Origin of the sequence: Seonamhaeicola sediminis (genome assembly GCF_004358095.2) — a bacterium.
Lineage (GTDB): Bacteria > Bacteroidota > Bacteroidia > Flavobacteriales > Flavobacteriaceae > Seonamhaeicola > Seonamhaeicola sediminis.
This window is the reverse complement of sequence record NZ_SMZJ02000004.1, coordinates 173,014-230,684: the sequence shown is the minus strand read 5'-3', so window position 1 is coordinate 230,684 and position 57,671 is coordinate 173,014. Positions and strand designations below refer to the sequence as shown.

Sequence of the window (57,671 nt, the reverse complement as noted above, 5' to 3'; positions counted from 1 at the left end):
TTTGTCTCCTAATTCAGCAATATCCTTTTTAGAATATACCTCCTGAAATGTTTTCCTCATTTTTCTTTTTACAAAAACCTTGGTTTTTCTAACCATAACAACCTAGCAAATAGCTATATCACAATCATAAAATGATTTTCGCTTAAATTTTCAGCAATATTACGAAGATTTAGACTTTCTATAAAACTAATGTTAAATTTGCTCCTACAATAAATCATGCAGAAAGAAATTCAAAAAGCTTTAGAAGTTTTAAAAAAAGGAGGGCTTATACTCTACCCAACAGATACTGTTTGGAGTATTGGTTGTGATGCAACCAATAAGGAAGCTATAAGAAAAGTTTATAAGCTCAAGCAAAGTGAAGCAAGAAAAGAACTAACATGTTTAGTTACCGATGATAGAATGTTAAAAAAATATGTGAAACAAATACCTTTTGCAGCACAAAACATAATAGATGTAACGGACAGACCTACTACCATTATATATGACGAAGCACAAAATTTAGCATCAAACTTAATCGCAGAAGACAAAACTATTGCCATACGAATCCCTGATAACGATTTTTGTTATTGGCTTTTAAGAAAATTTAACGGTGCCATTGTGGCTACATCGGCAAATATTAGTGGTCAGCCCACCCCAAAATCTTACAAAGAAATAGCTACAGACGTTTTAAAAGGAGTTGACTATGTTGTAAATTTGCACCGCGATAAACGTTGCGCAAAATCGTCTTCCATTATTAAATTGAGTAATAATGGAATCGTAAAAATTATTAGAGCCTAAAAAGAATTGTTGGTTAAGCAATCCCTAATTAGTGGCAACAAAAATGAATTACAAAGAAGCTTTACATCACCCTATTTTTAAGATAATAACGAAATCTGCTGAGAAACTTCAACTAGAGGCTTATGTTATTGGTGGTTTTGTTCGTGATTTTATCCTAAAAAGAGAAAATGCTAAAGACATTGATATTGTGGCCATTGGTAGTGGTATAGCACTAGCTAAACAAGTTGCAAAAAGCTTACCCAATAAACCTAAGGTACAGGTTTTTAAAACTTATGGCACCGCAATGTTGCGCTATGAGGATATAGAAATAGAATTTGTTGGAGCCCGAAAGGAATCTTATTCAGAAGATAGTCGGAACCCTATCATTGAAAACGGAAGTTTACAAGACGACCAAAATAGGCGTGATTTTACAATAAATGCTTTAGCGTTAAGCATTAACAATAATAATTTTGGGAAATTATTAGATCCTTTTAATGGTATTAATGATTTAGAAACCAAAATAATTAAAACACCTTTAAATCCAGACGTAACTTATAGTGATGATCCTTTGAGAATGTTACGTGCTATAAGGTTTGCTACACAATTAAATTTCTCTATTGAAGAAGAAAGTTTAAACGCCATTACCAAAAATGCTGATAGAATTAAAATAATTACCAAAGAGCGTATTATTACAGAGCTAAACAAAATTTTGGAAAGCACGAAACCTTCTGTTGGCTTTTTATTACTTGAAAAAACAAGATTACTAGAATTAATACTACCGGAATTAACAGCCCTAAAAGGCGTTGAGGAAGTGGAAGGCCAGCGCCATAAAGACAATTTTTACCACACACTTGAGGTGGTAGATAATATTTCTAACCACACCAATAATCTTTGGTTACGTTGGGCTGCCTTATTGCACGATATTGGAAAAGCCCCAACAAAAAAGTTCCATAAAAAAATTGGCTGGACTTTCCACGGACATGAATTTGAAGGCTCTAAAATGGTCTATCGGCTTTTCAAAAGATTGAAAATGCCCTTGAATGACAAAATGAAATTTGTGCAAAAAATGGTATTAATGAGTTCACGTCCAATTGTTTTAGCTCAAGATATCGTTACAGACTCTGCAGTTAGACGTTTGGTTTTTGATGCTGGAGATTATGTAGATGATTTAATGACGCTTTGTGAAGCAGATATTACCACCAAAAACCCAAAAAAGTTTAAAAAGTATCACAATAACTTTAAAATAGTACGTGAAAAGATTATTGAGGTGGAAGAACGTGACCATGTACGTAATTTCCAACCACCAATCTCTGGTGAAGAAATTATGGAAACATTCCTTTTAAAACCCTCTCCTGAAATAGGAGTTATTAAAGAGTTTATTAAAGAAGCTATTCTTGAAGGGGATATTCCAAACGAATACGAAGCAGCTTATAAACTTATGCTTGATAAGGGAAAAAAATTAGGTTTAGAAATTAGAAAGTAGAATTTTTAAAATTTTTAATCAGTGACAGCAAAAGATAACAAAAACGTAATTTATTGGCTATTAACCGGATGCCTCCTAATCTTTATTATGGTAGTAGTAGGCGGAATTACAAGACTAACTCATTCTGGTCTTTCAATCTCTAATTATAAACTAATTTCGGGTACTATCCCTCCTATGAATGACGTGGAGTGGCAAGAAGCCTTTGATTTGTACAAACAATATCCAGAATATCAAAAACTCAATAGCCATTTCACATTACAAGATTTCAAAGATATTTATTTTTGGGAATGGCTACATCGTGTTATTGGTAGGCTTATCGGATTAGTTTTCTTTATTCCATTCATGTATTTTTTAATAAGAAAACAACTTTCAAAACCTACAATCAAAAAAGCTATTGTATTATTACTTATGGGTGGTTTTCAAGGGTTTTTAGGCTGGTACATGGTTAAAAGTGGCCTAGTTGACAACCCTGATGTTAGTCACTATAGGTTGGCTGCTCATTTAACTACCGCTTTTATTACGTTTGCTTACACTTTTTGGGTAGCTTTAGATTTAATATTCACTAAATCCAAACCTATCAATAAAAAATTCAGGAATTTGGTTAGATGGGGATTACTGGTTCTACTAATTCAAATTATCTATGGCGCTTTTGTTGCCGGTTTAGATGCTGGGTTTATTCATAACCATTGGCCTATGATGAGTGAAGGTAAGTTTATGCACTCAACAGTATATATTGAAAAAGAACCGCTACTAAAAAATTTCATTGAAGGTAAAAGTGGCGTACAATTTTTACATAGAATTTTAGCCTACATTGTGGTACTTTTTGTGTTTTTAATTTGGAAAAAATCCAAATCGTTAACACTCACAACGTATCAGTCAAAAGGAATTAAAACTTTAAATATTTTTGTTTTACTTCAATTTTTACTCGGTGTTTTTACCATTCTATTACAAGTTCCTGTTTGGTTAGGTGTAGCACATCAGGTAGGAGCTTTTTTCTTGTTAAGTGCCATGACATTTACATTACATCGTTTCAGTAAATAATCCAAAAAAGCGTAACTTTGCACCATAGTTTTTCATCATGATATACAGGTTTAGAGTAATATTGGATAATGATACGGAAGAGGATATTTTTCGTGATTTAGAAATTAGAGAAAGTGATTCTTTAGAAGATTTACATAATATCATTACACAATCTTTTGGCTTTGATGGTTCAGAGATGGCTTCGTTTTACTTAAGTGATGACCAGTGGAATCAAGGTGAAGAAATTTCGCTTTTCGATTTAAGTGAAGATAACTCTGCGCGCCTTATGAATGAAACCACCATAAACAATGTGGTTCATGAAGCACAGCCAAAACTAATTTATATCTACGATTTTTTAAGCATGTGGACATTTTATGTAGAGTTAGCCGAAATTGTTGAAGAAGCTGAAAGCACAGACTACCCTAATTTAATGTTTGTTCACGGACAAATTCCTGACACAGCGCCAGAACTTTCTTTCCAAGCAGAGGAAGATGATGACTTTAATGAATTTGAAGATGGTTTTGATGTTGATGATTATGAAAGTTTAGACTTTGACGAAAACTGGAACTAACCCCTACTTTAATTTTAAAGGATTTACATTTTCGTAGTTTGTGGTTAAAAATTGTAATCCACACTCCAAAATTTCACCCATAGTTTTACATTTCAAAAACTTTTCATCTTTAGAATATTTAAAAATGTCTTTTCTAAGCATATCAATATGTTTCTGTGTGGAAATGGAATCTACCTTCATACAAGACAACAACATAGCTATACGATTATGACTACTCTTTAAGCGTTTTACTAAAATAGAACGCTCTTCAGTTTTATATTGGGCAATAGATAGTTTTTCAAAGGTTTCAGAAACCATTCTTACCATATTTATATTTTCCTTGAAAAATTGCGGACGGTAAATATTGAACTTACCCTCATATGACTGTTGATCAAAATCAATTGCTCTTACTTTATAAACCACATGATCAAAATCATGTGTTGGAACAATCACATAATTATAGGAACGCATGTCTCCTAAAAGTCTAATCATGCAACGTTCATTAAACTTAACAAACTCTTTGGCTATTTGAGCTTTTTCAGATCTACTACATTCTGGTAACATGTTTTTTATAAAAACATCTCCAGGAATACCAGAGATATGCTCTTCAATTAAGGTATCTTTATAAACCAAGAAATTAAGGTTGTAGGGAGAAAGCATATGCTCAAACTCCAAGCCATAAATCCTAGAGGCATCGGCAGTTTTAATGTAAAAATACGTGAAATTATCATTTAGGATATTTCTGATTTTTATTCTGAAAGGCTTAGAGTTTCCAAACGTACAAAAATCAATAGCGTCAACACTTAAAAAGGGCACCATATCATCATTACCATCAGAATGCAAAATAGTATACACTTTTTTTAGTGAATGTTCTATTTCCTCCCGTTCATAATCATTATAATAAACCCTAACCCACAAGGTATCATTTTCCTTTTCGTCATAAACCACTATAGAACCTTGAAAACGCAACAAATCCTCATAAAAAATAGGAATTTCAGTATTTCTATTATACTCTGTTAGATAATTGCTTAAATTTTCGCTTATTGGATAAGATGGCTTACGCTTCGATATTTTTAAATCCTTCATGTTGTAAAATTAATTATTTTTAAAGGTTTTACTACCATCATGTAACAAAATATAATTAGACTCGTCTTACCTTTATAACTAACCCTTGCCAAATCATTTTGGCATACAAATGTTACAAATTGGAATCCATTCTTACAATTAACAACCTCACCAAAAAATTTGGCTATTTAACGGCAGTAAAAGATCTCTCTTTTACAATAAAAAAAGGAAACGTTTATGGTATATTAGGACCTAACGGAAGTGGAAAATCAACTACACTAGGTGTTGTGCTAAATGTAGTTAACAAAACATCGGGAGATTTTCATTGGTTTGATGGTAAAATATCAACCCATGATGCGCTTAAAAAAGTGGGGGCTATTATTGAACGCCCTAATTTTTACCCATACATGTCTGGTTACCAAAACCTGAAACTAGTCTGTAAAATTAAAGGTGTTAATTACAGTAAAATTGAAGAAAAACTTAAAATTGTAGGCCTTTTAGAAAGAAAAGACAGCAAATTCAAAACCTTTTCTTTAGGCATGAAACAAAGGTTAGCTATTGCCTCTGCTCTTTTAAACGATCCAGAGATTTTAATTCTAGATGAGCCTACCAACGGATTAGACCCACAGGGAATTCACCAAATAAGAGAAATAATAAAACAGATTGCTGCCAAAGGAACTACTATTTTATTGGCGTCTCATTTATTAGATGAAGTTGAAAAAGTCTGTACACATGTGGTGGTTTTAAGAAAAGGTAAAAAACTGTATTCTGGTAGGGTTGATGAAATGATATCTAGTAATGGATTTTTTGAGCTTAAATGCAACAATCAAGAAGCTTTGGTTACGCTATTAGAACGCCATAATTCTTTTAGTAAAATAAAAGTTGAAAATGATTTAGTTACAGCGTTCTTAACTGAACCAATGCGGTCTGATGATTTTAATAAATACCTTTTTGAAAAAGGCATTATACTTACCCATTTAATACAGCGTAAAGAAAGTTTAGAAGAACAGTTCTTGCAATTAACAGACAACCAAACTAACCAAATTTAGTATTATGTTAAGACTATTAAATATAGAATATTATAAGTTAAAATATAACAAAGCCAGCAGAGTTTTAATAATAATTTATTTTGCCCTACTAAGTTTAATGTCTCTTTTTGCAACAATTAAATTTAATATTGGTCCAATAAAATTTCACCTAGCAGAACTTGGAATTTTTAATTTTCCCTACATCTGGCACTTCAATACTTTTGTAGCTTCTTTATTAAAATTCTTTTTATTACTCGTTATTGTTTCAATGGTAGCAAATGAGTATAGTAACAAAACTATAAAACAAAACCTGATTGATGGCCTAAGTAAAAAAGAGTTTATCTTATCTAAGTTCTATTGTGTCATTGCATTATCGTTAATTTCAACTTTTTTTGTATTTGTGGTTTCGTTAATATTGGGGTTTATTTATTCAAGTTATACAGAATTAACAATAGTATTTTCAGACTTGGAGTTCTTAATAGCTTTCTTTGTAAAACTTCTTGGGTTTTTCTCTTTTGGTCTATTTTTGGGCATGCTAATCAAACGGTCAGCCTTTGCAGTAGCAGCCATGGTGGTGCTCTTTTTAATAGAAATTATATCATACGGAATTGTCTGCGGAATTAATAAAGGCACAGAATTAGCAGATAGAATATACCAATTTTTACCCTTCAAATCTTTATGGAATTTAATTGATGAACCTGGATCCAGATTATCAGCAGTAAAAGAAGTGGCAGCCCAAATTGGAGAAGATTTATCCTATGACTACTCTGTTCGCTGGTATGAAATTGCAATAGTTTTAGCTTGGACAGCCCTATTCATCTTTTTATCGTATAGATTATTAAAAAAGCGCGATTTATAATATCTTTGATAGCCTTAGCTATTGAAAGAGAATGAAAAAAATTGCAATTACCCTCACATTGTTTATTTTCAGTATGTGCGTCTTTGCTCAAAGACAAGCCTCTAATTGGTATTTTGGTTACGGTGCAGGCATTCAATTTAATTTAGCAAACAACTCTATTACCTCTGTAAATAATGGTCAGCTCTTCACAAATGAAGGATGTTCTTCCATTTCAGATGATATTGGTAATTTAATGTTTTATACTGATGGTACTACAGTCTGGAACAGAAACCATAACGTAATGCTAAATGGAATTGGTTTATTTGGAGACAACTCCAGCACACAATCTGCTATTATAGTTCCAAAACCAGACGATACTGATATTTACTATATTTTTACAGTAGACACCTCTGTTGGACAAGGGGACCCCAACAATGGATTTAATTACTCTATTGTTGATATGACCTTAGACGGTGGTTTGGGTGCTGTAACTCAAAAAAATATAAACTTACTGGGGTTTTGCTCTGAAAAATTAACAGCTGTTTTAAAAGACTGTATTACTAAATCTATATGGGTAATTACTCTTGCCGAAAAAGATGGTGGTTTTGATTACTTTGACACATTTCATGCTTTTGAAGTAAGTAATGCTGGAGTTAATCCTATTTCAGTTAAATCAACACTTTCAGATTTATTTATTTCAGAAAGAAGAGGTTATTTAAAAGTTTCGCCAGATGGAACAAAAATTGCGACTGCAAATATTGAAGAGGGTTTACAAATTTTTGATTTTGATTCCTTTACGGGGATGGTTACTAATATGCAAGACCTAGCTATAAATAGTAATAATAGTCCCTTTCCTTATGGTATTGAGTTTTCCCCTAACAGCAATCTATTATATGTGCATTCATCAAACAATTTCTTTGATGTTGAAAACATAAGAAATAACGAAGATCCTAGCAATCATACCTCTGTTTTAACTCAATTTAATTTGATGGCGCCAGATATTCAGGCATCTCAAACAATTTTAGATGACAGAAACTTGTATCGAGGTGCTTTACAGTTGGGACCAAATGGTAAAATTTATAGGGCGTTAAGCTCTACTTATACTCAGGGATTACCTTACCTAGGCGTTATTAATAATCCTAACAATGTAGGCACAACTTCTAATTATGAACACAATGCTGTAAGTCTTGCGCCAAATGATTCATCGCAAGGACTACCACCTTTTATTGCTTCATTTTTTAATCAGCAAATTGATATCATTAAGAATGGAGAAAGCACTACTAACTTAGACCTTTGTGGGGGTGATGCATATACCTTAACTTCTATAGACTTACCTGGAGCCACATACAGCTGGTTTTTAGATGAAGTCCCTTTACCAGAAACAGACTATGATTTAGAAGTTACCCAAAGTGGTCATTATGAAGTATACATTGACCCCAATAACGGTGAATGTGCCATTGAAGGTGATGCCTTTGTAAAGTTCAATCCAAATCCAGTAGCATACAACCATACTATTCTCCAATGCGATGAAGACAGCTTAAAAGATGGTTTCACTCTTTTTAATTTAAATGAAGCTAACACAAACTTAACTGGAGGAAATGAAATATTGTCTACAAAATTCTATACAGATGCTTCCAGAACTAATGAAGTTGATGGCAACTTTTTCGCCAATACTATGAACCCACAAACCATTTATGTTGAAGTTTTTAATGAGGAAACGAGTTGCTCTAGCTTCTCTGAACTCATACTAGAAGTAAGCGTTACAGATTCAAACGATGCTACTTTAGCTGCTTGTGATGACGATGGAAACGAAGATGGCTTTTACACTTTTAATTTAACAGATGTTGAAAATAATATTGTTACTGGCCTTCCAACAGGACTAAATATTTCTTACTATCAAACATACGAAGATGCTCTTTTAGAGCGAAACATCTTAGAGGAAACTTTCACCAATACTACACCGTATACTCAAATTATTTATGCCAGAGTAGAAAATACCAATAATTGTTACGGTATTAGCGAAGTATTGTTGACCGTAAATCAATTACCAGATATTGACACCGAAGATTTCACCTATTACTGTTTAAATAAATTCCCCGAACCAATCCTCTTAAATGCTGGTATTTTAAATGACTCACCTAATAATTACAGCTATAATTGGAGTTCTGGACAAGATACTTACGAGGCCAATATTAATGAAGTTGGTACTTACCAAGTAACTGTTACAAATAGCAATGGTTGTTCTAAAACTAGAACCATTACTGTTGAAGCTTCAAATATTGCTACAATTAATGATATACAAGTTAAAGATGCCTCACAAAATAATATAGTTACCATTCTAGCTTCAGGAGAAGGTGAATATCAATATTCGTTACTGGATGAAAATAATCTGGTTTATGCTCCATATCAAGATAGTAACGTGTTTGAAAATGTAGCCCCAGGAATTTATGCTGTTATAGTAAAAGACCTCAAAAATGATTGTGGCGAAACAGTTCCTGTAAAATTAAGTGTTATTGGATTTCCTAAATATTTAACCCCTAACAATGACGGAATTAATGATACATGGCAAGTATATGGTGTATCTAATATGTTTCAACCTAATACTAAAATACAAATATTTGATAGATACGGAAAACTTTTAAAAGAGCTAAGCCCCCTAGATGAAGGTTGGGACGGATTATTTAATGGCCAAAGATTACCTTCTGACGATTATTGGTTTTTTGTAAAACTTCAAGATGGTAGAATATTTAGAAGTCATTTTACTTTAAAACATTAAAATCATTGTCTAAAAAGCTAATAAAAACGCATTTTATCCGATTTTCTTTGCGTTTTATCTATAAAAAAACTATTTTCCCACCTTAAAAACCAAATCATTTTATTGTTTTTGCCCAAATAAAACAAAGTGAAAAAGAACCTACACATTAACTTCGCAGTAATATTACTTTTTTTTGGCGTCAACATGATGTTTTCGCAGCAAGTTTCTATCAACAATACTATTCCGCTTCAAAATCTTATCGAAAACAATTTAGCTGATGGATGTGTACAAATATCTAATATATCCTCATCTGTAAATGGAGGTTCAGATGGTTTTACTAGTTATGGCGCATTTCAAAGAGCAGGATCCAATTTTCCTCTTGAAAATGGTATAGTGATATCTACCGGTAACGCATCATCAGGTGGAAATACATCCAATGGTAATGAACTAAGTGAAGGTTCAAGAAACTGGGGTAGTGATTCTGATATAGAATCTTTTATTGGACTAGGAACCATGGCCAATGCCACCGTTATAGAATTTGACTTTATATCGTTAACCGATATGATTCAATTTAATTATGTTTTAGCATCAGAAGAGTATTTTGCAAATTTCCCATGTAATGCCTTTGATGGTTTTGTATTCCTTATAAGAGAAACCTCTAGTACAGGCCCTTATCAAAATATAGCTGTGGTTCCTGGAAGCTCTGATCCAATCACGGTTGGTAATATTCATGATGCTATTCCAACGCAATGCGCTGCTTCAAACGATCAATATTTTGATGGCTATGGCTTTAGTGATACTAACTATAACGGTAGAACCACAGTTCTTTCTGCTGGAGCTACAGTACTTCCTAATGTGCAATACCACGTTAAATTGGTAGTTGCAGAATCACCTGACCTTACCCAACCTTATCCTCTTTCCGATACTTCTGTATTTATTGAAGCAAACACATTTACTGAATTAGATTTAGGTGACGATATTAATACTTGTTCTGGAAGCGTTACTTTAAATGGTGAAATTCAAAACCCATTGGCTTCTTATGTTTGGTATAGAGACAATATCATAATTTCAGGTGAGACAAACGCTACCCTTACAACATCTACAAGTGGATTATATAGAGTGGAAATATCGATCAATGGAAATTCTTGTATTATTCAAGATCAAGTAAATGTAACTATAGATACACAATTGGCTACCAGCCCAATCTCAAATTATAATTTATGTGATAATGATAATAACGGTACGGAAATATTTGACCTATCTACAAAAAACACTGATGTAGAAAATGCTGTGCAAAATCTACCTGTTAATTACAGTATTAGCTATTATACATCTGCAACCAATAGAGATTCCTCTTCAAATAACATTACCAGTCCAATAACATCTAGCGGCCAAACTATTTATGTTCGTTTAGAAGACACAGATACGGGGTGCTTAGTATATGGTGAATTTGAACTGGTAGTAAATACATTACCAAATGTTGTGCAACCCTCTAGTTTGAATGTATGTGATAATGATAATCTACCCAATTCTAGTACGGCAATAGATTTAAGTCAAAAAGACAATGAAATAACTGGTGGTGATTCTAATTTATATGTTACTTATCATTATACCCAATTAGAAGCTAATTCTGGAGCTAACCCAGTTCCTAACCCGTACTATAACACCAACCCAACTGAGACACTATATATAAGAGTTGTTAATAATACAACCGGGTGCGCTATTGCATCAGGTACTACCTTAACAATCAATGTTACAAATGGCAACACTGGTATTGTTCGTGATACACAATATATTGATGCCTGTGATAGTGATCATGATGGCTTCTTTAATAATTTTGACCTAACTAGTGTTCTTAACAATGTATTAAATGGTGAAACCGGGTTTTTACCACCAACATATCATACAAGTCAAACAGATGCTGAATCTGGAAGTAATCCTATTGCTAATCCAAGTAATTATACGAATGTAGATCAGGATGAACAAGTTATTTATTTAAGGTTGGAAGATAGTACAACAGGGTGTTATGCAGTTATTCCTATTGAAATCCATACCAATTTACTATTAACAGGAACCAACATTCCGGCTACCGGGTTTGCCTTTTGTGATCAGGATGATGACGGTCAAGTAGACGTATATCTTAACACGCTTGAAAATGTTATTGTTAATGGATTGCCAAATGTTAATGTTACCTATTATGAAACTCAAGCAAACAGAGATGCTAACATCTTGCCAATTGATACTTCTAATCCATATGTATTAACCTCATCGGTAACAATATATCTTAGAATTGAAAATGGTTCTTGTACTGAGGTTTCAGAAGTACTACTACGTATTAATCCAGTAGTTACTTTCAGCAACGTAGACCCTATTCCCTATTGTGATGCAGATGATGACGGGACAGCCTTAGTTGATCTTGACTCTTTAGATAGTACTATTACTGGTGGAACGCCTGATTTTAATGTGCGGTATTTTTTAAATCCCACGGATGCAGAAAATGGAACTAATCAACTTCCTCTTCAATATACCACTAGTTCTGGAACGTTTTATGCCAGAATAGAAAATAATATAACTGGCTGCTATACAGTCAACGCTTTTGATTTAGATGTAATACCTGCTCCAACGGTAATGCAACCCGTTGATCAATTCTACTGCAATGACAACAACAATAGTACAAGAAATATTAGATTGCAAGATTTAATAGATAACAATAGTATTGTTGCAGACCCAACAAATTTAATTATAGAATTTTTTGAGAATCAAACTGATGCTGATAATTTTGATATAAATAACCCTTCAAATAACTTGAACAAACAAAGCTTTGATGCGGCCACACAAACCATTTATATTCGTGTAGAATCTACTGACGCTTACGCATGCTTCAACACAACATCTTTTAATATTGTAGTAAACACAAATCCAGATATAATATCAATAACCCCTTACCAGATATGTGTAGATGCTGGAACTTCAGATGCTGACTTCTACATGAGAGATAAAGATCTTGAAATATTAAATGGGCAATCTGATAAAACAGTGCGGTATTTTAGAGACGCTCTTTTAACTGATGAAATAGATAAAAACTTGGCCTATAACAGTAATGGTTCTGAAACTATTTATGTACGAGTAGAAAATATTTCCGATCCAACCTGTTACAAAGAAACTTCATTTTTATTAGAAATAGGCACCAATCCTAACTACAATAGTAATTTTACAGATTTTGCACCAGATTGTCAGAATGAAGCACTTACTCGTAGTTTTGATCTAGAAGCAAAGCGACAAGAAATTGCATCTGGAAGTACTGATGCGTTGGATATCCAATTTTATCTGGATGAAAATGATGCTATACTTAAAGCAACTAATAGTTTGCCCGATTTATATGATTCTCAAGAACTGCAAGGACAATTTTACACTAGAATTGAAAATACGGCTAATGGATGTTTTATAATTGAGGAAGTAAGATTTATTACCTTCCCCAAGCCCGTATTCCAATCAGCAACCATAGATCCTGTTTGTGATACGGATTATGATGGCAATACTTCCTTTGATTTAACAACGGCTTTATTTTTGGTGGACAATGTTAGGTTTGGAGGTGTTACATATACTTACTACTTAGACGATACCTTAAACACATCAATACCTTCAAATCAATACGGTAGTTATGCAGTTTCCGGTACCACAACAATATATGTTCAGGTTGAAACTGATACGGGCTGCACAGATACAATACCTTTATTATTACAAGTCAATCTGCCACCACCAATAAATACAGTTGGAGATATAGAAGATTGTGTAAATTCTGCCAATAACTATGATTTAAGTCAAATTGATAACGTTATCGTAAATGACACTAATGACGTGACTATTAGTTATTTTGGTTCATCTGCAGACGCTATGAATAACACTGGGGCTTATACTAACAAAATATTCAATTATTCAAACCCTGGAAATTACCCCATATATGTAAGAATAGAAGATAATAACACTGGTTGTTCTATTTTTACTTCGTTTAATTTACAGATTAATCCACATCCAATTGCAGCAACCGCTCCTAACTTGATTTATTGCGATAATGACTTTGATTCTTCTAACCTACTCGAATTTAATTTAAGTGATAATGATGCTGTTATTTTAGGAGGACAAAATCCTAACGAATATTCTGTATATTATTACAGTAACAATATAGATAATGCAGAAAACGATACAAACAGACTAAGCATTCTATACCTGGCTTCTGATGGAGAAACCATATATGCTAGAGTTGAAAATAATAGTACCGGGTGTTATAGCATTACCCAATTTCAAACTATAATAAACCCGTTACCTGTTATTCCTTTGAATGATATAGAATCCGTTTGCACTAATGATTTACCAAGAACACTTAGTGCAGATACCGGAAACCTTGGTGATACCTATCTTTGGTGGACAGGAGAAACCACACCAGAAATAGATGTTGATTTAAGTGATTTAGGCCCAAATCGTTGGGTAGAAGTCACTACTGCCGCACCTCAAAGTTGTTCCTACATAAGAGAATTTGAACTCATTCAATCAATACAAGCTACTATAGAAGCCACAGCAACAGCAGACTTTACAGACCCCAATACAATTACTGTAACTGTAAGTGGTATTGGTGATTACCAATATATTTTGGATAGTGGTGAACCGCAAGACTCTAATGTGTTTACCAATGTTAGCTTAGGACCACATATAGTAACCATCATAGACCTTAATGGTTGTGAACCTATTGAAACTGAAGTTTTTGTAATAGATATACCAAAATTTGTAACTCCAAACAATGACAGATATTTTGATACGTGGCATATAGTAGGTATTAATAGGTTACCCGGAACATTGGTTTACATATACAACAGACATGGAAAACTATTAAAGACGCTTCATCACACCTCAGTTGGTTGGGATGGCACTTTTAATGGTCAAAATATGCCAGCTGATGATTATTGGTTTTCTGCTGATGTTATACACAATGGTGAATCTTTCAATATAAAAGGACATTTTGCTTTAAAGAGATAAAGTAAATATAATAGAAGTCTTTCCTTTAATTTTTCTGGTTATTCTATACATTTTATCTAAAAGTTTTAAACCTTTAAAGAGTAAAGCGGTCTAAAACAAATTAAATATTTACTTTAGAGGTTCGTACTGTTTATAACAGTTCAAATACCATCAACTAAATCATAAAAAATTGCAATGCAAATTAGCTCCCATATAAGAAACCTGCTATTTGTTTTAGTACTTCTTGTGTCTACCACTGGATATTCTCAACTTAGTAAAAAGCATTATATACCGCCATTGACTTATGCAGATTCTAACAGTTCCTTACCACAAGATCAATACATCTATTTGTCAACACCTTCTACACAAAATGTTCCTTTTGTAATTACCCAATTAGGGCAACCTATGGCTTCCAATATTACAGGAACAGTATCCAATACAGCACCAACGGTTATTACAATAGGAGGAAATAGTGGTGACAACCAACTATTCATTCCATCGGCGCAAACAAGTGTAATCATGGCTAATAGGGGATACATTATTGAGGCAGAAGCCCCTATTTATGTTTCCATACGTATGAACGGTGCTACCTCTGGCGCTCAAGCAGGAGCGTTGGTAAGTAAAGGACTTTCTGCATTAGAAACGACATTTAGAATTGGAACTTTTACCAGTATTAATCCTCAAAGTAATTATCTGAGCTTTGTTTCTATTATGGCAACAGAAGACAATACTCAAGTTAGTTTTAGTGATTTACCTACAGGCTTAATTATTCAAAATTATACTGGCACAACACCTATTAATGTTATTTTAAACGAAGGCGAAAGTTATGTTGTAGCTATAAATGTTCTAGATAATGGTCCTCTTGTAAACAATTTAATGGACGGTTTAATTGGTTCTTTAATAACCTCAGATAAACCAATCGTTGTAAACTGTGGTTCTACAAATGGAAGTTTTCATAATGGTGGCGCAAGGGACTACGGTATTGATCAAATTGCTGGAATATCAAAAGTTGGAAGGGAATATATTTTTGTTCGTGGTGGTGGTGCGGATGGATGGGAAAACGTCTTAATTGTTGCTCATACGAATAACACCTCAATTAGCATTAATGGTAATGCCCCTGTGGCAACAATCAATGCCGGAGAGTATTACCTTATTGAAGGTAATAACTATAATGCTAGCGGTAATATGTACGTAACTACCTCTGAAGATGTATTTGCTTACCAAGGAATTGGTGGAGACAGTGAAGCCAACCAAGAAATGCTATTTGTCCCACCTCTAAGTTGTGAAACCCGTGGCAACATTGATAATATTGCTAATATCGACTTTATAGGTAGTACTTTTTATAGTGGAGGAGTTTCTATTGTTACCAAAGTGGGGGCAACAGTTACTATTAACAATTTACCATTATCAAGTTTTTCAGCCACTGGTCCAAATACTGTAGATGGGAAAAGTGATTATATCACCTATAGAGTTACAGGATTGAGTGGAAATATTTCAGTTCAAGGAAATGATGAATTATATGTGGCCTATTTTAACCAAAATGGTGCCGCCACATCCGGAAGTTTTTATTCAGGCTTCCCTACCAACCCAGAGATCAACTTCGATGCACAATTTGCTACTTTAGGAAATTGTATTCCAAACATAACGCTGGAAGCCGCCAATGCTCAAAACTTTGATACTTATGAGTGGTTTTTTGATGATGGAAGTGGTTCTGGTTTTCAATCCGTTCCTGGCTCATTGAATGTGGCCTCTATTACGCCCACAATACCCGCACGTTATAAATTGGTAGGTACGATTACGTGTACTGGAGAAACACTTGAATCTGTTGAAGTTCCAGTGAGTATTTGTCCAGATGATATTGATAACGATGGTATTATTGATAACCTAGATATCGATAATGACAATGATGGTATTTTAAACTGTACAGAGTCCAGAGGAGATGTAGCAATTAATTTAGATAATTTAAATAATCCAGTTCTGGAATTTCAAGATACTACTACAAATGCTTTAATCACATCGGGAACTTATACAACCACCAGTAGTTCAGGAGGCACTAATACTTTTGTTGGCGATGCAATTGGAAACTTTACTAGCACTGTTGCTCCAGCAACAAGTGCTGAAGGCAATTATGCTATGATTTTTACTGAATCTGTTAATGTTAAATTATCTGAAGATACCAGTTACACCCATACATCGGTTGATGGTGAATATTTTGTTGTTAGAGTACTCCCTGTTAATAAAAACATCACTTTAGTAGACCCTGATGATAGATTATTAATAGACTCTAATTTTGATGGCCTTTTTGAAACGGGTATTACACAAATTTCAGGTTCAGAAATTCATTTTAAATATAACCCTTCGCCAACAGGAGCAACGCCTTTTGAATTTTTAGCTAATCAAATTGACGGGTTTTCTTTTCTTCATAGACTGGAGAATATCACTGATACCTCAAATTTTCAAGCCAATGTTTCTCTTACCTGCTTCAAAAGTGATAACGATAATGATGGTATAAAAGATGAACTAGATTTAGACAGTGATAATGACGGTATACCTGACTTTATTGAAAATCAAGGAACGCTTGTAGCGCTATCTGGCGTTGATACTGACACCAATGGATTAGATGATATTTATGATGTTAATGCTTTACCCGTTGATACTGATTCAGATGGTATTGCTGATTTTTACGATTTAGATAGTGATAACGATGGTATTTATGATTTAATTGAATCAGGACAATTAGGCATCCTATCTGATACAGATTTAGACGGTATTGAAGATGGTCCAAACTACGGTGTTAATGGGTGGGCAGATGCTGCAGAAACTGCTCCAGACAGTAATTTAATTGGTTATTCTCCAAACGATTTGGATACCGATTCCATCTATTCGTATATAGACTTAGATAGTGATGGTGATAGTTGTAGCGATGTTATTGAAGCTGGCTTCTCCGATGGAAATAATGACGATTTACTTGGTGATATTACCGTAACAGTTGACAATAATGGATTGGTAAATAGCGCTGGAACTGATGGCTATATATTACCAAATAGCGATTATCTCAACGCAGCTCCAATAACCATAACAACCCAACCTGCTAACGTAGAATCATGTGAACTATCCACATCTACATTTACCATAGTTTCTTCAACCTATGACACTATTCAATGGGAGTTGAGTACTGATGGTGGTTTAAACTGGAACGCAATTGTTGATGATGCCATATACAGCGGGTCTCAAACAGGAGATTTAACAATCTCAAACACACCTATATCATTTGATACTTATGAGTTTAGAGCTTTTTTAAATCTCACAGGAAATAGTTGTGGTTTATATTCAGATCCAGCAGAATTAACAGTAATTCTTTTACCAGTTGCCAACACTGCTCCTAACATGTTACAATGTGATGATGATAATAACGGCACCATGCCTTTTGATTTAACGTCTCAAAATAGTACTATAAATACAGTACCCGGTATGACAATAAGCTATCATCCATCCCAAGTTGATGCCGATGATAATTCCAACCCCATAACAAGTCCTTTTGAAAGTGGTAATACAACCATTTATGCGCGTCTAGAAAATGATGCTAATACCACTTGTTATGATGTTTCAAGTTTTGATTTAGAGGTGTATGAAAGTCCATTTCCTTTGCTAGCAGTCACACCGCTTCAAGAATGCGATGATACATCTGTTGGAACAGACACCGATGGTTTAAAAGTTTTTGATTTAACCCAAAAAGAAACCGAAATTTTAAACGGACAAAGTGGAACAGATTTTAGCCTTACCTATTTTATTGATTCTGCTTATTCAATTCCAATTGTATCACCAACGTCATTTATCAACTCTGTTCCTGGAGGTCAAACCATTTATGTTAGAATGACTAATAACCTATATAATACCTGTATAGCTGATACAACCTTTGATGTGGAAGTATTTAGCTTACCGGTTGTAAGTAATCCTAACACATACATGCAATGTGATGACGAAACCAATGATAGAAATGCATTTTTTAATTTAACGCTTGATAACATAAAAGAAGAAATTAATTCTAATTATGTCTTTGAAGGCTTGACATTCAAGTATTACGAAGACCAAACCCAAGCAGAAACAATTGGAGGTGCAGAGATAACGAACGAAACAAACTATTTTGTTGACCTAACAACAAATACTTCAGAAACAGTTTGGATTCGAGTTACTAATCCCAATGGATGCTTTAGAGTTGTACCACTTTTGTTAGAAATAAACCCATCAAGTGTGGCTTTAAATAGTTACAATCCAGATTCTATTTTTGAGTGCGATGATGGTTTAGACCTTAGGGACGGTGTGGCTTCTTTCGACTTTACTCATATAAGAGATTATATTTCAAATACTATTTTCTCTACTTTCAACGTTACAGTTCATTTTTTTGAAAGCCAAATGGATGCTGAATTGGAAACTAATGAAATACCTGATATTTCTAATCATCAAAATTTCAATTCTCCAAATGTGCAAAGTATTTGGGTACGTGTAAAAAGTGATTTAGGTAATAATTGTTTGGGACTTCAAGAACTAACAGACCTTTTAATTGTTGAAACGCTACCCGTTGCTATTCCCGTTACATTTGATAGACAATGTGATTATGACACTACTGATGCTATTTTAAGTTATCCTTTTGATACTTCAAATCTAGAATCCGATATATTAAATGGTCAAAACCCAATGGATGTCACTATAACGTATTTTGATAATACTGGAAATCCATTGCTATATAATGATGGTACTCCTGTTACTAGCCCTATACAGCCTGTTTTCTTAACTGAAAATCAAACCATTACTATTAGGGTTACAAATAATTCTACAAATGATCCCGACGGCGCATGCTATGACGAAACCAATGTTGAGTTTATAATAGACGAGCAACCCATAATTACAAACCAAGTTCCTTTGCAGGTCTTTTGTGATGATGGTTTAGATATAACCGAAGAGAATGACGGCTTACACAATTTTGATTTAGCCTTATTTGAAAGCACAATTAGAGGTTCACAAACCAATATGGAAATTTATTTCACTTATATTGATGAAAATGGAGCAACCGTTACAAATGAAGCTGCTGATTTTCCAAATACGCTCATTTCTTCAAATCAAATTATAAACGTTGAAGTAATCAACCCTATAAACACGAGCTGTTCTGCATTAACAACTATAGAATTAAGAGTTAATCCATTACCAGAATTCACATTAGAAGAAGAAATACTTGTTTGCGGTAACCCATTTGTACCAGAAGATATAATTCCAGTTCAAATGAATCCTTCAGAAACCTTTACCTATGAGTGGCGTTTTGAAGATGATACTGTGGTTGGAAATACACTTATCTTACCAAGTAGTAGTATAACTGTACCAGGTAAATACTTGCTTACATTAACAAACCCAACCTCATTGTGTTCAAAAACGCAAACTGTAGATGTTAAAGCAGCTGACCCTCCAAACATCACACTTGATGATATAGAAATTGTAGACCTCTCAGAAAATAATTCTGTAACTATTATTAATCCTTCTAGTCTAGGCAATAGTATCTATATGTTTTCTTTAGTGTCAGATGATGGTCAAGTTAATTTCCCTTATCAAGAAAGTCCTGTATTTAATAATGTTAGAGCAGGTTTTTATACGCTATTTGCTCAAGATGTAGAAACAATTTGTGACGAAGTCGAATTACGAATTTCGGTCATAGGACACAGGAAATTTTTCACACCTAATGGAGATGGCATAAACGAGTATTGGCAAATACAAGGTTTAGATATTACTCATGCGGGAAGCGTAATTCGTATTTATGATCGTTATGGTAAATTGTTGAAACAGATAGATCCTTTGTCTGTAGGTTGGGATGGCACCTTCAATGGGGCTCAAATGCCTACCGATGACTATTGGTTTACTTTAACATTATCAGATGGAAGATCGTTACTCGGCCATTTTACTTTAAAGCGCTAAAACATAATTTTTATAAACTTAAATTCAATTTCCCAACTACTTTAAGTAATTTAGACACTTTGAATACTTGAAGCGTTTTAGAGTAGTATGCAGTTTAAAATTGAATCAGATTTTAGTCCAACCGGAGATCAACCTGAAGCTATTAATCAATTAGCCGAGGGCATCCTAACCAATGAAAAATACCAAACACTACTGGGAGTAACTGGTTCTGGAAAAACGTTTACGGTTGCTAATGTTATAGAAAAAGTTCAAAGACCAACGCTAGTATTGGCCCATAACAAAACATTGGCAGCTCAACTATATTCAGAGTTCAAACAATTCTTTCCTAACAATGCTGTAGAGTACTTTGTGTCTTATTATGATTATTATCAACCAGAGGCCTATATTCCTGTTACTGGTGTTTATATTGAAAAAGACTTATCAATAAACGAAGAAATTGAGAAGATGCGCTTAAGTACAACCTCTTCCCTGCTTTCAGGTAGAAGAGATGTTTTAGTAGTAGCTTCAGTCTCTTGTTTGTATGGTATTGGAAATCCTATAGAGTTTCAAAAAAATGTAGTAACACTCAAAAAAGACCAAGAAATTTCAAGAACAAAATTACTACACATGCTCGTTCAAAGTTTGTATTCAAGAACTGAAGCAGATTTTAAACATGGAAATTTCAGAATTAAAGGAGATACGGTCGATATCTTTCCTAGTTACGCTGATAATGCCTACCGAATTCACTTTTTTGGTGATGAAATTGAAGAAATTGAATCCTTTGATATTCAAACAAATCAGGTCATTGAAAAATACGAGCAATTGAATATTTATCCTGCAAACATGTTTGTAACCTCACCAGATGTGTTACAAAATGCTATCAAGGATATTCAAGACGATTTATTAAAACAATACGATTATTTTAAGGAAATAGGTAAGCACCTAGAAGCAAAACGCTTAAAGGAACGTACAGAATTTGATTTGGAAATGATTCGTGAGTTAGGTTATTGTTCAGGAATTGAAAACTATTCGCGCTATTTGGATGGACGACAAGCAGGATCACGTCCGTTTTGCTTATTAGATTATTTCCCAGATGATTTTTTAATGGTTATAGATGAAAGCCATGTAACAATCTCTCAAGTTCACGCCATGTATGGTGGTGATAGAAGCCGAAAAGAAAATCTCGTAGAATATGGTTTTCGTTTACCAGCAGCCATGGACAACCGACCTCTTAAGTTTGAAGAGTTTGAAGCCTTACAAAACCAAGTTATTTATGTGAGTGCGACGCCTGCAGATTACGAATTACAAAAAACCGATGGGGTTTATGTAGAGCAAGTCATTAGGCCCACGGGATTAATAGACCCAGAGATTGAAGTTCGTCCTAGTTTAAATCAAATTGATGATTTAATTGAGGAAATTCAACAGCGTGTTGAAAAGGATGAACGTACATTAGTTACCACACTTACCAAACGAATGGCGGAAGAATTGACTAAATATTTAGACAGAATCCAAATTCGTTGTAGATATATCCATAGTGACGTAGATACACTAGAGCGTGTTGAGATTATGCAGGATCTTCGTAAAGGACTATTTGATGTTCTAGTTGGTGTTAATTTACTGAGGGAAGGTTTAGACTTGCCCGAAGTATCATTAGTTGCCATTTTAGACGCCGATAAAGAAGGGTTTTTACGTTCAACGCGTTCGCTAACTCAAACTGTAGGTAGAGCTGCTAGAAACATTAACGGAAAGGCCATTATGTATGCTGATAAAATAACCAATAGCATGCAAAAAACCATTGATGAAACTAACTACCGACGTGAAAAACAAATAAATTACAACAGCAAACACAAAATTACTCCAAAAGCACTTAATAAAAGCTTAGACAATGCCCTTGCTAAAAATTCGGTAAGTACTTATAAATATGAAATGGACGCTTTAAAAGCTGCAGAACCAGAAAGTGATTATTTAAGTAAACCTGAATTAGAGAAAAAAATTAAAGAGCGACGTAAACAGATGGAAGAAGCTGCCAAAGCTTTAGATTTTATTGTAGCTGCTCAACTACGAGACGAAATAAAAATTTACCAACAAAAAATAGAAAAGCTAAAAGTATAAACTTTTAGCTTTTCTATGACCCCTAAAGATCTAGGCAATACAATAGTAAATTACTTAGCAGATTTATATTAATTGTACTGCGTTTTAAAAATATCAATCAACACGTCTGGAGGTACTATTTTATTGGGAAAACTCTCCATTAAATACAAAACTTTGGTTATAGATTCATGACTTAAACCCATTCTTAAACCAAAATTATATAGCTTTATAATGCCTCCTGAATTATCCTGACTATCTTGATCAATGTTCATTAGTAATACCAATCTATGAAACTGAACAATGCGTTCGCTATGCGATTTTAAATGAACATATGTAACTGGATGCTCTATTAAATAATCAAAATCTGACCTGCTAATCCCTAGTTGTTTAGCAACCCCTAATAGAAATCCATATTCTATATCATTTATCTCTTTGTCATACTTTGCAAATGCAATCATTTCAGAAAGCAGACTTAACTTTTCTACTCTGTTAATCATGTGAGGGTAAGGATTAAATAATTATGATATAAAGTTACTTAAAATCATCCTTTTATAATCGTCAATATGGTGTATCTCATCGAAAAATGAGACGTATTTAATCGTTGATTTTATTTAATTCATCTCATATTATAACACAGTTGGTAGACATAACATTTAATTTTGAAATAAAAATAAACCCAAAAGAAACATATTTAAAAATCTGATAATCAACAAAATAAACTAAATTATTTTTATTAATTTATATAATCCAATGACACTGTAAATAAAGTATCTTTACAAATCTTAATAAAACGCTAGAAACTACTTATACATTAAATAAGTTCAACCAAATTTCAAACATGACAAATAATGATATTCTAAAAAAACTGAGAGTAGCCCTAAAGCTAAGAGATGATGATATTGTAAAAATTTTAGAATTGGTTGACTTCAGAATATCCAAAAGTGAATTAGGTGCTTTTTTTAGAAGAGAAGACCACCCTAAATATATGGAATGTGGTGACCAAATATTACGTAATTTTTTAAATGGGTTGGTTATACATCTTAGGGGACCGTTACCTAAAAAAGGAGAGCATAAAACACAAAAAAAGAGCAACTAACTAAAGTAAAAGTTGCTCTTTTTTATATATCTAAGTTTGTACCTGTCTAAGAGAATACTTCCTGTACTTTATCTGCTGCTTCTTGGAACTCTGTGGCGCTTAATACCGCTAAACCAGAATTATCAATTAACTCTTTAGCAATATCAGCGTTAGTCCCTTGTAAACGAACAATAATAGGAACTTCTATATTACCCATATTTTTATAAGCATCTATAACACCTTGTGCTACACGATCACATCTAACAATACCTCCAAAAATATTGATTAAAATAGCCTTAACCGCAGGGTCTTTTAAAATGATTTTAAAGGCTTGCTCAACACGCGCTGCATCTGCTGTACCTCCAACATCTAAAAAGTTAGCTGGTTCACCACCTGCTTGTTTAATTAAATCCATAGTAGCCATTGCTAGACCAGCACCGTTAACCATACAACCTACGTTACCATCTAAATCTACGTAATTTAAACCAACTTCTTTTGCCTCTACCTCAATGGGGTTTTCTTCACGTAAATCTCTTAAATTTATATAGTCCTTATGTCTATAAAGCGCATTATCATCAATAGTTACCTTAGCATCAACAGCTAAAATTTTATTATCACTAGTTTTTAAAACAGGATTTATTTCAAATAAAGACGAATCAGACTCTACATAAGCCGTGTAAAGTGCCATGACAAATTTGGTCATTTCTTTAAATGCCATACCAGATAAGCCTAGATTGAAGGCCACTCGTCTTGCTTGAAAAGGTAATAACCCAACAGATGGATCAATTTCTTCAGTAAAAATTAAATGAGGGGTTTCTTCTGCAACGGTTTCAATATCCATACCTCCTTCGGTAGAATACATGATCATATTACGTCCAGTACCTCTATTTAATAAAACAGACATGTAATACTCCTCTATTTCACTTTCTCCAGGATAGTAAACATCTTCAGCAACTAAGACTTGATGCACCTTTTTACCCTCTGCAGAGGTTTGAGGTGTAACTAAGTTCATACCTATAATTTGTCCTGCTAATTCTTCAACTTCTTGTAAATTTTTAGCAAGCTTTACGCCACCACCTTTTCCTCGTCCACCTGCGTGAACCTGAGCTTTAATTACATGCCAGCTAGTACCAGTTTCATTAGTCAACTGTTTAGCAGCTGTAACCGCTTCGCTTGCATTTTGTGCTACAATACCTCGTTGAATACGCACTCCAAAACTGCTTAAGATTTCTTTACCTTGATATTCGTGTAAGTTCATAATTTGCTCAATATTTTAAGAAAAGCAAATGTATATAATAGCAATTACTTTAGCTAATAATTGGTTGCGAAAACTTGTTATATTTTACAAGAGTTAAATATTTAACAAATTGTTTAATTTGTATAATTTTTTAGTTATTTATTTTTTTTTCGATGGATTAAAATATCTTTGGCAAAAATTTGAAAATTATGACGGAAAATCAATTGCTTAAAATAGCACAAGATTTTGGAAGCCCTATTTATATTTACGATGCCGAAAAAATTGAAAGACAATATAAAAGACTTACCAATGCTTTTAAAGATGTTAAAAGCTTAAAAATAAATTATGCTGTTAAAGCCTTGTCTAACATTTCTATATTAAAGCTTTTACATACATTGGGCTCAGGTATTGATACTGTTTCTATTCAAGAAGTGCAGCTTGGTTTAGCAGCAGGTTATAAACCCGAGCAAATTATATTTACCCCAAACGGTGTGTCTTTAGATGAAATTGAAGTAGCCGCAAAATTGGGAGTAAAAATCAACATTGACAATCTATCTATATTAGAGCAATTTGGCACCAAACACCCAGATATTCCAGTATGCATTCGTATTAATCCGCATGTTATGGCGGGAGGTAATGCAAAAATATCTGTAGGACATATAGATTCTAAATTTGGTATCTCCATTCACCAAATTCCGCACATTTTACGTATTGTTGAAAATACAAAAATGAACATTAACGGTATTCACATGCATACTGGTAGTGATATTTTAGATATTGAAGTGTTCCTTTATGCCAGTGAAATATTGTTTGAAACTGCTAAACAATTCAAAAACTTAAACTTTATTGATTTTGGTTCTGGTTTTAAAGTACCTTATAAAACTGGTGATATTGAAACCAATATTGAAGAATTAGGTAAAAAACTTTCCAAAAGGTTTAACGACTTTTGTAAAGAGTATGGTAAAGAATTAACCTTAGCTTTTGAGCCTGGTAAATTCTTAGTAAGTGAATCTGGTAACTTTTTGGCACAAGTAAATGCGGTGAAACAAACCACCTCAACGGTTTTTGCACAAATAGATTCTGGTTTTAATCATTTAATAAGACCCATGTTTTATGGATCGCACCATGATATTGTAAATATATCTAACCCAAAAGGTAAAGAGCGTTTTTATACTGTTGTGGGTTATATCTGTGAAACTGATACTTTTGGTAGTAACAGGCGCATCAATGAAATTAGCGAAGGTGATGTGTTATGCTTTAAAAATGCTGGAGCTTACTGTTTCTCCATGGCTAGTAACTACAACTCAAGATACAGACCTGCAGAAGTATTATGGTACAATAACAAAGCCCATTTAATAAGAAAACGAGAAACGTTTGATGACATTATAAAAAATCAAGTTGAAGTAGATTTTTCTTCAAAAAAAGAAAAAGCATTGGTTAAATAAATCAAGGTTAAATCTTAGTTATTAAATGCTCAACCTATGTTGGGCATTTTTTTTTTTGCTGATTACAAATAAAAAAACATTATCTTTAAAATAAATATTCTATTCTTATAGAGTGTTTATCCCTTCTCTTAATAGCAATAAAGTACTGCCCTAAATTAATTATGATGTTAGAATAGCTCTAACACTTGTAACTATTAATTAATTTAAACCAACCTAAAATGAAAAAACTATTTTTTTTATTGTTACTGCTGCCAATGCTAGTAGTATCACAAGAGAATGAATCTTATTTACTAAATCTATCAGAGATTACTGTAAAAAATGGCCACAACGCTCAATTTCTTGAGGGTGTAAAAGCCTGGAAAGAATGCTACCTAGAAAATAACGGCGAAGATAAATGGAATATGTGGAAACGTATACAAGGCGAAGGCACGGTTTATACCCTAACAAGTATGATGGCTAATTGGGCCGAAATGGATGAAGATGGCGATGATGCCAGTAAAGAATGTAGAATGACTGTTGTTAATTTAATTATGCCTCATGTTGAAAGCATAAATTATAACATAGGGTGGTCTATGCCAGATTACAGTAGAAGCACACCTCTTGAAGACATGGGACTCGTTTGGGTCTATAATGTTAAAGTCAATAATTCAACAGCATTTAAAGAGGTTGTTTCTGAAATAAGTAAAGCTGTTAAAGCAGCCGAAGGTGATAACAGAGGTACTTGGTACAGTGTTGTTGGGGGTGGACCAGAGGTATCAGACTATTTTATAGCAGTTCCTTTTAAAAACTTCGCGGGGTTAGATGTTGACACCGATAGTGTTTGGACAGTTTATGAAAAAGCTCACGGTAAAAAGAAAGCAGATGCACTTAGAGATAAATTCAGAGCTTGCATTGATAGTGATTGGGCATATATTTATACCCTTAACAAAAAACTGTCAAACTAAATTCAATAATATTATACTATTCAGAAAAGCCCGTCTAAGTATGGGCTTTTCAGTGTATGAACAATTGAAATTATTTTATTTACATAATAGCAACCAATAAAAACCAACCAAAAATGAAAACTCTTAGAAATCTTTCTCTTTTATTAGTTGTAATCTTTTTATCCGCATGCAAAGATGCTCAAGTGGAAAAAAATATTACCATATACTCTAACGTTTGGGACAAAATTATTAACGACGGCAACATCGATTTAATTAACGACGCTAACTTTGACACAAATATCACTCTCGTTTCCAACCCTGAAAATATAGTGGGCATTGAAGATTTCAAAGCCTATTATTCAAACTTTATAACCGGGTTTTCAGATATTGAATTTACCATTAATGAAATCTTTGGTCAAAATGATAAAATTGTAAAACACTGGAATTTTAAGGGTACGCACTCTGGGAATTTCTTCGGGATTCCAGCTACTGGAAAAACGGTTGACTTATCTGGCGCTACCATTGCCGTAATGAAAGATGGTAAAATTGCTCAAGAACAAGATTTTATGGATAATCTTGATTTTATGAGTCAGTTAGGTTTAGACCCTTTTTTAAATCCGGGTAATACCATAGCCATAAGGAAAATTTATGATGATTTTGCCAAGGGAGACATTGAAGCAGTTGGAGCCGCACTAGCAAAAGATGTAGTTTGGAATGAAGCTGAAAACTTTCCTTTAGCAGATGGTAATCCATATGTAGGTTTTGAAGCTATTTTAAATGGTGTATTTGCACGTATTGGTAGTGAATGGGAATATTGGAATCTCACAAATTTAGAACTGCATGAAATGACCAACAACAAAGTTTTGGCAACAGGCAGATATGAAGCTAAATACAAAAAAAATGGTGCAATAATAAATCTTCAAATGGCACACTTATGGACTCTTAATGATGGTAAGATAGTAGCCTTTCAACAATTTGCAGATACCAAAGGTATTGCAGACGCCATGGCGAAATAATGTTTTCAGTTTTAAAACTAACAAATGACAAAAACCAAATCTACCAGAATTCAATCTATCGATATTTTAAGGGGCTTGGTCATGATACTCATGGCACTAGATCATGTTAGAGATTTTTTTTACTATGGTTCTTTTTTAAAAGACCCTACCGATTTAGAAACCACTACCCCAATTTTGTTTTTCACACGGTTTATAACACACTATTGTGCCCCCGTTTTTGTATTTCTAGCTGGTACCGCCGCATTTTTGTATGGGAATAACAAAAGAAGACCGCAATTATTTAAATTCTTAATAACACGTGGTATATGGCTTGTTATTCTTGAAATTACGGTAAATAACCTTCTTTGGAAATTTGACATTACTTATAGCAGACTCATTTTACAGGTAATATGGGTCATTGGTGTATCCATGATTGTATTGTCCATCTTAATATTTCTTACTAAAAAATGGCTCTTGTTTATTGGTTTACTAATTACATTTGGTCATAATTTATTAGATAGTATTATTATGGAGGGTACAGACCCCTCATCAATTTTTTGGTATATTTTACATCAGCCAAACATAATACCTTTGAATGAAAGTAGAGATTTAGGAATATTTTACCCGGTACTCCCCTGGATAGGTATAATGATATTAGGATACTGTTTAGGTCAGTTATATGTTAAGAATTCCAATGCTATTTCTAGAAAAAAATGGCTGTTATCTTTAGGTACTGCAGCAACATTAATGTTCTTTATTTTAAGAAGCATTAATTATTATGGAGACCCAGTGCCTTGGCAACATCAAGATACACTAACAAAAACCATTCTATCATTTTTTAAGGTAACAAAATACCCACCCTCTTTAGCTTATACACTTATAACTATAGGTCCTTCATTGCTGTTTCTCTATGCTATCGAATCTGTCAAAAATAGTATAACCGATTTCTTTTTGGTTTTTGGCCGTGTACCATTATTTTATTATTTCTTACACATTTTTGTAATTCATGTATTGGCTATTTTTGGTATTTTAATTTTTGGGGGTGATTGGCAAATTATGATACTGTCTAAAGACATGTTTTCTAACGGAAAACTATTAAATTATGGTTACCCCTTACTCACTGTTTATTTAATTTGGTTAGGGGTTATTGCATTGCTTTATTTTCCTTGTAAAAAATATATGATTTATAAAGCTGAAAATAGAAATAAATGGTGGTTAAGCTACTTGTAAAATATGATTATAGAGGATAAGGGGTTAAAAAGACGAATTGGTGTTTTAGGTTTATCTGCCAATATTGTTAATATTATTATTGGATCTGGAATATTTGTTTTACCGGCTATAGTGGCTGGATATATGGGAGCATCTAGTATTTTAGCCTATTTATTCTGCGGCTTTTTAATGGCAATGATTATGCTTTGTTTTGCCGAAGTGGGATCGAAGGTTACGAATACTGGAGGACCATATACTTATATTGAAGCTGCCTTTGGAGATTATGCTGGGTTCATATCCGGTTTCTTTGTTATCGTTACTTTTTTATTTGCCGATGCAGCAGTTTCAAATGCATTATTAGATGTATTGACCACAATTTTACCCATATTATCAAACTCATGGATAAGGCCTTTAGCGCTGTTTATTCTTTTCTTTGGTTTAGCAAGTATTAATATCTTGGGCATTAAACAAGGTATAGGTTTGGTTAAATTCAATACTATTACTAAACTCATTCCTCTTATCGTTTTGGTTTTTGTTGGATTTTCAGATATTTCTATAAATAATTTAGCGTTAGATAATTTACCAAGCGCTAGTACTTTAGGGAAAACTTCACTCATTCTGTTCTTTGCGTTTCAAGGTTGCGAAACAGGCCTGATTGCTGGTGGCGAGGTTATTAATCCCAAACGCACTATTCCCAGAGCCATATTTGTAAGTTTAACTACCGTTATTGTTGTGTATATACTAATTCAAACCGTTGCTCAAGGTATTTTAGGTAGCAATCTTCCAAATTTTAAGGCTGCACCATTGGCAGAAACTGCAAAAGTAGTATTTGGTTCAGCCGGATTTACAATGTTAATTATAGGCGCCGTAATCTCGATGTTTGGTTACATGAGTGGCTCTATTCTTAATAGTCCAAGAGTTGTTTATGCGCTATCCAGAGATCGTGTTCTACCAATAAAGGGCTTGGCTAAAATCCATAAGTCTTTTGCAACACCCTATATCGCCATATTATTTTATACAACTTTAGGATATATGCTCTCAATATCTGGAAGTTTTGAGCAACTGGCTGTTATTGCAACCAGTTCCATGTTGTTTGTTTATTTAGGTGTTGTATTCTCTGTTATTAAATTAAGAATATCAATTAAAAATGATAAATCTTCATTTAAAATCCCAGGCGGTTTATTGGTTCCTATACTGGCCATCATAATTATTCTATTTTTTCTTTCGAACATATCTTACAGGGAAATGATTGGTACTATCGTTTTTATTGGTTTATTAAGTTTGATTTATTTTATAAGAAAAGCTTGGCTAAGGAAAAAGTTTTAATCATTCATAGTTAAAAAATATTGTATTAAAAATAGTATCTTAGAGCAATATTAGTAACCCCTTAGAATGAAACCTATAATATCCTCAATACTTGCTCTACTCGTATTTTTAAGTGTTTCCAATGAGATAATTTCACAAGAAGATTTATTGGGTTATAAAGAAGTTCAGCTTACACAAACTAATGCTGACAATCGTTATGCCAGTTACAACCACAAAGGTGAAGATATTATTTTTGAATCTAACCGAGATGGGAGATGGCAAATCTATATAATGGATATTAATGGTACTCACCAGAAACCATTATTTAAAAGCAGTTCTAACGATCGGCGTCCTAGCTGGCATCCTTATAAAGACATTGTTATCTTTGAATCGGATCGAAGCGGTACTTGGGAAATTTACACCTATGATTTTGAAAACAATTCAGTGAAAAAAATGCGTATCCCTATAAAAGGAGATAAACGATATGCTCGCTTTGCTCCTAACGGTGTACAAGTTGTTTTTTGTCATGAAGCCTATGCGGGTGTGACCGATATCTATATGTGTTCTAACAAAGGAAAGCGTACAAAGCGTATAGTAAACAATAAGCACTTAAACATTGGTCCACATTTCAATCGACGTGGAGATTACATAATTTATCATTCAAACAGAAACACTCAAGGAGAAAGCAACATCATCTATTCTAGAAGTATTATAACCGACGATAGAAATCGACTTACATACTTCAAAGATCATAGTGAATACCCTAACTGGTCCAATATTAGAAGTACACGAATAGTCTATTCTGCGAAAGTTGATGATATGATTCACCCAGAAATCTTTATTATGCGAAGCAATGGTACCCGAAAAATTCAAGTGACATACAATGATGTTCCTGATATTCTACCGTCTTGGTCTCCCAACGATATTAATCTTTTGATTACAGGCTACAGAGACGGATATGAACAAATATGCAAAATCCTTTTGAAAGAACCGTTGAATCCTGAAAACAGGGCATTAGATCAAAAATAAATTTATCAATCCCGTAGGCTTCCTTTAAATAAGCTTATATTAGAATTAATCGGATTATCTGAAGCACGTCTTAACATAACAACCTGTCCACAGTGCCATAACGCATCAGAAATTGGCCCATTAATAATGTTCCAAAAAGGAACTGAGGTGTCTTCAAACTTAAAAGTTTCTTTTGAGTTCTTAAATGCATTAGACACAACCTTTAAATTGATTAAAGTCTGTTTTCGTTTTTCAGTATAACCTAACTCTGTATTGGTATTATCTTTATCATTTTCTAGAATGCTATTTCTAATAAAACGTGATAAACCATAAATATGGTCAATGGTTTCTCCAGTAGTACGACCAGATTCACTAGCTTTATATTCAAAATCAATATCTCTTAGACCTTCTGTTGCCCAATAATACCTGAACCCAAGACCGTCAATCATCCTAGCAACTAATAAATTAGAAGTATAGTTTTCAGGATAATCTTCTATTTCATAGAAAGGTAATTTATCTGAATTGTCTTGTGCAAAACCTAATGTACAAAAAGATAAAACGAAAATTAAAATAAGTTTATTCATTATTTAACTGTTGTTTATATAATTCGATATTTGCTTTAATAGCATCGTCTAGTTCTGGTTCGGCAATATCAGTGTAGGTCTTTAGTGTTTCATATATAATTTTAGCAACAATATACCTTGCAGATGGTTTATCATCGGCTGGAATGGTGTACCAAGGTGCATGCGCTTTAGAAGTTTTGTTAATAGCTTCCTCATAACAAGTTTGGTAAGCCTCCCAAAGCTTACGTTCTTTCAAATCGCCAGGTGAAAATTTCCAGTTTTTTTCTTCTTTTCCTAACCGTCTTAACAATCGGTACTTTTGCTCTTCTTTTGATAGATTTAAAAAGAACTTAAAAATGATGGTTCCGTTATCTGCAATATGCTTTTCAAAATTGTTTATTTGTTCAAAACGAGCATTCCAAAAATCATCATTGATATCTTCAACTGAGTTTACAGAAGGTATATTTTCTCCTAAAATATATTCAGGATGCACTCTTGTAACAAGAACATTTTCGTAGTGTGTTCTATTAAAAACACCAAATTTACCTCTAGCAGGTAAGGCTATATAATGACGCCACATGTAGTCATGCTTTAACTCCAATGGCGTAGGTACTTTAAAACTATGAACCACTACACCCCTAGCATTAAAATCCTTAAAAACCTCTCTTATTAGGCTATCCTTTCCTGCTGTATCCATACCTTGTAAGCAGACTAAAACAGCATATTTACCATGAGCATACATGGTATCCTGAAGTTCACCAAGTTTTTTTCTTATCTTCTTTAATTCGTTTTTGGCATCATTAATTACCACCTTGGTTGGTCTATCTTTTAATGAAATAGCTGAAGTTACTTTAAACTCACTCATTACTTTGATTTATATTTTCAATAAATATACTAAAACCATAATTTCGATGAACGGTAAGCACATTAATTATGTTTTTTATACTTTTGAATTACCTACTTATGAACCAACCCCAATACCATGAAAAGAACTTACACCTTTTTATTTAGCTTATTTACGTTTTCATTTCTATTTTCGCAAGATTATTGTTTGGATGCAGACTCTAACCTTATCTATGCCTATTCTAATGTGAAAGATGCTTATGAATCTAACAATTTAGATCACTTAAAATATTATTCTAAAAAGTCCTTAAAATCTTTTGAAAAGGCGAAAATCAATCTAAAAGAATGCGGATGTGAAACCGCATTTAATTTGGTTTATGACGGTGCCGAATTACTATCAAAAGTTAAAGACCAAGACACTTTTGAAGATGGGCGCTTTTTTGTAAAACGTGCCAAAGAAATTACACAAAAGGCCATTGCTGCATTAAATAAATTTACGGCCAACAATGTTAATGTTAGTACAAATAAAACTGATGATTCAAACACTTTACAACTTGAAAAAGAACGTTTAGAACAACAACGGCTTGAATTAAAACAAAAAGAAGAAGTTCTAGCTAAAAAATTAGCAGAACAAAATGCCAAGGCTTTAGCTTTAAAAAGAGAAAAACTCATAGAGAAATACGACACAGCTATTCTGAAAAATATTGAAACTTATAATGAACTACTAGAACTTTATGGCAGTTCTTCAAAAATAAATTCAGAAAGCGCTAATAAAAATCAACTTTACTCAAAAAGTATTGAAGAAATCAAAGATTTTTATATTGAACATATTAAATCTATCACCAATTCCTATTTAGCTGAATTGAATAATATTTAAAAATTAAAAGGCTCTGAAAAATCAGAGCCTTAAGTCTTTTACTTTGAAGCGAACAATTTTACATCTTGTTCACTTACTTCATTACCTCCCAGAATAATAAGACGTTCTACTACATTACGTAATTCTCGAATATTACCTGTCCAATCATAATCTTGAAGTAATTTTATGGCATTATTAGAAAACGATTTTTTTCCGGTTCCTTGCTCATTTGCTATCTTATCTGCAAAATGATTTACTAATAAAGGAATGTCTTCGCGCCTATCGTTTAAAGCGGGAACTTTAATGAGAATAACTGCCAATCTATGATATAAATCCTCACGGAATTTACCTTCTTCTATTTCTTTCTTTAAATTTTTATTGGTAGCAGCTATAACACGAACGTTTACTTTAATGTCCTTATCACTACCAACACGCTGTATTCTATTTTCTTGGAGCGCTCTAAGTACTTTTGCCTGTGCCGATAAACTCATGTCACCAATCTCATCAAGAAAAATGGTACCTCCATTGGCTGCTTCAAATTTTCCTGCCCTGTCTTTGTTAGCACTAGTAAAAGCCCCTTTAACATGCCCAAACAGTTCACTTTCAATTAACTCACTAGGGATAGCCGCACAATTTACTTCTATCATATTACCTTTAGAGCGTTCACTTTTTTCATGTAACCAATGCGCAACTATCTCTTTTCCGGTTCCATTAGGACCAGTAATCAGTACACGAGCGTCAGTTGGAGCTACCTTTTCAATAATCTCCTTTATTTGAGAAATAGCGTCACTCTCCCCTATCATCTCATATTTTTTGCTAACCTTTTTCTTAAGAATCTTATTTTCAACTACCAACTCTTTTCGGTCTAAAGCATTTCTTACCGTATTTAGTAATCTGTTTAAATCAGGTGGTTTAGAGATATAGTCATAGGCTCCTAAGCGCATAGTATTTACAGCAGTATCTAAATCTCCATGACCAGAAATCATCACTATTGGGGTTTCAGGTTTTATTTTCTTTACAGCTTCTAATACTTCAACCCCATCCATTTTGGGCATTTTAATATCGCAAAGTACTAAATCATAATCATCGTCCTTAATTTTTTCAATTCCTGCCAATCCATCTTCAGATTCTTCTACCTCATAGGTATCACTCTCTTCAGAAAGAATTTTAACAAGTACACGTCTAATTGCTGCTTCGTCTTCAATTACAAGTATTTTGGGCATATAATTTTATTTATTTTTGAATAATATGAACATCTCTTTGAGGGAATGGTATGGTAATATTGTTTTCTCTAAACAGGCGGTCTATTTCAAAGCGGATATCACTTTTTGAAAAGCGAACGTTAAAACTATCTGTAACCGTGAAAGCAATTCTAAAATTTAAGGAACTCTCACCAAAATCGGTAAAAAGCACCACAGGCTCAGGAAATTCCAGTACATCTTTATGCGCTTCTGCTGCTTCAAGCAATAATTTCTTAACCAATTGCACGTCACTTCCATAAGCAACCCCTACCTCTACAGTCTCTCTTGTAGCCTCACCATTTTGCGTCCAGTTGTATAAACTATTTGTTAAGTACAAATGATTTGGAATTATTAAAACTTTATTATCAGCCGTGGTTGCTCTAGTTGTTCTTAGCTTTATCTCTTCTACTCTACCTACTTTTCCTTCCAATTCAATGATATCCCCTACGTGTACCGTTTGGTCTAACAAAATAAAAACACCCGATATAATATCTTGAAAAAGTGTTTGCAATGCCAAACCTACACCTATAAGAAGCCCTGCTGAGGCTGCTAAAACAGCATTTATATTCACCCCAATAGTGCTAAATGCTATTAATAATACAATAACGTAGATAAACCATTTTGAAAAAGAAAATACCGTAACAAACTTTGCCTTGTCATCTTTTGGTAATTTTCTAGTAACTATCCTCCTAATTAAAGAAAGTAAAACATTAGTCAACACAAAAGAAGCTAAGACCATAAGCACAAACCCAATGGTTATAACAATAGTTTCAGACTCATTTTTGTACAACACAATGTTAACAAAATCAATGAAATTTTCAATTATTGAACTTTCATTAATAACTTCTTCAATGTTTTTAGATTTTTGAATCATGTTAATACTTTATCCACTTTAACAATTCTTTGTAAGAAGGCTTTTTACCATACATTAAAATACCAACTCTGTAAATTTTGGCAGCGAACCATACCGTAAACATAAATGTACCTATCAAAACTAATAAAGACAACACTTGTTGCCAAATAGGAACACCAAACGGTATGCGCATTAGCATGACAACTGGTGATGTAAACGGTATATATGAAAAAACAGTTGACACCGTACCATGTGGGTCTTCTATCACTGTAAATATACCAATATAAACTGCTAAAATTAATGGCATTAATATAGGTAGCATAAATTGTTGCGTATCTGTTTCATTATCAACAGCAGCTCCAATAGCAGCATACAGTGAACTGTATAACAAGTACCCACCAATAAAGAAAAATATAAATGCTATAATAAGATTTATTAATGGCATATTACTTAACGCCTGCTTAAAAGATTCAAAATAAAATTCCACACCTTGATTATTTGAAGCCATTTCCATTAGCTCTTGTTGCGGTAGAGAAGAATCCATTAAACTTATACCTAAAACCAGAGAAACAATTGTCATTAAAAGCCCTCCAAAAACTACCCAAATAACAAACTGCGTAATTCCTGCCAGTGAGGTGCCTATAATTTTACCTAGCATAAGCTGTACTGGTTTAACAGAAGAAATTATAACCTCTATTATTCTACTCGTTTTTTCTTCTATAACACTGCGCATAATCATATTACCATAAATTATGATAAACATGAATAATAAGTACCCCGCAGCACAACCAAAAATAAGTTTAATAACACTATCTATTTTAGAGGATTCCTCACCTGAAAAATTTTCCTGTCCAATATTAATATTAACTTTTGAAGCCTCTATTTTAGAAATATCAATACCTGCTTCTTCCATTTTTAAGTTAGTAAAAGCCTTTTCTAGTTTTCTTTCTAGGTCAGAAATTAATGAAAGTGAAGGTGATTCTTCTGAGTAAAATTTTATGTGGTTAGAAACCGAATCTAAATTTTTAATGTTTTCAATGTGAAGCAAGCCGTAATTAGAAGTTTCATTCACCAATTCTTTAGCAATCTCCAATGAAACCCCCTCTAAAAAATCATAATTAATATTGTCTGAATCCTTAAAAACAGTTTTTACCAAACCAGATTCATCTAATATTGAAATAACCCTTACTTTTTCATTATTAAGATTTGATAAATAGGCTACAACAGCAATTAGTGCAATCATTATTATTGGACTTAGAATAGTCATTACAATAAATGATTTGTTTTTAACCTTAGTTAAATATTCACGTTTTATAATGAGCGGAAGATGATTCATGTTTAATTATTCTGAATGGTTTGAATAAAAATATCGTTAGCACTTGGTATTACTTCAACAAAATGATTGATTCGTGCCTTTTGATTTAAAAATGAAATAAGGTCTTGAGCTGTTTCGTTTTCAGAAAGTTTGATATTTAGTTTTAAATCATTATTCAAGGACTTAAAATTAGCCTCTGTAACAATAAATTTTTCAGCTAAATTAGTGTTTAAAGCGGTTTTATTTTCAGCCTCTAAACCAACTTCAAAAGTATTGGTTTTATATTTCCTTTTAATATCGATGAGTTTACCTTCCAAAATTTTATTAGACTTGTTTATTAATGCAATATCATCACACAATTCTTCAACAGATTCCATTCTATGAGTAGAAAAAATCACTGTAGCCCCTTCTTCACGCAGGCGTAAAATCTCATCTTTAATTAAATTTGCATTGATAGGGTCAAATCCAGAAAAAGGCTCATCAAAAATCAATAATTTAGGGTTATGTAAAACCGTTACCACAAACTGGATTTTTTGAGCCATCCCCTTTGAAAGTTCTTGAATTTTTTTATTCCACCAATCTCCAATCTCCAAACGGTCAAACCAATATTTTAAGCGTTTTTTTGCTTCAATTTTTGACAAACCTTTTAATTGTGCCAGATACAAAGCTTGCTCTCCCACTTTCATAGACTTATATAATCCGCGCTCTTCTGGTAAATAACCAATATCTTTTATATGTGTAGGGTTTAACAAATCACCATCTAAACGAACCTCTCCAGAATCTGGCATTGTAATTTGATTGATAACCCTAATTAAGGTAGTTTTTCCAGCTCCATTTGGGCCTAAAAGTCCAAATATACTACCTTTTGGTACTTGGATAGATACGTTATTCAGGGCTTTAAAATCTCCAAAATGTTTTGAAACTTCACTTACTTCTAATAAGTTGCTCATATTTTTTTAACAATCTTGTTGGTTTGTAAATATATTAAATGTTTGTATGAGACCTTTAAGAATAGTTACAATTTAATAATTAGAAAATGTTATGAAAGGTATATAAACAAAACCCATCCTTAAAACAATATTAAGGATGGGAAAAAAATTGCTATGAAAAAGAAAAATTACCACTAATTGAAATTAGTGATAGTTCAAATATAATTCTTTTTTCAATACTTTTAACATTTATGGCGTATAACTTGCATTTTAATTCTATATTTCTTGATTGAGAAATACTTAAATTAGAGCTAAAACACTGAGGTTAAGAGAACATATCTTTTACTTTTTCAAAAAATGATTTATCAGAACTTTCTGGCTTTGGATCAAAATGTTCGTCTTCTCTCATGTTTTCAAAAAATTCTCGCTGCTGTTTGCTTAATGTTTTGGGGGTCCACACATTTACATGTACTAATAAATCACCTTTTCCGTATCCATTAATACTAGGAATTCCCTTTCCACGTAAGCGTAATATTTTCCCAGATTGCACACCAGCTTCAATCTTAATACGTACTTTTCCAGTTACCGTGTCTATTTCTTTTGAAGTTCCTAAAACCGCATCTGGATAACTCACATACAAATCGTAATGTAGGTTATCTCCTTCTCGTTGCAATTTCTCATGTACTTCCTCTTCAATAACCACTAAAATATCTCCAGCAATACCATTTCCAGGAGCTTCATTTCCTTTACCAGACACTTTAAGTTGCATACCATCAACAACACCGGCAGGTATTTTAATTGAAACTGTTTCTTCAACCATTTTTAACCCTTGAGCATCAGCATCGGCAGGTTTTTTATCAATAGTTTCACCCGCACCCCCACATACATTACAAGGAGAAGAGGTTTGCATTCTGCCTAAAATAGTATTGGCAATACGAGTTACTTGCCCAGTACCATTACATGTAGAACATGTTTTATAAGTTGTTCCTGGTGCTTTAACTTTTCGTTTTACTTTTATCTTCTTTTCTACACCATTGGCAACTTCCTCAAGCGTTAATTTTACTCTTATACGCAAGTTACTTCCTTTTACACGACGTTGACCGCCTCCACCGCCAAAACCAGAAAACCCACCACCAAAGGCACCTCCAAAGATATCTCCAAACTGACTGAATATATCATCCATGTTCATTCCACCGCCTCCAAAGCCACCACCATTTTCAAAAGCTTGGTGTCCAAATTGGTCATATCTTGCCTTTTTATCTGCATCGCTCAACACTTCATAAGCTTCGGCTGCCTCTTTAAATTTAGCCTCAGCTTCTTTATCATCAGGGTTTTTATCTGGATGATACTCTATTGCTTTTTTACGATATGCCTTCTTTATTTCTGAAGCACTGGCACTTTTACTAATCCCTAATACTTCGTAATAATCTCTTTTTGCCATATTCTATTTTTATTGCCCAATAACAACTTTTGGAAAACGAATTACCTTTTCTCCTAACTTATAACCTTTTTCAATTACATCAATAATTTTACCTTTAAGGTCAGCAGTTGGTGCAGGAATTTGTGTAACCGCTTCATGGTTGTCTGCATTAAAATCATCTCCTTTTTGAATCTTAATAGAGACTAATCCCTTTTGCTCTAAAGTTGATAACATTTTTTGATAAATAAGCACTACACCTTTGCGTAATTCTTCAGCTTCTTTATCTTCTTCAATATGTGTTAAAGCGCGTTCAAAATCATCAATAATTGGCAACAAGGCTACCATAAGCTCTTCACTTGCCGTTTTAAACAAATCTAAACGCTCTTTAGAAGTTCTTTTTTTATAATTTTCAAACTCTGCAAATAAACGTAAAAACTTCTCTTTTTCCTGCTTTACTTCTTCTTCAAGCTTTTCTTCTTTACAAAGCTCCTCCACTGATTCCTTTGTTTGATTTTCTACCTCAACTGTTTCTGTTTGAGTAGCCTCTACTTGATCCTTTTCTAAATCTGCGTTTTTTTCTTTTTTGCTCATTGCTAAATTCAATTTAAGCTATTTGTGAAATTAGTTGGCAAAAGTACTGCCATTATTGTAAAAATGTCAAAATGTCACCAATTATTTTTTAATTTTTTTTCATGATTTCAATTAGTTAACTTTACGCATAGAACACTAAAAAAATTATTATGAAAAAAAGTATCACAACTATTTGCATTATTGCAACCATGTCTATAGCTTTTTATAGCTGTAAAGAAAAAGCCAAAGAAGCCGAAACTAAAGAAGCCGAAACTCCTACAGTTGTTGAAGCTACCTCTGAATCATTTACTGTAAATACAGAAGGATCTTCAATAGAATGGCGAGGTTTTAAACCTACTGGACAACATAATGGAACCATTAATTTAGCCGCTGGATCTTTTGATGTATATGATGGAACCATAGCTGGTGGTAATTTTACTGTGGACATGAACTCTATAGTAGATTTAGATATACCAGCCGATGATGAAAAAAACGCCAAATTAGTAGGTCATTTAAAAAGTGCCGACTTTTTTGATGTTGAAAAATTCCCTACTGCAACATTTGAAATTACTGGTCTGGAAGAAAACGAAGGCAAAACAATGCTTTCTGGTAATCTAACCCTAAAAGAAAAGACTAATAATATTACTTTTCCAGTAAATATTTCTAAAGAAAATGATACCCTTTCATTATCCAGTGAAACTTTTACAATTGACCGTTCTAAATGGGATGTTAAATATGGTTCAAAATCATTTTTTGATAATTTAGGAGATAAATTTATCAATGATGATATTGAAATAACAGTGTCTGTTAAAGCAACAAAATAACTGTCATACTAAATTATTTAAAAAAACCACTTTATGAAAATAGAGTGGTTTTTAATTTCAATTTTTCACAATGAAACAGTCTATATTACTTTTTTCAATTTTAGCTATTATATTTTCGTGTAACTCTATAAAAAAACAAACTAATCCAGATTCAGAAGAATGGATTTTCCTATTTAACGGAAAAGATCTTAGGGGTTGGGATATTAAAATTTCTGGTCATAAGTTAAATGATAACTATAAGGAGACTTTTATTGTGCAAGACAGTATGATTAGAGTAAACTATGATAATTACGAAACCTTTGACGATAAATTTGGACACATGTATTATGAAACCCCCTTTTCATATTACAAGTTGAGTTTTGATTATAGATTTGTAGGAGAACAAACACCAGGAGGGGCGCATTGGAATGTAAGAAATAGTGGTGTTATGCTTCACTCCCAATCGGCAGCTAGCATTGAAATTGGACAAACCTTTCCTGTTTCTGTTGAATTGCAATTGCTAGGTGGACTAAACAACGGTGTAAGACAAACCGCAAATGTTTGTACGCCTGGAACCGCTGTGGTTTTTAAAGACACCATAAATTTTGAACATTGCATAAGATCTAATTCTAAAACATTTAATGGCGACCAATGGGTTCATGTTGATGCTACCGTTATGGGAGGAGAATATATGGAATTTATGGTAAATGGTACTTCTGTGTTGCGTTTTGAAAAACCTCAAATTAATGGAGGTTTTACCTTTGAAAGAGAACAAGGTAAAGACTGGGATGAACACAAAATAATTAGAGATAAAGACAGTTGGATTGCTAAAAAAGGTACCATTTTAACTGAAGGCTATATTGCTTTGCAAGCTGAAAGTAGCCCTATAGATTTTAAAAATATTAAACTATTAGATCTATGTGGTTGTATGGACCCAAAAGCAAAAAATTATAAAACTTATTATGTTAAGGAGAAGCCTGAGCGTTGTGAATACTAATTTGATTAATATTATGTTGTGATAATTTTAAATTCAAAGACAAAAAACACATTAAAAGTATCTCTAAATCAAATTCTGTAAAGCAGGCTCTAGATGATGATATACAAAATGAAATCCTTTACTTTCTATTTTCTTTGAACTTACCCTTTGGCTATCAAATAAAACCGTATGCATTTCACCAAGAATAAGTTTCATAACAAACTTTGGTATGTTTGGTAAAATTAAAGGCTTTCCTAAAACTTTAGCTATAGTTCTTGTTAACTCTTTATTTGTTACTGGATTTGGTGCTACACCATTATAACTACCCATCAGTCCATTTTTCAGAATGAACAAAAACATATTGGCTAAATCTTCAATATGAATCCATGATTGCCATTGTTTCCCACTTCCAAAAGCTGCTCCTACACCAAATTTAATTGGTTTAACCATTTGGGGTAATGCCCCTCCTTTGTTAGACATTACTAAACCAATTCTTACTTTTGAAGTGGAAATATTAACATCTGTAAATAATTCAACCGCTGCTTCCCATTGCTTAACTACTTCTCCTAAAAATGATGTATCAAACCCCTTAAAATTTTCTTCATAATAGTTAGTGAGAGAACTAGGATACATACTTATACCACTTGCAGATACTACTTGTTTTATGTTATGAGATTCTCCTTTTAAAGCGTTAACTAAAAGCCTTATACCTTCCACCCTACTAGAAATGATTTCCTTTTTATACTGTGGTGTCCATTTTTTTGATACTGTAGCTCCAGCTAGATGGATAATGGCATCTACATTCCTAAAACATGCTTTGTCTATTTCTTGGCTCTCCAAGTTCCAATAAAACCCTTGATAATTTCCATCAGTCTTAATTTTAGATTTATTGGTAGTCAAATAATTAACCAATATGCCTTGTTCATGACAAGATTTAACAATTTGTTGACCAATGAGACCTGTGGCCCCTGTTATTAATACCCTCATACTTTAAAATTACAAAATGGTGCCTCCAATTGCTAATAAATTAAGTTAGGTTTAACAATTGGTACAAATGACATAGGGCTTTAACTGCATACTAAATGCTGTTAACTAAACTTGGTTGCCCATAACATTTAGCTCTTAAATTATAAATTATTGAATCGCGCAATATCACGCTCCTTTACATGCGCGTAACATTTCCCTTTTGCCAGGTGGACCAGGGAGTTTTTCTACTGAAAATCCAACGGACTGCATTGCTCTACGCACACTTCCTTTGGCGGAATAGGTTACTAAAACCCCACCAATTTTTAAAGCGGCATACATTTTTTTGAAAATGTCCTCTGTCCATAATTCTGGTTGTACTCTTGCTCCAAAAGCGTCAAAATAAATAAGATTGAAAGCCTCTTTATCTTCAATCTTATCGAAAAATTTATGTTGCTTTGTGAGTGAAAAACTTTGAGAAATCTGATGCTTTTCCTCCCATGAAACACCATGAATTTTATTAAAAACCAACTTGCACTGTGCCACATTTAATTCAGAAGCATAGTTCAAAAGTTCTATTTCATCTTTAGAAACAGGATATCCTTCAACACCTACATAATCAATTTTGGCTTTAATCTTAGCAGATTCCAAAAATGTGATTAAAGCATTAAGGCCTGTTCCAAAACCAATTTCTAGAATGGATAAATCTTTATTAGACTTCTCGACTCTGCTCGAAGTAACATCAAAAGTTAATTCATTTACATTCCAAAGATGATACAACCCATGTTTTATGAATACATGATATGCTTCTTGAATAGCACCATGTTTAGAATGGTATTGTTCATTCCACTGAGGAATATGGATGGTTGTGGAGCCATCGGCTGTTATAATAATTTCTCTTTTCACTATTGTGCTATTAAAACACCATCGGCTTCAAAAGAAAACGTTTTTTTAGGTTCTGTTATAGCAGCTATTTCTTCAATAGATTTTCCAGCGTCTTCGGCATAATGCCTCAATTCATCAACAGGAACTTCGATAACAAAGGCTTTCCCATTTACTATCACCTGCTTTCCAGCTATATCCTTAGGTACAAAAAAGCCATAGTCCTTAAACTTAACCATAGCTTCTTCACCATTACCCAAATCTAATGTCATCCAACATCCTTTTGCTTGACAAACATCATTCACTTTGGCTATCATTTTAGAATTTATACTATCACCAACATTCATTTCCTTAAAATGACTCAACATTGAAGTAGAAGCAATGGCATCATCATCAATAATTTCCTTTCCAAATGATGCATATTCAATTTTAGGTTCTTCTTTAGGAGTTTCTTCTTTTTTATTCTTACATGAATTCAGCAGTAAAACAGAAACAAATAGAAAGACAAACGTTCTCATAGCCTTAAATTTTCAATTTTAAAATGATATTTGTAAAGATACCTCTTTTTTTAATCTAAAGTATGCCTATTAAAAAGCCTGGAACTATAAATGGAAAAACCATTAGTCTGAAGGTCTTTTCTTAGAAAAAGATTATATCCAACACACTTGCTTGACCTAGATAAAAACTTTAATTAATTGATGGAATTAGTGGATGGTTTACTTAAATATTTAAACCTTCATCTAAAAGAGCTATGGCATCTTTTATTTCCTTTGGAGTTCCATAAATTATATAAACTTCATTTCTATAGGCCTCATAAATATTATCGTCTAATTGCGTTCTATTAATCATCCCCCTAATCCTATTTGAAAATCCGTATTTACTCATAGTTGGAATCCTTTTTAAATCATAATTCAATTTGATAAGATTTCCTCTAAAATCCTTGTAAGCTATACTATTATCAGTTTCATTAATACCAATAATCACATTTTTGTTAACATCTGTTTTAGGTTGATATAAGCCTAAGGCCTTACCTTCGGTTTCTATATTAGAATCGGAAAGTATAAAAACGGTATTATCAGCATCTGGAAAACCACTACCAACACTCTCTTTGTCAGTAATAGTCCATTGTCCATTGGTTTTCCTGTAATATAGATATTTTGTAGTCCATACACTCCTGTCATGTCTAAGAGACCAAACACCTGTCATTACATTCATATCCTTATCAGAACCTGGATGTACACCACTTGGGGCCTTTATAGAAATATCCGATTGTACAGCATCTGGGTTCCATAGTTTTGTACCGGCACGATGTTGGTTGATACAATGCCCGGGAGGACGAATAAATGAAATTTGATAATAGTGTTTTACAATACCTATAGATATTCCGTATTGTCCTGAAATATCTTCATAGGTTCCATAATAATCAAATTCACTTTTAACCTCATCCAATTGTTTACCTTCCAATCCTTCTTCGTCAAGTCCATCTTCATCAGAGTTTCCTCCGTCATTTCTATATGGGTCCTCTCCAATATTTTCCCAGCGTGTAAAATCATATTGTCCATCCCCATGCCAAAGCGCCAAAGGCCTAGGCTCTACAATTAATTTTTTTCCATCTTCTGTTTGTGTAATGGCACATGGTGAACCTAAGGTTTCAAAAAAGCCAGCTTGAGTAGGGTTGTATCTGCCGCCATGAGAAGCATCTCTAATGGCCACCTGCCCTGCTCTACCATATCTATCTGATTCTGGTCCCATAATATCTCCCAAACCTGGAATAACCACCTCGTTTATCACTCCTCCACCATTTGAGGTAATTCCTATTTGAAAACCTGATGGGCCAGATTGTAAATGATGCGTAGTAACCCTTGGGTTAGATTCAGATATGATATCAAAAGTCTCTGAGGCTTCCGGTGTTTCTTCTTTTGGCTCTTCTACTTCTTCTTTTTCCTCAGGCATTTCAATTTCTAGTGCCTCTTCGATATCCCCACTTTTTTGGCAATTAAAAAATAATTGACTAACCAAAAACAAACTAAAAACTGTAAGTCTGAATAATTTCATATTCTAATTAAAATTTATTAAATCTATAGAACAAATATTACTTAAAGAAATATTTAATCCATCCTGTAGTGTATGCAAACATATTTATTTGAAGAAAACGAAGAAATAGCCATAGAACTATTACAATTGAAATTCAAAACTGCACTCTTTACCACCAAAAAATGTTGTATGGAACTACCTCTATTTAAGGCTTAAAGAATAAAACTTTCTATCTAAACATAGCCAATATTAATACATAAATATAACAACAGGATTATGGGTTTTATAATATGAAAATTTCAAATTTAAATGATTTAAATAAAGACACTTATTTTTAACGTTTTTATTATAACTTTGTCTTGTAAAATGATGAGATTATGAGCACAATAATCAATGACATAGAGATTATAAAAGCAGAGTCTTCTAAAATTAATGCGGTAGACTTTGACAATTTGACCTTTGGAAGTGTGTTTTCAGACCATATGCTGGTTTGTGATTATAAGGAAGGTAAATGGCGAGCACCTAAAATTATGCCTTACCAGCCTATCACATTAGACCCTTCTGCAAAGATTTTCCATTACGGACAATCGGTCTTTGAAGGAATGAAAGCCTATAAAGATGCAGAAAACAATGTCTGGTTATTTCGCCCCTTAGATAATTTTAAGCGTTTAAATATTTCCTCTAAACGTTTGGCAATCCCTGAATTGCCTGAAGCCTATTTCATGGAAGGTTTAAAAGCTTTATTAGATTTGGATAAAGATTGGATTCCAACTAACGATGGAAGTTCATTATATATTCGTCCGTTTATTTTTGCCTCGGGGCAAGGTTTTCATGCGTCACCAGCCGATGAGTACAAATTTATAATCTGTACAGCGCCTTCTGGTTCTTACTTTGCTGGTGATGTAAAAGTACTTATTGAAGAAACTTATTCTAGATCTGCAAATGGTGGTGTTGGGTTTGCAAAAGCTGGCGGTAACTATGCTGGTCAATTTTATCCCACGCAATTAGCTAAAGCTAAGGGATACCATCAAGTTATTTGGACTGATGATAACACCCATGAGTATATAGAAGAGGCAGGCGCCATGAATATTTTTGTTAGGATTAATGATACCTTGATTACGGCTCCAACAAGTGATAGAATCCTTGATGGTATTACACGCAAGAGTATCATTGAGTTGGCAAAATCTGAAGGTATTGATGTACAAGTAAAAAAACTAACCGTCACAGAAGTAGTTGATGCTGCTAAAAATGGAACACTTAAAGAAATGTTTGGAGCTGGTACTGCTGCAGTAGTTTCCCCAATCTCAGCATTTGGATATAAAGGTGAGGATTATGAGCTACCTAAATTGGACAGTACTTATGCAAGTTTCTTAAAAAAGCGTATTACCGATATTCAGACTAACAAAACTGAAGACCCATTTGGATGGCGTTTTAAAGTTGATTAGTTCTACTATTGAAAAAAACAAATAAAAAAAGAGGAACGATTTTGTTCCTCTTTTTTTATTTGTTTTACCTAAAAGAAATCCTAAGCAAATACTTATAATACTATTTCTTCAAAATAGCTTCTATGTTTGGTTTAAAATAATGAGGTCCCTTCAGCACTTTACCATCTTCACGGTAAATTGGTTCTCCATCCTCACCCAATTTACTCATATTACTACGCTGAATTTCCTCAAAAACTTCTTCAATTTTATATTGCAAGCCATGCTCAATAATAGTACCACATAAAATGTAAAGCATATCTCCTAAAGCATCTGCAACCTCAACTAAATCACCATCGTTCGCTGCGTCTAAATACTCTTCATTTTCTTCACGCATTAATTTATAACGCAACATATTTTTTTCTGCTCCTAAATTGGCTTTAGGGCTTTCTCTATGCCCTATTTTAAACGCCGTATGAAATGCTTTAACTGCTTCTATTTTGTCTTTCATAAAAACTCTTTTTTTACTTTTCCTATGGAAATAGGAATCTCATCATTATTAATTACTTTTGCATAAAAATAACTATATGTTTAGTAAAGGTCAAATCATTTTTGGGGTTTTATTTTTTTTAGTTTTTGCTATAATTATTGCCTTCACATACCGTAAGGACTTAAAACTTCATAAACGTTTTTATGCTGGCAGTATTTGGATACTTATTGCCTTTATTGCTTTTATACTTTTTATTGCAGCTATTAAATTTTTCTTCAAATAGTCAAAAAATAATTTAATAATACACTAGGAAATTATTGTTTAAAACTGTTTTATATATAAAAATAACTATAATTGACGCAACCTTTTTTTGCCTCTTGCATCTAATTAGTAACTAAACCAACTAAAAATGAAGACTCTATTAATTATCTCCATTCTTATTGTTATTAATATTTTACTATTAGTATTTAGTGCAAATAAAAAAACAGAACCTTGATTTAAGATTCTGTTTTTTTATTTGCACTAAAAGTTTAGTTAGTTTACTTCTGGTAAAAAGTTATAGTTTCTACTGTAATCCAGCATTTGTCTGGCAAACGTTTCAGGCTGGGTTACTTTAATGGACGTAATGTCTCCAGTTTCATTTTTCTCTGCAATTAAAACTGGATTTACAAAGCCAGAATATGGTGCCGATGTAAATTGTTTATTTCTTTCTAAAACTTCAGCATGAATAGATTGATTTACTTTTACACCGTAACCTTCTACCAAAGCTTCTACGGCAGCATAATCACCTTCAGATTTTATACGTTGAGTTTCACGTAATAAATCGCCAAAAAGCTCACGAAGTTTTTCGTAATTATTAATATTGAAATAGATTTTTCCATCTCTAACTACTTTTTCTATGATGTTATCTTCCATTCCTTTTTCAAAAACCCAAGCGCTAACCCATTGTCTATTTCTCATATGAGCTTCTTCAACATCGTTGCCTAAATTTAGTCGGATTAATTGCATCATCAATCCGTTTCTTATATAGCCATCATAAGCGGCTTTACCAACAGCTTGCCAATTATCTACCAACCCTAATTCTTGAAGCTTTGAATCATATAAGAAATATAAGGCTACTAAATCTGCACGACCTTCTTCTAAAGTTGATGCATAATTCTTTAATGTTTCTTTTGTTTCTCCAACGCCAGGGTTTAATATTCCTGAGGCATGACCAATAACCTCATGTAGAGCCGTATGTAATTTATCTGCTAACTGACCATACTTTTCTTCTAATTCATATTCCTCTTCATCATGTACAAATTCTTTTAAGCGCCCTGTGCTTGCTGAGTTATTATGCGCTTCAATAATATTCCCTAACGATACCGATTTACTACCTACAGCGGCACGAATCCAGTTAGCGTTGGGAAGGTTAACCCCAATAGAGGTACTTGGAGAGGCATCTCCTGCTTCTCCTGCAACATTTACTACTTTATAAGTTACTCCAACAACATTTGCTTTTTTATGTTCATCCATAATTGATGAATTGTCTTCAAAATATTGGGCGTTATCCGATAGCACCTTCATTTTTTGGGACATATCAAAATCATTAATCTGAACAATGGTTTCATAAGACCCTCTATATCCTAATGGGTCATTGTACACCTCAATAAAACTATTAATATAATCTATATTACCTTCGGTGGCATTAGTCCAGGCTACATTATAGTCATCCCAAATTTGCAAATCGCCCGTTTTATAGTATTCAATCAATAAAGCAATAGCCTCCCCTTGGGCTTTATTTTCAGCAACACCTTTGGCTAATTCTAACCACTTGATAATTTCATCAATAGCACTTCCATAAAGTCCACCAGATTTATAGACACGCTCTTTAACAATACCATTCTCTTTCACCAATTGAGAATTTAATCCAAACGATAAAGGTCTTTCTGGGTTAGGTGATTGTTTTGCTGCATAAAAACTTTCAACATCAGCATTGGTAATATTAGGACCATAAAAATTTACCGCAGAAAGCACCACATTATCAATACCCTTACCTTGATTTACCTTTTTAGAATCATTATCATTAAAAATAACCTCAAAAGCCTCACCCTCTAAGGTTGTATTGGTATCAGTTAATAACAACTTTAGATAGTCTGAAGAAAATTCTGGTTTTATTTTATCGTTTGAATAATGATGATGTATTCCGTTACTAAACCAAACACGCTTTACATAGACCTCAAAAGCTTTCCAGCTGTCTGTAGACTTATCTCCTTGATAAGAAGTATAAATATTTTCAAGTGCTTTTCGTATAGATAAATTATGACGGTAATTTTGATCCCACATAATATCTCTACCACTTAACCCTGCTTGAGTTAGATAGTATACTAATTTTTGTTCCTTTAAAGTTAATTGCTCCCAACCAGGAATTTGATACCTTAAAATTTTTAAATCGGCAAATTGCTCTACGTAATAGTTAAACTCTTCTGTTTTTTTAAACTCTGCTTTTTTATCAGATTTACCATCTACACAGCCCAAAAAAACAACAGCAATTAACGCTACATTTATTATAAATCTCAGTTTCATTTAGAAAGTTTATTAATTTTTATATTCTTTTAAAAATTTAATAGTAAATATATTTTGATTATTATTTAAAACTATAAATCATTTATTTATAAAAAATCATAATTTATTGATTCGCAAATGTAATAATTTATTATTCGAAATTAAAAATGTTTATCTTTGATTTAACAATCAATCGAAAATCCTGTACATGAAAGCCTTTAAGTACGTTTTATTCCTTTTATTAATTGGTATTATTGGTATCTCAATTTATATTGCGGTTCAACCAAATTCATTTGAAGTTACCAGAACGAGAACTATTGAAGCACCAGCCCAAGTCATTTATTCCAACGTTATTGATTTTAAAAATTGGGCAGATTGGTCGTCTTGGATAGAAACCGATTCTGATATAAAAATTACTTTAGCAGAAAAAACAAAAGGTATGGGGGCTCCTATTCTTGGGAAGATAAAGATGGTGTTGGTACTATGACCACGCTTGAAACCATTCCTAACCGTTCTATACAACAAGAAATGCAGTTTGCTGAATTTCCTAAATCTGATGTTTCATGGGCTTTTAAACCAACCGATGATGGCGCTACGGATGTTACTTGGACTATTTCTGGTAAAGATTTACCGTTTGGATTTAAGGCTTTTACCACGTTTACTGGTGGAATGGAAAAACAAATTGGACCTCATTATGAACGTAGTTTAGAAAAATTAGACAGTATTATTCAGCTTAAGTTAAAAGCTTTTAGTATTCATATTAACGGCATTACTGAATATGGTGGTGGTTTTTATATATATAAAACTACATCGGCTACCGGCGCAAACATTAGCGACATTATGAGCAAACAATATGGTGAAATTATGGGCTATATGGCTAAAAATAATATTGTTGCTAGTGGTATGCCTTTTACTATATATAATGAAATCAATACGGAAAACGGAAATGTAATTATGAGCAATGCTATACCTACCATGAGTAAAGTTAATGTTGAAAGCGGTAGTGAAATATTGTGTGGTTTTATACCCAATACTAAAGTACTTAAAACCACATTAAAAGGTAACTACGAAAATTTACCAAAAGCTTGGGAAGCTGCTATGAAACACATTGCCGAAAATGGTTTGGAAATGTCTGAAATAAAGCCTTTTGAGGTTTATTCTAATGACCCAAGCAATTTTCCTAATCCTGCCAATTGGGTTACAGAAATATATATTCCTTTAAAATAGCTTGAATATTCAATATATTGCAAAAAATATTTAAATGTCATCCTGAACTCGTTTCAGGGTCTCATGTGTTATTGATAAGATGCTGAAACAAGTTCAGCATGACAATCTTTTTTAATAATAGTAATATAAGTATGAAACATATTTTGCTGGTTTTTATTGGTGGTGGCTTTGGCAGTGTACTACGTTACATTATTGGTAAATATTTAAACAGTTTACAGACAAGCATTCCTTATGGCACATTTGCTGCTAATATTTTAGGAAGTTTTCTTATTGGTATTATTTTGGGTTTCGCGACTAAAAGTAATTCACTCAATCAAAGTCATACCCTGTTATTAGCAACTGGATTTTGCGGTGGTTTTACTACCTTTTCAACTTTTGCTTATGAAAATCACGTGTTTTTAAAAGCTGGAGATTTCGCTAGTTTTGCTTTATACACCATTGGTAGTTTTGTTATTGGTTTTCTTGCTGTGTTTTTAGGGATGTTTTTAGTGAAGTAAACACAACTTACAATAAATTTTCAGAAAAAATAGCGGAACATAAACTATTTAATTATTTAGATTATAAATAAAGTATCGAATAAACTAATCAAAATCAACCTTTCTTAAAAATTTTAACACCAGCTTCTATCCTAACTCTCAAATAGTTTTCTCTGGGCACAACGGGACAAGAATACTTAGCATTGTAAGCACAATAAGGGTTATAAGCCTCATTAAAATTTATAACCATAGTATCTCCTTCTGGTATTCGGGCATCAATATAACGCCCTCCTCCATAGCTTTCTTCACCGTTAGTTTCGTCTAAAAATGGTAAAAACAAATAGTCTTCATAACCTTCCTTATTAATTAAATCTTGGTTCTGGTAAATATTTAACTTTAAGTTTTTTCCCTTTAAAGTAAAATTTAATTCGCCATATTTAACATACTCTGGTAATCTATTCGTTGTAGTTTTCATTTTAAAAGGCTTTTCATTGGGTGTTCTTTTAAAATTTGCTTTTACCACATAACTAGAGTCTATTTCAAAAAAATCTAGGCCAATAAAATGTTTTCTATCTTTTTCTGTTAGAGGCGATTCTGTTGCATCTTTAAACTGAGCATTCATATCTCTCTGAAACTCTGTTTTACCTTGTATAGGTCGCTTACCTTGAGCACATGACATAGTGATTACCAACAACAAAATCAACGTTAGATGCTTCATAAATAAAAAATTTCTTTCATTCAAAAGTACAATATTAGAATATTTTATATAGCTTTGACGCTCAAAACAGAATAAAATGAGACGTATTGTCGCAATTTGTAAGAAGCAATGGATGACTTCCCTAACCAAGGGAACATGTCGGGCTTACTATATATTGTGGTGATGTTATTATAAAATATTGCAATATTAAAAAGTCCGGCTAATAAGCCGGACTTTTTATTTTTAGTTGATAATCAACGCTTTAATTAAATCAATTTATTTATGACTTAGAAAATTAGAAATCATGCAAACACTATGGAACAATTACGTAAACACATTTAAAGGACTTTCAAGAGAAGTTTGGTGGCTGGCATTAATTACTTTTATTAATAGAGCAGGTACCATGGTCATTCCTTTTTTATCGCTGTATTTAACCAAAAGTTTAGGTTTTGAAGTTAGCGATGTAGCATGGATAATGAGTGCCTTTGGTTTAGGATCTGTAGTGGGTTCCTGGTTGGGCGGAAAATTAACCGATCAAATTGGTTTTTATAAAGTAATGACTTACAGTTTACTGGCTACTGGTATTCTATTCATTGGTCTTCAGTTTTTAAACACATTTGTATCTTTCTGTATTGGTTTATTTTTGGTAATGGTGGTGGCTGATTCATTTAGACCAGCCATGTTTGTTGCCTTGAGTGCTTATAGTAAACCTGAAAACAAAACACGTTCTGTAACCCTCATAAGATTAGCAATTAATTTAGGATTTTCTGCGGGGCCAGCCATTGGAGGGGTTATTATTGCGTCAATTGGTTATGGTGGCTTATTCTGGGTTGATGGTATCACTTGTATTGCTGCCACATTGGTGCTTATAACTGTATTAAATCCTAGGTCTGCTAAACAGCTAGATGACGTGAAAACTGAAAACCCTAAATCGGCATATGGTGATAAGGCATTTATCATTTTCTTATTTGCTATGTCATTGTTTGGAATAGTATTTTTACAATACTTTTCTACCATGCCCATATATTATAAAGATGCTCACTTTTTAGACGAAATTGAAATTGGGGTTCTTTTAGGCATGAATGGATTCATTATATTTATTTTTGAAATGCCACTCATAAAATGGCTGGAAAATACAAAGTTTTCTAAAACAAGTTTGATGCTTTTTGGAGCCACTTTAACAGGGTTAAGTTTTGTTATTCTTAACTTAACTTCCTGGACGGGGATATTGATTATTGGCATGTTGTTAATGACATTTGGTGAGATGATAGCCTTCCCATTCTCTAACGCATTTGCTATGGATAGAGCAAAAAAAGGAAATCAAGGTGAATATATGGCACTCTATTCCATCGCATTCTCAGTAGCTCATATTTTTGGGCATAATATGGGTTTGCAAATGATAGGAAATTTAGGCTTTAATAATACTTGGTTCATTATAACCGGGTTAGCATCAGTTTGTGTATTTTTATTATTCTTTTTAGGTCGATTTCTAAATATTAAAAAGAAAAAGAAACAACTATTAACTGAAGTTGAAGAGGAAGAAATACTATGGATTTAAATCAAGTTACCATACCATCTTTAAACGTTGTAAAGGCAACTGAGTTTTACAAAACCTTGGGACTGCACCTTATAGTGGATGCGCTCCCAAGGTATGTTAGATTTGAATGCCCAAATGGAAATAGCACATTATCAATACATAAAGTTAATGAACTTCCTAAAGGCTCTGGTATCACTATATATTTTGAAGATAAACATTTAGATGAGTTGGTTAAAAACCTCCAACAAAAAGGTATTGAGTTTACAGAAACACCAGAAGATAAAACTTGGCTTTGGCGTGAGGCTCACCTTTACGATTTAGACGGCAACAAAATTATTTTGTATCATGCGGGTAAACATAGAAAGAATCCGCCTTGGCGTATTGGCTAATTATTTAATAGGTATGACTTCTTTTTGTTTTATAACTCTAGAAAGAACAATCTGTGTTTTGCTCTCACCATAAATAATTAGTTGGTCAATAAAAGTTTCTAGGTGTTTTTGATTTTTTAAAACCACCTCCATAACAATATTTTCATCACCAGTAATGCGGTAACAGTTTACAACCTCATCAAAGGTTTTAACTTTTTCTAAAAAAGGTTTTAACTTTCCCATAAAGGCCCTTAAAGTAATAATTGCCTTTAACTGATACCCAATTTCAAATGGAGAAACAATAGCCTTATAGCCTTCAATGATTCCTAAATCTTCCATTTTCTTAATGCGTTCAGATACTGCTGGCGAACTTATACCAACCTGACGCCCAATTTCGGCATTAGAAAGTCTAGCATTTTGTTGTAAGCACTTTAAAATATTTCTATTAAGTTCGTCTATTAACATTTAAACAATTTTTCTTCAAAAACATATATATTAAAGCAAATATAAATATTTACCTTAAATATTAAAGTCGAATATCATTACTTGTGAGTAATTTTGAGAAAATTGTTGTGAAAAATAGAATGATGTTACACAATACCCCACCAAACCTATCGGATTTACCGATTTATAGAAAAGCTCTAGAGATTTTAGATATTTCTAGAAGTATCTCCATATACCTTCAAGATGATTTAGCGCCATTAAAAGAAGATGGTACTGAGGACTCTGATATTTATTTTTCTGGTGATATTGTTCAACAGTCTGTTTCATTGGCTCCTGAAATTGCTAACGCTGAATTAGAACGTCATTCAGAAAGAAAACACAAACATCTTGACTCCTTAAGGCAATTAACCAATTTATTGTATAAGAATTCGTATCGTTTAGAACGCTCTAACAGTAATGGCAAAGAATTTCTACCAATCTTAAGGAAAGAATTAAAAAAGTTCAAAAAACTTCAACGTAGTTGGATGCTTAGTCTATAACTATTGAATAAAAAAAACACACCCAGTATAGGATGTGTTTGATTTGAGAGACTTCAATATTGTTAGTCAACACTAATGTTGAAAATACTATATTTAGATTTTAACGTCAAAATTGAATGAGGGCCAATATATATTGAATTCAAGAAAATATCTTTAAAAAACACACCTTATCTTGATATATATCAAGTTTAATTAAATTATACTACAATCGGTTTGTAACCTTGATAAGGTTTCTGGGCGCATATTTAAAAGTGATGCGAGATACTTCTTAGGCAAACGTTCAAAAATTTCAGGGTTAACAATTTTCATATAATAGTCATATCTATCTTTAGCAATGGGTATTCTTGCCGCAAGTGCTCTATATTCTGCTTCTATATAGTATTGTTCTAATAAAGTTCTATATAGTCGTTCCATTTCTGGAAAATTATTTAAAGTAAAGTGGAGTTCTTCAAAACTTAAACTTTCTGTTTGAGTATCTTCTAAACACTGTATATTTTCTAGGGCAGCGTTATTTCTAAAAAAACCAGAAATAGAGGTCACAAGTTCATTATCTACACTTGCCCAAGTTGTAATTTCATTGTTATTGTGCATAAAAAACCCACGCACCAATCCTTTTCTAATAATATAGAGTCTATCAGGAACTTCTCCCTTTGAAATTATAAAATCACCTTTTTTAAAGCTTTTAACTACTATTCTTTGGGATAAATATTTATTAAGTGATTTAGATAAGGGAACAACTGAATTTAATAAAACAATACTAAAAAGATTATTGTATTTACTTACCGTCATAAATTGGAATTCGTTTTTCCCAAATATAAAACTAAAACGCAGTACAACAAGAAATTATTTTTAACACTAGCAACGCTACATATTTCTTCTATACTGTCCTCCAACTTCAAAAAGCGCCTTAGTTATTTGCCCCAATGAACACACTTTACTAACCTCCATAAGCTCTTCAAATATGTTTTCATTTTTTGTAGCTACAATTTGAAGTTCTTTTAATAAACATGAAACATCATTGATTGTATGAAGATTTTCTAAAGTATTTATTTGAAGCTGTTTTTCTTCTTCTGAAGCTCTAATAACCTCTGCTGGTAATATAGTTGGAGACCCTTTACTACTTAAAAAAGTATTAACTCCTATAATTGGAATACTTCCTTTGTGTTTCAAGGTTTCATAATACAAACTTTCCTCCTGTATTTTACTGCGTTGATACATGGTCTCCATAGCTCCTAAAACACCCCCTCGTTCAGTTAACCTATCAAATTCAAGTAAGACGGCTTCTTCCACTAAATCGGTTAACGCTTCAATAATAAAAGCACCTTGTATGGGGTTCTCATTCTTGGCTAATCCTAATTCCTTATTGATTATGAGTTGTATAGCCATAGCTCTACGCACCGACTCTTCTGTTGGTGTTGTAATGGCCTCATCATAGGCATTGGTATGAAGTGAATTACAGTTGTCGTAAATGGCATAAAGTGCTTGAAGTGTTGTTCTAATATCATTGAAATCAATTTCCTGTGCATGTAGACTTCTACCAGAAGTTTGAATATGATATTTTAACTTTTGAGCACGTTCATTGGCTCCGTACTTAAGCTTCATAGCCTTAGCCCAAACTTTTCTTGCTACCCTACCAATAACAGCATATTCTGGATCTATTCCATTGGAAAAGAAAAAAGACAAATTAGGACCAAAGTCATCAATATCCATACCCCTACTTTGATAGTATTCTACATAAGTAAACGCATTTGATAAAGTTAGTGCTAGCTGAGTAATGGGATTTGCACCTGCCTCTGCAATATGATACCCTGAGATTGAAACCGAATAAAAATTCCTAACCTTATTTTTAATAAAATATTCCTGAACATCTCCCATTAATTTTAAAGCAAACTCTGATGAAAAAATACAGGTATTCTGTGCTTGGTCCTCTTTTAAAATATCTGCCTG

Annotated in this window: 49 protein-coding genes (2 of these 49 only partly in view); 27 read left to right on the top strand and 22 right to left on the bottom strand. The window is 33.1% G+C overall.

From position 1 onward, the window contains the following. Nucleotides 1-60 carry the beginning of a DUF1919 domain-containing protein gene (locus E1J38_RS07385; RefSeq protein ID WP_186525834.1) on the bottom strand. The gene continues 570 nt to the left of window position 1, outside the view, so only the first 60 of its 630 coding nucleotides appear in the window; its start codon is at nucleotides 58-60; its stop codon lies off the left edge, out of view. 156 nt (nucleotides 61-216) lie between these two features. On the opposite strand from E1J38_RS07385, the gene E1J38_RS07380 reads away from it, so the two are divergent. Genes E1J38_RS07380 through E1J38_RS07365 form a run of 4 tightly spaced genes read left to right on the top strand, consistent with a single transcriptional unit; the run spans nucleotide 217 to nucleotide 3,830 of the window. Beyond that, entirely contained in the window at nucleotides 217-777 is a 561-nt protein-coding gene (locus tag E1J38_RS07380) for an L-threonylcarbamoyladenylate synthase (RefSeq protein ID WP_133355403.1), read from the top strand. Nucleotides 778-820: 43 nt separating this feature from the next. Continuing rightward, nucleotides 821-2,239 carry a CCA tRNA nucleotidyltransferase gene (locus tag E1J38_RS07375; protein WP_133355402.1) on the top strand — a complete coding sequence of 473 codons (1,419 nt, stop codon included), beginning with the start codon at nucleotides 821-823 and terminating at the stop codon, nucleotides 2,237-2,239. Between the two features lie 21 nt (nucleotides 2,240-2,260). Further along, nucleotides 2,261-3,280: a COX15/CtaA family protein gene (locus E1J38_RS07370; protein WP_133355401.1), complete on the top strand. Its 1,020-nt coding sequence runs from the start codon at nucleotides 2,261-2,263 to the stop codon at nucleotides 3,278-3,280. 37 nt (nucleotides 3,281-3,317) lie between these two features. Next, nucleotides 3,318-3,830, top strand: coding sequence for an IS1096 element passenger TnpR family protein (locus tag E1J38_RS07365; protein ID WP_133355400.1), 513 nt, complete (start codon nucleotides 3,318-3,320; stop codon nucleotides 3,828-3,830). A 3-nt stretch (nucleotides 3,831-3,833) separates the two neighbouring features. On the opposite strand, the gene E1J38_RS07360 is transcribed toward E1J38_RS07365, so the two are convergent. Next, nucleotides 3,834-4,895: a hypothetical protein gene (locus tag E1J38_RS07360; RefSeq protein ID WP_133355399.1), complete on the bottom strand. Its 1,062-nt coding sequence runs from the start codon at nucleotides 4,893-4,895 to the stop codon at nucleotides 3,834-3,836. 119 nt (nucleotides 4,896-5,014) lie between these two features. Between E1J38_RS07360 and E1J38_RS07355 the strand changes: the two genes are divergently transcribed. From E1J38_RS07355 to uvrB, 6 genes are all read left to right on the top strand, one after another. Then, a complete protein-coding gene (locus tag E1J38_RS07355) occupies nucleotides 5,015-5,923 on the top strand; it encodes an ABC transporter ATP-binding protein (protein WP_133355398.1) in 909 nt (302 codons plus the stop codon). A gap of 4 nt (nucleotides 5,924-5,927) precedes the next feature. After that, nucleotides 5,928-6,761, top strand: a complete 834-nt coding sequence (locus E1J38_RS07350) for an ABC transporter permease (RefSeq protein ID WP_133355397.1) — start codon at nucleotides 5,928-5,930, stop codon at nucleotides 6,759-6,761. Nucleotides 6,762-6,792: 31 nt separating this feature from the next. Beyond that, nucleotides 6,793-9,516 carry a T9SS type B sorting domain-containing protein gene (locus E1J38_RS07345; RefSeq protein WP_133355396.1) on the top strand — a complete coding sequence of 908 codons (2,724 nt, stop codon included), beginning with the start codon at nucleotides 6,793-6,795 and terminating at the stop codon, nucleotides 9,514-9,516. Nucleotides 9,517-9,642: 126 nt separating this feature from the next. Then, nucleotides 9,643-14,526: a T9SS type B sorting domain-containing protein gene (locus E1J38_RS15295; RefSeq protein WP_133355395.1), complete on the top strand. Its 4,884-nt coding sequence runs from the start codon at nucleotides 9,643-9,645 to the stop codon at nucleotides 14,524-14,526. 174 nt (nucleotides 14,527-14,700) lie between these two features. Continuing rightward, nucleotides 14,701-20,466, top strand: coding sequence for an FIDD domain-containing protein (locus E1J38_RS07335; RefSeq protein ID WP_133355394.1), 5,766 nt, complete (start codon nucleotides 14,701-14,703; stop codon nucleotides 20,464-20,466). 87 nt (nucleotides 20,467-20,553) lie between these two features. Beyond that, nucleotides 20,554-22,557 carry an excinuclease ABC subunit UvrB gene (uvrB, locus tag E1J38_RS07330; protein WP_133355393.1) on the top strand — a complete coding sequence of 668 codons (2,004 nt, stop codon included), beginning with the start codon at nucleotides 20,554-20,556 and terminating at the stop codon, nucleotides 22,555-22,557. Nucleotides 22,558-22,625: 68 nt separating this feature from the next. On the opposite strand, the gene E1J38_RS07325 is transcribed toward uvrB, so the two are convergent. Next, entirely contained in the window at nucleotides 22,626-23,033 is a 408-nt protein-coding gene (locus tag E1J38_RS07325) for a TerB family tellurite resistance protein (RefSeq protein WP_133355392.1), read from the bottom strand. Between the two features lie 341 nt (nucleotides 23,034-23,374). Between E1J38_RS07325 and E1J38_RS07320 the strand changes: the two genes are divergently transcribed. Continuing rightward, entirely contained in the window at nucleotides 23,375-23,632 is a 258-nt protein-coding gene (locus E1J38_RS07320) for a DUF1456 family protein (protein WP_133355391.1), read from the top strand. A 46-nt stretch (nucleotides 23,633-23,678) separates the two neighbouring features. Here the strand turns inward: E1J38_RS07320 and sucC are convergent, their stop codons facing one another. Continuing rightward, nucleotides 23,679-24,869, bottom strand: coding sequence for an ADP-forming succinate--CoA ligase subunit beta (gene sucC, locus E1J38_RS07315; RefSeq protein WP_133355390.1), 1,191 nt, complete (start codon nucleotides 24,867-24,869; stop codon nucleotides 23,679-23,681). Nucleotides 24,870-25,057: 188 nt separating this feature from the next. Between sucC and lysA the strand changes: the two genes are divergently transcribed. The 6 genes from lysA (at nucleotide 25,058) to E1J38_RS07285 (ending at nucleotide 31,754) form a co-directional block, all read left to right on the top strand. Then, nucleotides 25,058-26,293: a diaminopimelate decarboxylase gene (gene lysA / locus E1J38_RS07310; RefSeq protein ID WP_133355389.1), complete on the top strand. Its 1,236-nt coding sequence runs from the start codon at nucleotides 25,058-25,060 to the stop codon at nucleotides 26,291-26,293. A 218-nt stretch (nucleotides 26,294-26,511) separates the two neighbouring features. Next, complete coding sequence (locus tag E1J38_RS07305; RefSeq protein ID WP_133355388.1) at nucleotides 26,512-27,237, top strand: hypothetical protein; 726 nt, start codon at nucleotides 26,512-26,514, stop codon at nucleotides 27,235-27,237. A 113-nt stretch (nucleotides 27,238-27,350) separates the two neighbouring features. Further along, entirely contained in the window at nucleotides 27,351-28,232 is an 882-nt protein-coding gene (locus tag E1J38_RS15080; RefSeq protein WP_186525833.1) for an ester cyclase, read from the top strand. Nucleotides 28,233-28,256: 24 nt separating this feature from the next. After that, nucleotides 28,257-29,441 carry an acetyltransferase domain-containing protein gene (locus E1J38_RS07295; RefSeq protein ID WP_133355387.1) on the top strand — a complete coding sequence of 395 codons (1,185 nt, stop codon included), beginning with the start codon at nucleotides 28,257-28,259 and terminating at the stop codon, nucleotides 29,439-29,441. Nucleotides 29,442-29,444: 3 nt separating this feature from the next. Beyond that, a complete protein-coding gene (locus tag E1J38_RS07290) occupies nucleotides 29,445-30,746 on the top strand; it encodes an APC family permease (RefSeq protein WP_133355386.1) in 1,302 nt (433 codons plus the stop codon). 66 nt (nucleotides 30,747-30,812) lie between these two features. Next, on the top strand, nucleotides 30,813-31,754 hold the full coding sequence (locus tag E1J38_RS07285; RefSeq protein ID WP_133355385.1) for a TolB family protein: 942 nt from the start codon (nucleotides 30,813-30,815) through the stop codon (nucleotides 31,752-31,754). Between the two features lie 5 nt (nucleotides 31,755-31,759). Here E1J38_RS07285 and E1J38_RS07280 read toward each other — a convergent pair whose 3' ends face one another. Both E1J38_RS07280 and E1J38_RS07275 read right to left on the bottom strand, forming a co-directional pair. Then, entirely contained in the window at nucleotides 31,760-32,317 is a 558-nt protein-coding gene (locus E1J38_RS07280; RefSeq protein WP_133355384.1) for a hypothetical protein, read from the bottom strand. After that, nucleotides 32,310-33,161 (bottom strand): PPK2 family polyphosphate kinase, encoded by an 852-nt coding sequence (locus tag E1J38_RS07275; protein WP_133355383.1) that lies wholly within the window; start codon nucleotides 33,159-33,161, stop codon nucleotides 32,310-32,312. The genes E1J38_RS07280 and E1J38_RS07275 overlap by 8 nt, the downstream gene beginning before the upstream one ends. Nucleotides 33,162-33,278: 117 nt before the next feature. On the opposite strand from E1J38_RS07275, the gene E1J38_RS07270 reads away from it, so the two are divergent. Then, complete coding sequence (locus tag E1J38_RS07270) at nucleotides 33,279-34,016, top strand: hypothetical protein (protein WP_133355382.1); 738 nt, start codon at nucleotides 33,279-33,281, stop codon at nucleotides 34,014-34,016. A gap of 38 nt (nucleotides 34,017-34,054) precedes the next feature. On the opposite strand, the gene E1J38_RS07265 is transcribed toward E1J38_RS07270, so the two are convergent. From E1J38_RS07265 to E1J38_RS07240, 6 genes are all read right to left on the bottom strand, one after another. After that, entirely contained in the window at nucleotides 34,055-35,218 is a 1,164-nt protein-coding gene (locus E1J38_RS07265; protein WP_133355381.1) for a sigma-54-dependent transcriptional regulator, read from the bottom strand. 10 nt (nucleotides 35,219-35,228) lie between these two features. Beyond that, a complete protein-coding gene (locus E1J38_RS07260; protein WP_133355380.1) occupies nucleotides 35,229-36,110 on the bottom strand; it encodes a mechanosensitive ion channel family protein in 882 nt (293 codons plus the stop codon). A 1-nt stretch (nucleotide 36,111) separates the two neighbouring features. Continuing rightward, entirely contained in the window at nucleotides 36,112-37,425 is a 1,314-nt protein-coding gene (locus E1J38_RS07255) for an ABC transporter permease (protein ID WP_133355379.1), read from the bottom strand. A gap of 2 nt (nucleotides 37,426-37,427) precedes the next feature. After that, nucleotides 37,428-38,354, bottom strand: coding sequence for an ABC transporter ATP-binding protein (locus E1J38_RS07250; protein ID WP_133355378.1), 927 nt, complete (start codon nucleotides 38,352-38,354; stop codon nucleotides 37,428-37,430). 304 nt (nucleotides 38,355-38,658) lie between these two features. Further along, nucleotides 38,659-39,774 carry a molecular chaperone DnaJ gene (gene dnaJ / locus E1J38_RS07245; protein ID WP_133355377.1) on the bottom strand — a complete coding sequence of 372 codons (1,116 nt, stop codon included), beginning with the start codon at nucleotides 39,772-39,774 and terminating at the stop codon, nucleotides 38,659-38,661. A gap of 9 nt (nucleotides 39,775-39,783) precedes the next feature. Beyond that, nucleotides 39,784-40,344: a nucleotide exchange factor GrpE gene (locus E1J38_RS07240; protein WP_133355376.1), complete on the bottom strand. Its 561-nt coding sequence runs from the start codon at nucleotides 40,342-40,344 to the stop codon at nucleotides 39,784-39,786. Nucleotides 40,345-40,493: 149 nt separating this feature from the next. Between E1J38_RS07240 and E1J38_RS07235 the strand changes: the two genes are divergently transcribed. Both E1J38_RS07235 and E1J38_RS07230 read left to right on the top strand, forming a co-directional pair. Next, complete coding sequence (locus E1J38_RS07235) at nucleotides 40,494-41,147, top strand: YceI family protein (RefSeq protein WP_133355375.1); 654 nt, start codon at nucleotides 40,494-40,496, stop codon at nucleotides 41,145-41,147. A gap of 70 nt (nucleotides 41,148-41,217) precedes the next feature. Then, nucleotides 41,218-42,123: a 3-keto-disaccharide hydrolase gene (locus E1J38_RS07230; protein WP_133355374.1), complete on the top strand. Its 906-nt coding sequence runs from the start codon at nucleotides 41,218-41,220 to the stop codon at nucleotides 42,121-42,123. A gap of 63 nt (nucleotides 42,124-42,186) precedes the next feature. On the opposite strand, the gene E1J38_RS07225 is transcribed toward E1J38_RS07230, so the two are convergent. The 4 genes from E1J38_RS07225 to E1J38_RS07210 form a co-directional block, all read right to left on the bottom strand. Further along, nucleotides 42,187-43,089, bottom strand: coding sequence for a TIGR01777 family oxidoreductase (locus E1J38_RS07225; protein ID WP_133355373.1), 903 nt, complete (start codon nucleotides 43,087-43,089; stop codon nucleotides 42,187-42,189). Nucleotides 43,090-43,254: 165 nt separating this feature from the next. Beyond that, entirely contained in the window at nucleotides 43,255-43,971 is a 717-nt protein-coding gene (gene mnmC2, locus E1J38_RS07220) for a tRNA (5-methylaminomethyl-2-thiouridine)(34)-methyltransferase MnmC2 (RefSeq protein WP_133355372.1), read from the bottom strand. Continuing rightward, on the bottom strand, nucleotides 43,971-44,465 hold the full coding sequence (locus tag E1J38_RS07215; protein WP_133355371.1) for a DUF4920 domain-containing protein: 495 nt from the start codon (nucleotides 44,463-44,465) through the stop codon (nucleotides 43,971-43,973). The genes mnmC2 and E1J38_RS07215 overlap by 1 nt, the downstream gene beginning before the upstream one ends. A 202-nt stretch (nucleotides 44,466-44,667) precedes the next feature. Then, a complete protein-coding gene (locus E1J38_RS07210; RefSeq protein ID WP_133355370.1) occupies nucleotides 44,668-46,002 on the bottom strand; it encodes a hypothetical protein in 1,335 nt (444 codons plus the stop codon). A gap of 356 nt (nucleotides 46,003-46,358) precedes the next feature. Here E1J38_RS07210 and E1J38_RS07205 point away from each other — a divergent pair, with 356 nt between their 5' ends. Then, nucleotides 46,359-47,426 (top strand): branched-chain amino acid aminotransferase, encoded by a 1,068-nt coding sequence (locus E1J38_RS07205; RefSeq protein ID WP_186525832.1) that lies wholly within the window; start codon nucleotides 46,359-46,361, stop codon nucleotides 47,424-47,426. 100 nt (nucleotides 47,427-47,526) lie between these two features. Here E1J38_RS07205 and E1J38_RS07200 read toward each other — a convergent pair whose 3' ends face one another. Beyond that, nucleotides 47,527-47,913 carry a pyrophosphohydrolase domain-containing protein gene (locus tag E1J38_RS07200; protein ID WP_133355369.1) on the bottom strand — a complete coding sequence of 129 codons (387 nt, stop codon included), beginning with the start codon at nucleotides 47,911-47,913 and terminating at the stop codon, nucleotides 47,527-47,529. 513 nt (nucleotides 47,914-48,426) lie between these two features. Continuing rightward, a complete protein-coding gene (locus E1J38_RS07190) occupies nucleotides 48,427-50,457 on the bottom strand; it encodes a dipeptidyl-peptidase 3 family protein (RefSeq protein ID WP_133355367.1) in 2,031 nt (676 codons plus the stop codon). Between the two features lie 187 nt (nucleotides 50,458-50,644). On the opposite strand from E1J38_RS07190, the gene E1J38_RS15205 reads away from it, so the two are divergent. The 3 genes from E1J38_RS15205 to crcB all read left to right on the top strand — a co-directional run bounded on the left by E1J38_RS15205 (nucleotide 50,645) and on the right by crcB (nucleotide 52,160). Next, nucleotides 50,645-50,923, top strand: a complete 279-nt coding sequence (locus E1J38_RS15205; RefSeq protein WP_255449809.1) for an SRPBCC family protein — start codon at nucleotides 50,645-50,647, stop codon at nucleotides 50,921-50,923. After that, nucleotides 50,920-51,663, top strand: a complete 744-nt coding sequence (locus tag E1J38_RS07185; RefSeq protein WP_255449808.1) for a GyrI-like domain-containing protein — start codon at nucleotides 50,920-50,922, stop codon at nucleotides 51,661-51,663. The genes E1J38_RS15205 and E1J38_RS07185 overlap by 4 nt, the downstream gene beginning before the upstream one ends. Before the next feature lie 131 nt (nucleotides 51,664-51,794). Further along, nucleotides 51,795-52,160 (top strand): fluoride efflux transporter CrcB, encoded by a 366-nt coding sequence (crcB, locus tag E1J38_RS07180; RefSeq protein WP_133355366.1) that lies wholly within the window; start codon nucleotides 51,795-51,797, stop codon nucleotides 52,158-52,160. A gap of 94 nt (nucleotides 52,161-52,254) precedes the next feature. On the opposite strand, the gene E1J38_RS07175 is transcribed toward crcB, so the two are convergent. Then, entirely contained in the window at nucleotides 52,255-52,857 is a 603-nt protein-coding gene (locus E1J38_RS07175; RefSeq protein ID WP_133355365.1) for a DUF1684 domain-containing protein, read from the bottom strand. A 283-nt stretch (nucleotides 52,858-53,140) separates the two neighbouring features. Between E1J38_RS07175 and E1J38_RS07170 the strand changes: the two genes are divergently transcribed. Next, nucleotides 53,141-54,394 (top strand): MDR family MFS transporter, encoded by a 1,254-nt coding sequence (locus tag E1J38_RS07170; protein WP_133355364.1) that lies wholly within the window; start codon nucleotides 53,141-53,143, stop codon nucleotides 54,392-54,394. Then, the gene (locus E1J38_RS07165) at nucleotides 54,385-54,762 is read left to right on the top strand and encodes a VOC family protein (RefSeq protein WP_133355363.1); all 378 of its coding nucleotides are present in this window, start codon (nucleotides 54,385-54,387) and stop codon (nucleotides 54,760-54,762) included. The genes E1J38_RS07170 and E1J38_RS07165 overlap by 10 nt, the downstream gene beginning before the upstream one ends. On the opposite strand, the gene E1J38_RS07160 is transcribed toward E1J38_RS07165, so the two are convergent. After that, nucleotides 54,763-55,206 (bottom strand): Lrp/AsnC family transcriptional regulator, encoded by a 444-nt coding sequence (locus E1J38_RS07160; protein ID WP_133355362.1) that lies wholly within the window; start codon nucleotides 55,204-55,206, stop codon nucleotides 54,763-54,765. An 83-nt stretch (nucleotides 55,207-55,289) separates the two neighbouring features. On the opposite strand from E1J38_RS07160, the gene E1J38_RS07155 reads away from it, so the two are divergent. Then, nucleotides 55,290-55,724 (top strand): hypothetical protein, encoded by a 435-nt coding sequence (locus E1J38_RS07155; protein ID WP_369407152.1) that lies wholly within the window; start codon nucleotides 55,290-55,292, stop codon nucleotides 55,722-55,724. Between the two features lie 192 nt (nucleotides 55,725-55,916). Here E1J38_RS07155 and E1J38_RS07150 read toward each other — a convergent pair whose 3' ends face one another. Then, nucleotides 55,917-56,513, bottom strand: a complete 597-nt coding sequence (locus E1J38_RS07150; protein ID WP_133355361.1) for a Crp/Fnr family transcriptional regulator — start codon at nucleotides 56,511-56,513, stop codon at nucleotides 55,917-55,919. Between the two features lie 75 nt (nucleotides 56,514-56,588). Continuing rightward, nucleotides 56,589-57,671 carry the end of a methylmalonyl-CoA mutase family protein gene (locus E1J38_RS07145; protein WP_133355360.1) on the bottom strand. Its footprint extends 2,379 nt past the window's final position, so only the last 1,083 of its 3,462 coding nucleotides appear in the window; its start codon lies off the right edge, out of view; it ends in the stop codon at nucleotides 56,589-56,591.

Bases quoted from the DNA above. Each gene is read 5' to 3' on its own strand.
- E1J38_RS07380 (WP_133355403.1), top strand. From the start codon at position 217: ATGCAGAAAGAAATTCAAAAAGCTTTAGAAGTTTTAAAAAAAGGAGGG.
- E1J38_RS07375 (WP_133355402.1), top strand. From the start codon at position 821: ATGAATTACAAAGAAGCTTTACATCACCCTATTTTTAAGATAATAACG.
- E1J38_RS07365 (WP_133355400.1), top strand. From the start codon at position 3,318: ATGATATACAGGTTTAGAGTAATATTGGATAATGATACGGAAGAGGAT.
- E1J38_RS07360 (WP_133355399.1), bottom strand. From the start codon at position 4,895: ATGAAGGATTTAAAAATATCGAAGCGTAAGCCATCTTATCCAATAAGC.
- E1J38_RS07350 (WP_133355397.1), top strand. From the start codon at position 5,928: ATGTTAAGACTATTAAATATAGAATATTATAAGTTAAAATATAACAAA.
- E1J38_RS07345 (WP_133355396.1), top strand. From the start codon at position 6,793: ATGAAAAAAATTGCAATTACCCTCACATTGTTTATTTTCAGTATGTGC.
- E1J38_RS07335 (WP_133355394.1), top strand. From the start codon at position 14,701: ATGCAAATTAGCTCCCATATAAGAAACCTGCTATTTGTTTTAGTACTT.
- uvrB (WP_133355393.1), top strand. From the start codon at position 20,554: ATGCAGTTTAAAATTGAATCAGATTTTAGTCCAACCGGAGATCAACCT.
- E1J38_RS07325 (WP_133355392.1), bottom strand. From the start codon at position 23,033: ATGATTAACAGAGTAGAAAAGTTAAGTCTGCTTTCTGAAATGATTGCA.
- E1J38_RS07320 (WP_133355391.1), top strand. From the start codon at position 23,375: ATGACAAATAATGATATTCTAAAAAAACTGAGAGTAGCCCTAAAGCTA.
- sucC (WP_133355390.1), bottom strand. From the start codon at position 24,869: ATGAACTTACACGAATATCAAGGTAAAGAAATCTTAAGCAGTTTTGGA.
- lysA (WP_133355389.1), top strand. From the start codon at position 25,058: ATGACGGAAAATCAATTGCTTAAAATAGCACAAGATTTTGGAAGCCCT.
- E1J38_RS07305 (WP_133355388.1), top strand. From the start codon at position 26,512: ATGAAAAAACTATTTTTTTTATTGTTACTGCTGCCAATGCTAGTAGTA.
- E1J38_RS15080 (WP_186525833.1), top strand. From the start codon at position 27,351: ATGAAAACTCTTAGAAATCTTTCTCTTTTATTAGTTGTAATCTTTTTA.
- E1J38_RS07295 (WP_133355387.1), top strand. From the start codon at position 28,257: ATGACAAAAACCAAATCTACCAGAATTCAATCTATCGATATTTTAAGG.
- E1J38_RS07290 (WP_133355386.1), top strand. From the start codon at position 29,445: ATGATTATAGAGGATAAGGGGTTAAAAAGACGAATTGGTGTTTTAGGT.
- E1J38_RS07285 (WP_133355385.1), top strand. From the start codon at position 30,813: ATGAAACCTATAATATCCTCAATACTTGCTCTACTCGTATTTTTAAGT.
- E1J38_RS07280 (WP_133355384.1), bottom strand. From the start codon at position 32,317: ATGAATAAACTTATTTTAATTTTCGTTTTATCTTTTTGTACATTAGGT.
- E1J38_RS07275 (WP_133355383.1), bottom strand. From the start codon at position 33,161: ATGAGTGAGTTTAAAGTAACTTCAGCTATTTCATTAAAAGATAGACCA.
- E1J38_RS07270 (WP_133355382.1), top strand. From the start codon at position 33,279: ATGAAAAGAACTTACACCTTTTTATTTAGCTTATTTACGTTTTCATTT.
- E1J38_RS07265 (WP_133355381.1), bottom strand. From the start codon at position 35,218: ATGCCCAAAATACTTGTAATTGAAGACGAAGCAGCAATTAGACGTGTA.
- E1J38_RS07260 (WP_133355380.1), bottom strand. From the start codon at position 36,110: ATGATTCAAAAATCTAAAAACATTGAAGAAGTTATTAATGAAAGTTCA.
- E1J38_RS07255 (WP_133355379.1), bottom strand. From the start codon at position 37,425: ATGAATCATCTTCCGCTCATTATAAAACGTGAATATTTAACTAAGGTT.
- E1J38_RS07250 (WP_133355378.1), bottom strand. From the start codon at position 38,354: ATGAGCAACTTATTAGAAGTAAGTGAAGTTTCAAAACATTTTGGAGAT.
- dnaJ (WP_133355377.1), bottom strand. From the start codon at position 39,774: ATGGCAAAAAGAGATTATTACGAAGTATTAGGGATTAGTAAAAGTGCC.
- E1J38_RS07240 (WP_133355376.1), bottom strand. From the start codon at position 40,344: ATGAGCAAAAAAGAAAAAAACGCAGATTTAGAAAAGGATCAAGTAGAG.
- E1J38_RS07235 (WP_133355375.1), top strand. From the start codon at position 40,494: ATGAAAAAAAGTATCACAACTATTTGCATTATTGCAACCATGTCTATA.
- E1J38_RS07230 (WP_133355374.1), top strand. From the start codon at position 41,218: ATGAAACAGTCTATATTACTTTTTTCAATTTTAGCTATTATATTTTCG.
- E1J38_RS07225 (WP_133355373.1), bottom strand. From the start codon at position 43,089: ATGAGGGTATTAATAACAGGGGCCACAGGTCTCATTGGTCAACAAATT.
- E1J38_RS07215 (WP_133355371.1), bottom strand. From the start codon at position 44,465: ATGAGAACGTTTGTCTTTCTATTTGTTTCTGTTTTACTGCTGAATTCA.
- E1J38_RS07210 (WP_133355370.1), bottom strand. From the start codon at position 46,002: ATGAAATTATTCAGACTTACAGTTTTTAGTTTGTTTTTGGTTAGTCAA.
- E1J38_RS07205 (WP_186525832.1), top strand. From the start codon at position 46,359: ATGAGCACAATAATCAATGACATAGAGATTATAAAAGCAGAGTCTTCT.
- E1J38_RS07200 (WP_133355369.1), bottom strand. From the start codon at position 47,913: ATGAAAGACAAAATAGAAGCAGTTAAAGCATTTCATACGGCGTTTAAA.
- E1J38_RS07190 (WP_133355367.1), bottom strand. From the start codon at position 50,457: ATGAAACTGAGATTTATAATAAATGTAGCGTTAATTGCTGTTGTTTTT.
- E1J38_RS15205 (WP_255449809.1), top strand. From the start codon at position 50,645: ATGAAAGCCTTTAAGTACGTTTTATTCCTTTTATTAATTGGTATTATT.
- E1J38_RS07185 (WP_255449808.1), top strand. From the start codon at position 50,920: ATGACCACGCTTGAAACCATTCCTAACCGTTCTATACAACAAGAAATG.
- crcB (WP_133355366.1), top strand. From the start codon at position 51,795: ATGAAACATATTTTGCTGGTTTTTATTGGTGGTGGCTTTGGCAGTGTA.
- E1J38_RS07175 (WP_133355365.1), bottom strand. From the start codon at position 52,857: ATGAAGCATCTAACGTTGATTTTGTTGTTGGTAATCACTATGTCATGT.
- E1J38_RS07170 (WP_133355364.1), top strand. From the start codon at position 53,141: ATGCAAACACTATGGAACAATTACGTAAACACATTTAAAGGACTTTCA.
- E1J38_RS07165 (WP_133355363.1), top strand. From the start codon at position 54,385: ATGGATTTAAATCAAGTTACCATACCATCTTTAAACGTTGTAAAGGCA.
- E1J38_RS07160 (WP_133355362.1), bottom strand. From the start codon at position 55,206: ATGTTAATAGACGAACTTAATAGAAATATTTTAAAGTGCTTACAACAA.
- E1J38_RS07150 (WP_133355361.1), bottom strand. From the start codon at position 56,513: ATGACGGTAAGTAAATACAATAATCTTTTTAGTATTGTTTTATTAAAT.